The organism is Ruegeria sp. C8, assembly GCF_056537565.1.
In genome coordinates this window covers 54,470-112,140 of the sequence record NZ_JBQFRV010000010.1, presented here as the reverse complement: position 1 = coordinate 112,140, position 57,671 = coordinate 54,470, and the positions used below count along the sequence as shown (strand labels likewise).

The 57,671-nt window shown below is 55.9% G+C and carries 49 protein-coding genes (2 of these 49 running past the window's edge); 20 read left to right on the top strand and 29 right to left on the bottom strand.

Going from position 1 to position 57,671, the window contains the following annotated elements; all coding sequences use genetic code 11:
* Positions 1 to 5,727 carry the 5' portion of a GAF domain-containing protein gene (locus ACR0KL_RS14395; RefSeq protein WP_480777184.1) on the bottom strand. It extends 1,269 nt beyond the left edge of the window, so only the first 5,727 of its 6,996 coding nucleotides appear in the window; the start codon lies at positions 5,725 to 5,727; the stop codon falls past the left edge of the window.
* A gap of 399 nt (positions 5,728 to 6,126) precedes the next feature.
* On the opposite strand from ACR0KL_RS14395, the gene ACR0KL_RS14390 reads away from it, so the two are divergent.
* The 4 genes from ACR0KL_RS14390 to ACR0KL_RS14375 all read left to right on the top strand — a co-directional run bounded on the left by ACR0KL_RS14390 (position 6,127) and on the right by ACR0KL_RS14375 (position 10,251).
* A complete protein-coding gene (locus ACR0KL_RS14390) occupies positions 6,127 to 6,837 on the top strand; it encodes a M48 family metalloprotease (protein WP_480777183.1) in 711 nt (236 codons plus the stop codon).
* A 348-nt stretch (positions 6,838 to 7,185) separates the two neighbouring features.
* Complete coding sequence (locus ACR0KL_RS14385; RefSeq protein WP_480777182.1) at positions 7,186 to 7,725, top strand: dihydrofolate reductase family protein; 540 nt, start codon at positions 7,186 to 7,188, stop codon at positions 7,723 to 7,725.
* Positions 7,722 to 8,300 carry a TetR family transcriptional regulator gene (locus ACR0KL_RS14380; protein ID WP_170679118.1) on the top strand — a complete coding sequence of 193 codons (579 nt, stop codon included), beginning with the start codon at positions 7,722 to 7,724 and terminating at the stop codon, positions 8,298 to 8,300. The genes ACR0KL_RS14385 and ACR0KL_RS14380 overlap by 4 nt, the downstream gene beginning before the upstream one ends.
* Before the next feature lie 856 nt (positions 8,301 to 9,156).
* The gene (locus ACR0KL_RS14375; RefSeq protein WP_170679120.1) at positions 9,157 to 10,251 is read left to right on the top strand and encodes an AI-2E family transporter; all 1,095 of its coding nucleotides are present in this window, start codon (positions 9,157 to 9,159) and stop codon (positions 10,249 to 10,251) included.
* A 122-nt stretch (positions 10,252 to 10,373) separates the two neighbouring features.
* On the opposite strand, the gene ACR0KL_RS14370 is transcribed toward ACR0KL_RS14375, so the two are convergent.
* On the bottom strand, positions 10,374 to 11,267 hold the full coding sequence (locus tag ACR0KL_RS14370) for a YegS/Rv2252/BmrU family lipid kinase (protein WP_170679122.1): 894 nt from the start codon (positions 11,265 to 11,267) through the stop codon (positions 10,374 to 10,376).
* 1,058 nt (positions 11,268 to 12,325) lie between these two features.
* On the opposite strand from ACR0KL_RS14370, the gene ACR0KL_RS14365 reads away from it, so the two are divergent.
* Both ACR0KL_RS14365 and ACR0KL_RS14360 read left to right on the top strand, forming a co-directional pair.
* The gene (locus ACR0KL_RS14365) at positions 12,326 to 13,123 is read left to right on the top strand and encodes an MBL fold metallo-hydrolase (RefSeq protein ID WP_480777181.1); all 798 of its coding nucleotides are present in this window, start codon (positions 12,326 to 12,328) and stop codon (positions 13,121 to 13,123) included.
* 2 nt (positions 13,124 to 13,125) lie between these two features.
* A complete protein-coding gene (locus ACR0KL_RS14360) occupies positions 13,126 to 14,067 on the top strand; it encodes an MBL fold metallo-hydrolase (protein WP_480777200.1) in 942 nt (313 codons plus the stop codon).
* A gap of 1 nt (position 14,068) precedes the next feature.
* Here the strand turns inward: ACR0KL_RS14360 and ACR0KL_RS14355 are convergent, their stop codons facing one another.
* From ACR0KL_RS14355 to ACR0KL_RS14290, 14 genes are all read right to left on the bottom strand, one after another.
* On the bottom strand, positions 14,069 to 15,127 hold the full coding sequence (locus ACR0KL_RS14355; RefSeq protein ID WP_480777180.1) for a YeeE/YedE family protein: 1,059 nt from the start codon (positions 15,125 to 15,127) through the stop codon (positions 14,069 to 14,071).
* Positions 15,128 to 15,185: 58 nt separating this feature from the next.
* Positions 15,186 to 16,409, bottom strand: coding sequence for a 5-aminolevulinate synthase (gene hemA, locus ACR0KL_RS14350; RefSeq protein ID WP_170679128.1), 1,224 nt, complete (start codon positions 16,407 to 16,409; stop codon positions 15,186 to 15,188).
* A 1-nt stretch (position 16,410) separates the two neighbouring features.
* Positions 16,411 to 16,845, bottom strand: coding sequence for a DUF302 domain-containing protein (locus ACR0KL_RS14345; RefSeq protein ID WP_480777199.1), 435 nt, complete (start codon positions 16,843 to 16,845; stop codon positions 16,411 to 16,413).
* Between the two features lie 80 nt (positions 16,846 to 16,925).
* A complete protein-coding gene (locus tag ACR0KL_RS14340) occupies positions 16,926 to 18,188 on the bottom strand; it encodes an NAD(P)/FAD-dependent oxidoreductase (RefSeq protein WP_170679130.1) in 1,263 nt (420 codons plus the stop codon).
* A gap of 24 nt (positions 18,189 to 18,212) precedes the next feature.
* Positions 18,213 to 18,923, bottom strand: a complete 711-nt coding sequence (locus ACR0KL_RS14335) for a c-type cytochrome (protein WP_170679132.1) — start codon at positions 18,921 to 18,923, stop codon at positions 18,213 to 18,215.
* A gap of 2 nt (positions 18,924 to 18,925) precedes the next feature.
* Positions 18,926 to 20,251 carry a c-type cytochrome gene (locus ACR0KL_RS14330; protein ID WP_170679134.1) on the bottom strand — a complete coding sequence of 442 codons (1,326 nt, stop codon included), beginning with the start codon at positions 20,249 to 20,251 and terminating at the stop codon, positions 18,926 to 18,928.
* Complete coding sequence (soxC, locus tag ACR0KL_RS14325; protein ID WP_170679136.1) at positions 20,235 to 21,497, bottom strand: sulfite dehydrogenase; 1,263 nt, start codon at positions 21,495 to 21,497, stop codon at positions 20,235 to 20,237. Before soxC ends, ACR0KL_RS14330 begins: the two co-directional genes overlap by 17 nt.
* A gap of 24 nt (positions 21,498 to 21,521) precedes the next feature.
* Positions 21,522 to 23,219: a thiosulfohydrolase SoxB gene (soxB, locus tag ACR0KL_RS14320; protein ID WP_170679138.1), complete on the bottom strand. Its 1,698-nt coding sequence runs from the start codon at positions 23,217 to 23,219 to the stop codon at positions 21,522 to 21,524.
* An 87-nt stretch (positions 23,220 to 23,306) separates the two neighbouring features.
* The gene (gene soxA, locus ACR0KL_RS14315; protein ID WP_170679140.1) at positions 23,307 to 24,152 is read right to left on the bottom strand and encodes a sulfur oxidation c-type cytochrome SoxA; all 846 of its coding nucleotides are present in this window, start codon (positions 24,150 to 24,152) and stop codon (positions 23,307 to 23,309) included.
* A gap of 70 nt (positions 24,153 to 24,222) precedes the next feature.
* The gene (soxZ, locus tag ACR0KL_RS14310; protein WP_170679142.1) at positions 24,223 to 24,552 is read right to left on the bottom strand and encodes a thiosulfate oxidation carrier complex protein SoxZ; all 330 of its coding nucleotides are present in this window, start codon (positions 24,550 to 24,552) and stop codon (positions 24,223 to 24,225) included.
* Between the two features lie 34 nt (positions 24,553 to 24,586).
* Positions 24,587 to 25,003: a thiosulfate oxidation carrier protein SoxY gene (gene soxY / locus ACR0KL_RS14305; protein ID WP_170679144.1), complete on the bottom strand. Its 417-nt coding sequence runs from the start codon at positions 25,001 to 25,003 to the stop codon at positions 24,587 to 24,589.
* Between the two features lie 46 nt (positions 25,004 to 25,049).
* Positions 25,050 to 25,526, bottom strand: coding sequence for a sulfur oxidation c-type cytochrome SoxX (gene soxX / locus ACR0KL_RS14300; RefSeq protein ID WP_170641608.1), 477 nt, complete (start codon positions 25,524 to 25,526; stop codon positions 25,050 to 25,052).
* Between the two features lie 131 nt (positions 25,527 to 25,657).
* The gene (locus ACR0KL_RS14295; RefSeq protein WP_170679146.1) at positions 25,658 to 26,236 is read right to left on the bottom strand and encodes a SoxW family protein; all 579 of its coding nucleotides are present in this window, start codon (positions 26,234 to 26,236) and stop codon (positions 25,658 to 25,660) included.
* A 14-nt stretch (positions 26,237 to 26,250) separates the two neighbouring features.
* The gene (locus ACR0KL_RS14290) at positions 26,251 to 26,991 is read right to left on the bottom strand and encodes a cytochrome c biogenesis CcdA family protein (protein ID WP_480777179.1); all 741 of its coding nucleotides are present in this window, start codon (positions 26,989 to 26,991) and stop codon (positions 26,251 to 26,253) included.
* Positions 26,992 to 27,071: 80 nt separating this feature from the next.
* Between ACR0KL_RS14290 and ACR0KL_RS14285 the strand changes: the two genes are divergently transcribed.
* The 5 genes from ACR0KL_RS14285 to ACR0KL_RS14265 all read left to right on the top strand — a co-directional run bounded on the left by ACR0KL_RS14285 (position 27,072) and on the right by ACR0KL_RS14265 (position 31,889).
* Positions 27,072 to 27,446, top strand: coding sequence for a hypothetical protein (locus ACR0KL_RS14285; RefSeq protein WP_480777178.1), 375 nt, complete (start codon positions 27,072 to 27,074; stop codon positions 27,444 to 27,446).
* Positions 27,447 to 27,546: 100 nt separating this feature from the next.
* Entirely contained in the window at positions 27,547 to 27,855 is a 309-nt protein-coding gene (locus tag ACR0KL_RS14280) for an ArsR/SmtB family transcription factor (RefSeq protein WP_170380040.1), read from the top strand.
* Positions 27,856 to 27,897: 42 nt separating this feature from the next.
* Positions 27,898 to 28,959, top strand: a complete 1,062-nt coding sequence (locus tag ACR0KL_RS14275; protein ID WP_480724796.1) for a YeeE/YedE family protein — start codon at positions 27,898 to 27,900, stop codon at positions 28,957 to 28,959.
* Positions 28,960 to 29,399: 440 nt separating this feature from the next.
* Complete coding sequence (mgrA, locus tag ACR0KL_RS14270) at positions 29,400 to 30,431, top strand: L-glyceraldehyde 3-phosphate reductase (protein ID WP_480555025.1); 1,032 nt, start codon at positions 29,400 to 29,402, stop codon at positions 30,429 to 30,431.
* A gap of 297 nt (positions 30,432 to 30,728) precedes the next feature.
* Complete coding sequence (locus ACR0KL_RS14265; protein ID WP_170679152.1) at positions 30,729 to 31,889, top strand: alpha/beta hydrolase; 1,161 nt, start codon at positions 30,729 to 30,731, stop codon at positions 31,887 to 31,889.
* Between the two features lie 269 nt (positions 31,890 to 32,158).
* On the opposite strand, the gene gyrB is transcribed toward ACR0KL_RS14265, so the two are convergent.
* Together gyrB and ACR0KL_RS14255 are read right to left on the bottom strand one after the other, a co-directional pair.
* The gene (gene gyrB, locus ACR0KL_RS14260) at positions 32,159 to 34,576 is read right to left on the bottom strand and encodes a DNA topoisomerase (ATP-hydrolyzing) subunit B (RefSeq protein ID WP_170643552.1); all 2,418 of its coding nucleotides are present in this window, start codon (positions 34,574 to 34,576) and stop codon (positions 32,159 to 32,161) included.
* A gap of 102 nt (positions 34,577 to 34,678) precedes the next feature.
* Positions 34,679 to 35,251, bottom strand: a complete 573-nt coding sequence (locus ACR0KL_RS14255) for a TetR/AcrR family transcriptional regulator (protein ID WP_170679194.1) — start codon at positions 35,249 to 35,251, stop codon at positions 34,679 to 34,681.
* A gap of 100 nt (positions 35,252 to 35,351) precedes the next feature.
* Between ACR0KL_RS14255 and ACR0KL_RS14250 the strand changes: the two genes are divergently transcribed.
* Positions 35,352 to 35,918 carry a carboxymuconolactone decarboxylase family protein gene (locus tag ACR0KL_RS14250; protein WP_170679196.1) on the top strand — a complete coding sequence of 189 codons (567 nt, stop codon included), beginning with the start codon at positions 35,352 to 35,354 and terminating at the stop codon, positions 35,916 to 35,918.
* Here ACR0KL_RS14250 and recF read toward each other — a convergent pair.
* The 6 genes from recF to mutM all read right to left on the bottom strand — a co-directional run bounded on the left by recF (position 35,915) and on the right by mutM (position 42,511).
* Entirely contained in the window at positions 35,915 to 37,012 is a 1,098-nt protein-coding gene (gene recF, locus ACR0KL_RS14245) for a DNA replication/repair protein RecF (protein WP_480777177.1), read from the bottom strand. The genes ACR0KL_RS14250 and recF overlap by 4 nt on opposite strands.
* Before the next feature lie 59 nt (positions 37,013 to 37,071).
* Positions 37,072 to 38,193: a DNA polymerase III subunit beta gene (gene dnaN, locus ACR0KL_RS14240; RefSeq protein WP_170679200.1), complete on the bottom strand. Its 1,122-nt coding sequence runs from the start codon at positions 38,191 to 38,193 to the stop codon at positions 37,072 to 37,074.
* Positions 38,194 to 38,418: 225 nt separating this feature from the next.
* Positions 38,419 to 39,795, bottom strand: a complete 1,377-nt coding sequence (gene dnaA, locus ACR0KL_RS14235; protein WP_425084193.1) for a chromosomal replication initiator protein DnaA — start codon at positions 39,793 to 39,795, stop codon at positions 38,419 to 38,421.
* A 530-nt stretch (positions 39,796 to 40,325) separates the two neighbouring features.
* Positions 40,326 to 40,589, bottom strand: coding sequence for a 30S ribosomal protein S20 (gene rpsT / locus ACR0KL_RS14230; RefSeq protein WP_142638226.1), 264 nt, complete (start codon positions 40,587 to 40,589; stop codon positions 40,326 to 40,328).
* A gap of 227 nt (positions 40,590 to 40,816) precedes the next feature.
* A complete protein-coding gene (locus tag ACR0KL_RS14225) occupies positions 40,817 to 41,593 on the bottom strand; it encodes an enoyl-CoA hydratase (RefSeq protein WP_170379984.1) in 777 nt (258 codons plus the stop codon).
* 66 nt (positions 41,594 to 41,659) lie between these two features.
* The gene (gene mutM / locus ACR0KL_RS14220) at positions 41,660 to 42,511 is read right to left on the bottom strand and encodes a bifunctional DNA-formamidopyrimidine glycosylase/DNA-(apurinic or apyrimidinic site) lyase (protein WP_170679202.1); all 852 of its coding nucleotides are present in this window, start codon (positions 42,509 to 42,511) and stop codon (positions 41,660 to 41,662) included.
* 86 nt (positions 42,512 to 42,597) lie between these two features.
* Here mutM and ubiE point away from each other — a divergent pair, with 86 nt between their 5' ends.
* Both ubiE and ubiB read left to right on the top strand, forming a co-directional pair.
* Complete coding sequence (ubiE, locus tag ACR0KL_RS14215; RefSeq protein WP_170679204.1) at positions 42,598 to 43,350, top strand: bifunctional demethylmenaquinone methyltransferase/2-methoxy-6-polyprenyl-1,4-benzoquinol methylase UbiE; 753 nt, start codon at positions 42,598 to 42,600, stop codon at positions 43,348 to 43,350.
* Entirely contained in the window at positions 43,351 to 44,880 is a 1,530-nt protein-coding gene (ubiB, locus tag ACR0KL_RS14210; protein WP_480777176.1) for a 2-polyprenylphenol 6-hydroxylase, read from the top strand.
* Positions 44,881 to 44,977: 97 nt separating this feature from the next.
* Here ubiB and ACR0KL_RS14205 read toward each other — a convergent pair whose 3' ends face one another.
* Positions 44,978 to 46,153, bottom strand: a complete 1,176-nt coding sequence (locus tag ACR0KL_RS14205; RefSeq protein WP_170679208.1) for an acetyl-CoA C-acyltransferase family protein — start codon at positions 46,151 to 46,153, stop codon at positions 44,978 to 44,980.
* Between the two features lie 118 nt (positions 46,154 to 46,271).
* On the opposite strand from ACR0KL_RS14205, the gene ACR0KL_RS14200 reads away from it, so the two are divergent.
* From ACR0KL_RS14200 to ACR0KL_RS14175, 6 genes are all read left to right on the top strand, one after another.
* The gene (locus ACR0KL_RS14200; RefSeq protein ID WP_170550269.1) at positions 46,272 to 46,835 is read left to right on the top strand and encodes an XRE family transcriptional regulator; all 564 of its coding nucleotides are present in this window, start codon (positions 46,272 to 46,274) and stop codon (positions 46,833 to 46,835) included.
* Between the two features lie 259 nt (positions 46,836 to 47,094).
* On the top strand, positions 47,095 to 48,282 hold the full coding sequence (locus ACR0KL_RS14195; protein ID WP_170679210.1) for a glycine C-acetyltransferase: 1,188 nt from the start codon (positions 47,095 to 47,097) through the stop codon (positions 48,280 to 48,282).
* Positions 48,279 to 49,229: a cysteine synthase family protein gene (locus tag ACR0KL_RS14190; RefSeq protein ID WP_170679212.1), complete on the top strand. Its 951-nt coding sequence runs from the start codon at positions 48,279 to 48,281 to the stop codon at positions 49,227 to 49,229. The genes ACR0KL_RS14195 and ACR0KL_RS14190 overlap by 4 nt, the downstream gene beginning before the upstream one ends.
* A 19-nt stretch (positions 49,230 to 49,248) precedes the next feature.
* Positions 49,249 to 50,277, top strand: coding sequence for an L-threonine 3-dehydrogenase (gene tdh, locus ACR0KL_RS14185; protein WP_170679330.1), 1,029 nt, complete (start codon positions 49,249 to 49,251; stop codon positions 50,275 to 50,277).
* Positions 50,278 to 50,341: 64 nt separating this feature from the next.
* Positions 50,342 to 51,217 carry a tryptophan 2,3-dioxygenase gene (locus ACR0KL_RS14180; RefSeq protein WP_170679213.1) on the top strand — a complete coding sequence of 292 codons (876 nt, stop codon included), beginning with the start codon at positions 50,342 to 50,344 and terminating at the stop codon, positions 51,215 to 51,217.
* On the top strand, positions 51,217 to 52,044 hold the full coding sequence (locus ACR0KL_RS14175; RefSeq protein WP_170679214.1) for an alpha/beta hydrolase: 828 nt from the start codon (positions 51,217 to 51,219) through the stop codon (positions 52,042 to 52,044). Before ACR0KL_RS14180 ends, ACR0KL_RS14175 begins: the two co-directional genes overlap by 1 nt.
* Positions 52,045 to 52,084: 40 nt before the next feature.
* Here ACR0KL_RS14175 and ACR0KL_RS14170 read toward each other — a convergent pair whose 3' ends face one another.
* From ACR0KL_RS14170 to nusA, 4 genes are all read right to left on the bottom strand, one after another.
* A complete protein-coding gene (locus ACR0KL_RS14170) occupies positions 52,085 to 52,849 on the bottom strand; it encodes a caspase family protein (protein ID WP_170641892.1) in 765 nt (254 codons plus the stop codon).
* A 260-nt stretch (positions 52,850 to 53,109) separates the two neighbouring features.
* Entirely contained in the window at positions 53,110 to 55,584 is a 2,475-nt protein-coding gene (gene infB, locus ACR0KL_RS14165) for a translation initiation factor IF-2 (protein ID WP_480777175.1), read from the bottom strand.
* 8 nt (positions 55,585 to 55,592) lie between these two features.
* The gene (locus ACR0KL_RS14160) at positions 55,593 to 56,216 is read right to left on the bottom strand and encodes an RNA-binding protein (protein WP_170679219.1); all 624 of its coding nucleotides are present in this window, start codon (positions 56,214 to 56,216) and stop codon (positions 55,593 to 55,595) included.
* A gap of 23 nt (positions 56,217 to 56,239) precedes the next feature.
* Positions 56,240 to 57,671 carry the 3' portion of a transcription termination factor NusA gene (gene nusA / locus ACR0KL_RS14155; protein WP_170679221.1) on the bottom strand. It continues 179 nt past the right edge of the window, so the window shows 1,432 of its 1,611 coding nt (coding positions 180–1,611); its start codon lies beyond the right edge, outside the window; the stop codon is at positions 56,240 to 56,242.

Genomic DNA, 57,671 nt, shown 5'->3' with positions numbered 1-57,671 from the left:
GGCAGCCTTGCCGCTGATTAAATCGAGTGCGCTTTCTACGCACTCGCGCAGGTCAAACGGATGGTTTTCGATATCCATCTGTCCGGCCTCAATTTTCGAGAAGTCTAGGATCTCGTTGATGATCCCCAAAAGCGCATCGCCGCTATCGCGGATCGTATTGGCATAGTCACTTTGTTCTGCATCCAACTCTGTGTCCATCAACAGCCCGCTCATCCCGATAACGGCATTCATGGGGGTTCGAATTTCGTGGGACATCGTCGCCAGGAAGGCGCTTTTTGCTTCGTTTGCTTCCTCAGCAACTTTTCGCGCCTCTTCAGCCTCGCGGAATAGACGAACATTCTCGATGGCAATTACCGCCTGGTCTGCAAACGAGTAGGCGAGGTCGATCTCATCTTTGGTAAAGGCGCCAGCTGTTTTCCGAGCGAACACCAATACACCCAGACACGCCTTGCCTTTTATTAGTGGCAGCAACAGAGCCGCGCGAACGCCATGCCGGTCATACGTAATCTGCTCGAACGGCGAGAGTTCGAGCGTATCCCAATCCGGAAGGTGGAGCATCTTCTTCTCATGAAGAACCTGCGCGGGAAAGCTGGACATTGGATCCGGGTCGATAGGGAAACTTTGGTTTCCTTCAAGGGTGGCAACACCGTCTGCACTCACCCGCGCGAGCACCTCGAACGTGTTACCTTGAGCGGTCATGGCCGCAACCATATCAGAGGAAACCAACCGCACACCTGCTTCTGCGATTGCTTCGAAGACTGGCTTGATGTCGTCAGGAGACTGGCTGATCACCCGTAGAACGTCCGCACTCGCAGTCTGACGTGCCAGGGAAGCTTGCGTTTCATTAAACAGGCGAACGTTTTCCAGCGCGATGATGGCCTGATCGGCGAAGGACTCGGCGATGGCGACTTCATCTTCGCTGAAAATTTTGGCAGTTTTTCGGATGAACACCAAGGCACCGAAGCATTCCGTCCCGCGCATCAGAGGCACTGTCAGCGAAGACTTGAATCCTTTCCTGCGGATGATCTCTTGATCGCGTGGGGGTAGCTCATCGTAACGCCATTCGGGCAAATGCAAGGTCTTGCCGCTCTTGATTGCCCTTGAGGGCAAATTGTCTTCGGGATCAATTGGCAGGCGCTCGTTCCATGTGATTTCTTCGACACCATCAGGTGTCGCAGCAGCGATCTGCCAAAGTTCAGTCTTGTTCGCCTGAATAGCAATCGACAGGTCGCAATCTATGAGGGTCGTTGCCAGTCCGACAATCTTTTCAAAAACCGGTTTGGTATCTGTTGGGGACTCAGAGATTACTCTTAAGACATCCGCGCTTGCGGTTTGGCGCGCGAGGGCGGTCTGCGTTTCGTTGAAGAGTTGCGAGTTCTGAATTGCGATTATCGCCTGCGACGCGAAGGTCTCCATTTGCTTGATTTGTTTTTCGTCAAAAGCGGCCGCCGTTCGGCTCCCCATGCTGATAACGCCAATTGTGTCACCATCACGGATCAGTGGCACGGAAAGAACGGATCGATAGCCTTCGAGATTGGACTTGAGCAGCGGATCATAATTGGGGTCAGCTTGAGTGTCCTCAACATAGTCAGCCCTTCCATGCAAAAGCGCACGTGCTGTGGCTGATGTTTCCCCGGGTTCAAACGGATGCACCTTTAGAAAATCCGCGAATTTGGCCGATACATTGTGTCCGGCAAAATAATGGTACTTTCCATCTTCGGGTGTCTTAAGCGCCACGAAGGCATCCTGTAGGCGGCAAATGCGGGACGAAACGGCCAGCAATGCTTCCAGTACAGGCTCTAGCGCGTCAGGAGACCGGGAAATAACTTCGAGTACTTCGTTTGTGGCTTTTTGGTACTCTAACGATTCCTCAATTTCCGCCGTTCGGGCTGTCACCTCGTCGAAGAGGTGCGCATTTCCAAGCGCTATGACCGCTTGCGAGGCGAAGGTTTCAACCAAAGCTATCTGCTTGTCTGAAAACGCCCCAATTTTCGAATGAGCAAGTGAAATCACACCCAGCGTGACTTCATCCTTGACCAGCGGAACCCCTAAAGCTGAACGAAATCCGGCATCCAGTGCTTCTTCTTTCCAGGCATAATCCGGGTCGTGCTCAAAATCTTCAATGTACACCGTTTTGCCTGTTAGCGCGACGCGTCCCGTGGTTGTGCCCTTGTCTGGTACAAACACCTGACGGTTTATAATGTCGTTGTGTGCCGCGGCGGAATTGTGGGTCGCAGCAACGTCATAAATTCCGGTTTCTTCGTTTAGAAGTGCGACGTAAGACGCTTCGGGTTTGCAGATGCGAACCGCCACTTGCAAAATAGCTTTGAGAACTGGATCAAGTTCATTTGGCGAGCGTGAGATCACTCCCAGCACTTCAGACGTGGCCGTTTGATAGTCGAGCGCTTCTTCAACTTCCGCGGTGCGTGCCTGCACTTCTCTGAACAACCGGGTGTTGTTTATGGCTATCACAGCCTGGGATGCGAATGTCTCTAACAGGTTGACCTGTTTTTCACTAAACGCCCCGGGCTTCCGGTGGGCCATGACAATAACACCAACGGTCACGCCATCGCTGACTAAGGGAACGCCGAGGGTGGTGAGGTAATCACCGATCTCCGCCGCCACCTTCCATGTGTAAGTTGGATCCTTACTCGTATCTTTTATGTAAACAGTCTTGCCGTGAAGAGCCGTGCGGCCGATGCACGAGCCTTCCTCTGGAGCAATGGGGTTGTCTGACAAATAGTTAAGAAACGCATCGCTCACGTTGTGGGACATGGCCACACGGTACAACCCATCGTCAGCATCCCGCATTGCGAAGAATGCATACTCTGGGTCGCAGATACGTGAGGAAACTTCCAGGATTGCATCCAGCACACGTGGAAGATCGTTGGGCGAGCGAGAGATGACATCTAAAACCTCTGACGTGGCAGTCTGGTATTCTAGTGACTGCACGACTTCGGCAGTGCGTTCCTCTACTTCCCGGAACAGGTTGGCATTCGTAATGGCGATAGTGGCTTGGTCGGCAAAGGTTTCTAATAACTGAATCTGTTTGGTGGAAAATCCCGAAACCTCGATTGATCCGACCGAAATCACACCTACGACCTCGCCATTCTTAACCAATGGGACCCCGAGCACGGACCGATATTCCCCGACGCCGCTGTCTTTTATCCAAGTATAAGAGGTCTCGGTTTCAATATCTTCGATATAGACAGTGCGTTTCGACAGAATGGCTCGCCCGCTTACACCGCTTTCATCAGGCGAAATAGGATGCGCTCTGACATAATCGGCAAAGGTCGTGTCCTGCGTGAGTATCGCATGAACATGAAAAAGCTGATCGTCGGGGTTCAGCATCGCAACATAAGCATCCTGCAATTCGCAGATGCGAGAAGCTTCTTTGAGGATAGCGTCGAGAACAGGGGCCAACTCATTTGGTGACGCCGAAATCACCCGCAGCACTTCAGATGTAGAGGTCTGGTATTCCAACGCCTGCGTCACTTCCGCCGTGCGATCCTGGACTTCGCGGAACTGGCGGACGTTCTCCATTGCGATCACGGCTTGAGCCGCGAAGGTTTGAACCAGTGCCACGTCGTCATCTGAGAAAGGTGCAACTTCACGGCGGTATAGGACAATTACACCGAGACCCACGCCATCCTTCATCAACGGAACTGCCAGAACCGAGCGGGCTCCTTCAATCTCAACCATCTGAACCCGTTTCGGGTCACGATCCCGGAAGTACAGGGGATCGTCCGCGATATCGTCCTGGCGAATGACCTCGCCATCGATCATTGGTTTGATCGCAATTAATTCCGTGCGTGTCAGCGGCTCGACGAAGTTTTTGAGCGCTTCGTCAAAGTCGGTTCTTGCGCCGATATTGGCCGGGATCGTTGCGAGCCCGCGTTCATTATCAGCGACACATAAAAACGCGAGCGGGGCTTTGCACAAACGGCTGGAGTTTTCGAGAATGCTTTGGAACACAGGTCTTTCGTCGTCGCGGCTACGGCTGATGACCTCGAGGATTTCTCGCGATGCTTTTTCACGCTCCAGTCGTTCCTGAACCTCTCGAAACTGGCGCGTGTTTTCTATCGCTATGACTGCGTGTTTGGCGAACTCTTCGATGAATTGCACGTCGGGATCAGAAAACGGGCGCACTTCGCGCCGGCTAACCGCAATAGCACCTATCGCCTGTTCCCCCTGCATCAGGGGCACAACGACCCGTGACCTGATGCCTTCGACCTCGACCATTGTAACAGCAGTAGGATCACCCGAGCGGTAGAACTCTGTGTCGGCGATGTCCTCGACGCGTACAACCTTGCAATTTCGTATCGCAGCCGCCGCCGTGACTGACCCATCAAGAGGCCACTCTTCCCCCAATTCGACGTCGGTCCTATCATGCCCCCATGCACCGGCCAATTGAATGTGGGTTCCCGCAGCGTTGACCAAAACCAGCGCCGCCTGATCAGCGTCACAGATTTCAGTGGCCTGCTGAAGCACGGCTTCAAAGACTCGTGCATCATTGTCCCGGCTTTTGCTGATAACACTCAGAACCTCCTGCGTCGCAGCTTGGCGTTCCAGCTGAGTGTGCAGCTCTTTCAGTTGACGGGTATTGTCGAGGGCAATGACGGCTTGCGCGGCAAAGCTCTCGACCAAAGAAATCTCGTCATCGGAAAAGGGTCGCACTTCACGCCGGTAGATCCCGATGACACCTACGGGGTCACCATTTGCTGACATCAAAGGAACCGTCAGGAACGAACGGACACCTTCCTCATCAACCAACTGCCGACGCCAGGGATCACCGTTGATGTAGTGGTCTGTCTCGCGCAAATCGACGTTGTGAATGACGCGCGCTTCCCGCACGGACTCGGCAATTTGTAAATTTGATTCCAGAGACCAGCGATCAACGCCGACCTTGTATGTAGCTAATTGATCACCAAAATGGGCGGCGTATTCCAAATGCGTTCCAGCCTCATTTAGCAGGCTCAACGTGGCTACATCTGTTTCGCAAAGCCGGGCCGTGTTTTCCAAGATCGTCTGAAATACCGGCGCTTCATCATCCCGAGACCGACTGATCGTCTCCAGAACATCACGCGTGGCACCTTCACGAGCCAGTCGCACCTGCAACTCGCTAAACTGTCGAACGTTTTCAATTGCAATGACCGCCTGAGCGGCAAAAGTTTCAACCAACTGGACCTGATCATCGGAATAAGGTCGCACCTCATCCCGTGCCAACATCAGGCATCCGATTGCACTGCCACCCACTTTCAATGGAACAAAGAGATTGCTCCGGCACCCATGCGTGTCGACAATGAGCTTAAAGCGCTCATCTCCCGATTTATGGAAATCGGTGTCGCCCATGTCGACAACACGTTTTGTCTCACCGCTGAGAATAGTGTCAGTCACAATGGAGTTGCCTGGCTCCATTGTGTATTTGCCGTCGAGCCAGAGCTGTTGAATATCCGGGTGTAAATTGACGCTTGCAATCAGTTGCTGACGAGCATCCCCTTCTTGCCCGAGTACCAGACCGGCAAAAAAGGCATCACAGAGATCTTTTGCCAGCGTTACAATCAGGTCGCATACTGGCTGGATGTCGTCCTTGGTCTCGGAGATCGCTTGCATAACCCGCGCGGTGGCTTCGAACCGAGCTTGCTGATCATCCGCGCTGAGCCCAGAGCTTTGCGCAGATGACGACGCTGAATCAGCAGTCTCTGTTGATGCCTTCTTTCCACCCACCTGCGTTCGTGCCCCCACGCAAACTAATGAAACACACAAGACCGGAGTTTAGAGGGCATACGATAGAAGTCACAGTGTTTCTTTCTGGACAGTATCCGCGACTGAGCAGCCTCTTCTGCCTAGTGCATTTTTTTTCCTGTTAGGATAGCTACGATAATGTGAGCGAATTCCACCAATAGGTATAATAATCTAGTACCCGAGGGACAGTTGCGGTCCTTTGATTCAAGACCATTTGCGTTGCATACCATTTTGGTCGCGTCGAAATCGGGTGCGGCTACAGCAAACCTCCTCTGTTATTGAATATCAATTTTTGCAGGCCTTAAGATTCGGGTATCGGCGTTGGTTATCGACGCCTGAGGGCTCTATTAAGGATCTCCAAAAAGGTAGGAAGGCTTAGGTATGAAGCGGGTTGCCTCGGTATTGGCTGCAATTTTGCTGGCGGGATGCGTTTCAACCGCGCCTCCGCCATCGGCACCCATCCCAAATCCTGGTCGCACGAGTGCCCAGGTCAATTCACAACAGGCACAAGCTAGATTTCGGCAGGTTGCCTCTCGAATTGAACCCGTTGCTGAGCAAGAATGTCGCCGCCAAACTCGGGAAGTGAATTGCGATTTTTTGATCCGCATCGATCCAAACAAAAATGCGCCCTCAAACGCGTATCAGAGTTTAAGCAAGTCAGGGCGCCCTGTCATAACAATGACCCAAGCACTGACACGAGATGTGAACAATGCCGATGAGCTTGCATTTGTTATGGCGCATGAAGCCGCTCACCACATTGAAGGGCATTTGACCCAACAGGCCCAAAATGCAGCGGCTGGTGCGGTACTTTTGGCAGGTCTGGCAACAATTGCGGGGACTGGGCCGAATGACATTGCCGCAGCACAAGATCTCGGAGCCTTTGTGGGCAGTCGCAGCTATTCAAAAAACTTTGAATTGGAAGCTGATCGACTAGGCACGGTGATAGCCTACAAAGCTGGCTATGATCCACTCAATGGTGCGCTTTACTTTGCGCGCGTTCCTGATCCCGGTGATCGTTTTCTAGGGACGCATCCTCCCAACGCACAAAGATACTATGCGGTGCAGGATACAATGGCTCAGATCAGTCGCTAAACATTTTGAGTTCCGGTCTTCACGGGGTCGCAAAGCCTGATCGCGGCTAAAGAGAGCTTCGAACCCGGGTAAATGCGACGTTCTCTGGGTCGCCCCGCTGACACTCGCCTTGATGCACTCGCGCACAAATGCTGCGCCAGCAATAAGTAATCGTGCATGAGAGCGCCTTTATGCGCAAAACGGTCACTCTTGGAAAGTCGGGATTTCCCCGCCGAACCCAATTCACTTGGGTTACTTAATAGGCAAATGTCCCCTTTCTTCGTTAGAGCGTCGCATCTTGACTGATCAAGTTGCAGGTATTTGTTTAAATATTTATACGCTGTATAATTCAGAGGAAATGAGGACACAATGCCAAGCGGACACATCATGATGGCCATGAGCCTCGACGGTTTCGTTGCAAGAAAAGACCATTCGCTCGATTGGCTGAATAAACAGCCCGCTGAAAACGAAGACCACGGGTTCATCGAGTTTATGAACAGCGTAGATACTCTTGTTATGGGGACCGGATCACTGCGAACAGTCCTTGGATTTGGTCAATGGCCATATGCGAAACCCGTTGTGGTACTCAGCCGCTCCATGACGAAACAGGACCTACCTGAAAATCTACACGACAAAATTGAGTTCTCCACTGCCAGCCCCGAAGAGTTATGGGGAATCTTTCGCGAGCGCGGTTACAACCGCGTATATGTCGATGGCGGCGCGATCATTCGGTCGTTCCTTCAGGCCGGATTTGTACAAGACATGAAGATTACGTTGGTTCCTATTCTACTAGGTGATGGCATTCGCATTTTCGGTGAAACGGATGGCGATATTGATCTTGAACTGATCTCTGCCACACCTTTTCCATCGGGTATGGTCGATCTGGTTTACGAAGTGAAAAGTATATGACCAAAGCACCAACTGTCGGGCGACCAAAAAAGTCCAAGGAACGTCTATCGAAACAGCTTATCCTGCAAACAGCCCTGCCAATTGTTCAAAAGCAGGGAGCTGATGCGCTTTCGTTTCGGTTACTGGCGGATAAGCTAAAGGTCACGCCGATGGCGGTTACTTACCATTCTGGCAGCAAGCGAAAGCTACTGGCTGACCTGGTTGAACTGGCCTTTGCGAATACGCTTCAGGCCACCTTTGAAAAAAGAGCCAGCGCAAAAGCGCGTAGCATACTAAGTGCCTACTATCTTCGGGCCTTGCCGAATGCCAACCTACTGCGCGCAGTTCTGGAAGACGTCACACTCATCAGCAAAGATCTCTTGGACGTCACAGATAAGCTGCGGGCATGCACGCGGGAAATTGACGATGGTGACGAAAACGATGTGCTTTTGCATCTTCTCATCGACTATACGCATGGCTTTATCCTCTCCGCGTCAAGCGGGAAAAACAACCCGTTAACAATCGATGACTTTTTACGAGGTATTGATTGGGTACTGGCGCGTGCGATCGGCGGTGCGCACGACCGTTCAAAATGAGGCATTGAAATCTTTGAGAATTTGACCGTTCTCGGTTGAACGCCTACGTTCGCCAAACGTTTGAGGCAGAGCGCCTCGCACAAAGGAGATTTTATGAAAGAGACCCGGGTCTAACGCCTGTTCCTGGCGATCCAAATTCAGGAACACCAACATTAACGGGCACACTCACGCGTGATGCTGAGTGCCCTTTCTGTTTTGCTTTCGTACAATCGAGACCTCCCAATGAATGTCTCAATGCACGAGCAACGTATTTTGCCCGAATTCGCCCTTGTCGGGTCCATCCACTCCAAGCGCTTAGAAAACGGAAAAATGGAAGCCGTCTTTTTCGACAAGGCTGTGCACGCGTTAGCGACGGTCGTAAAGTCGAAGCCACGCTGCACCATCTTAGGTGAAACCGCGAGAATGCCGGCGTCGTTGTAGAACCGGCGGGCGATGTCGACGGCGGAAAGCTGCCGCGCGAGTTCGTGGCTGTCAGACGGGTTCCTGCACAAGCGGTCAGCGGGACGTCTATACAGACGCTGCCGAGGTGCTGACCGGTTTTGAGAGCCCAGTTTCAGTCGCTTTGCGGGCACCCGACAAAGGTGCTCAGATGACAGAACCGAGCCAAAAGCGACCCATCCGACATCCGATCTCAAAAGGAGGCTGAGACAAGACTATTTCTGATAATCTTGCAGCCTAAGGTTTCTGATCAACGGCCAGTTCAAGGCAACGAAATGAGGGCCATCATCTAAAAATCTCAGCTATTCGCGCTAGAGAGAAGTACCAGAGCCACTTGCCAAGTCACGACCAAGGCGAGCAAATAAACTATCATTTCAGAAAGCGGCTGGACAACGCTCAGTCCTGTAGGGAGCCTACAATGAAAAAGGGTATGCATCATCAAGATCCTTCATCAGGTTTCTTGGGACTCACGTTCTGGTATCAGTTGGTCGTCCTTGTGTTCTTGACCATAGCGTCGCTAGTCCTCGCCTCCTCTGTGCTGGTTCCCCTGTCTTTTGCCGCTCTCCTGTTCGTTCTTCTCACCGCGACTGCGGATCGCATTGGCAGATTCAAGATATTTGGCGGCACCGTCCCGAAGTGGCTTGCGCATTTGGCCGCAATTTCAATTGTGTTGATCGGCCTCTCGCTTGTGTTGTCGATACTATCCAGTCAAGCCGGCGCGGTTTCGGAAGCGTTTCCGCGCTATGAGGAACGGTTTTCCAGCATAGTCGCAAAGCTGGTATCACTGGTTGGGCAAGACAATTATGCAGCCGCGATCAAAGCTTTGGAGCAGATCAACCTAGCTGGGCTCGCGACAGGAGTGATCGGCTCTGCTGGGGCATTCCTAAGCGCTTTTTTCCTGGTGCTACTCTATGTGCCATTCATGTTGGTCGAACGTGTTCCAATGCGCGCCAAAATCAAACTCGCAATCAAAGACAGGGAAGCCGCTGAAAAAGTTCGTCACGTTCTTGAGAGCACGTCGGACAGCATTCAAAGATATGTTGGCATCAAAACGTTGGTGAGTGCACTAACTGGCTTAGGCAGTTATGCCGTGATGGCATCCGTCGGCCTGGACTTCTCTGAAACCTGGGCCGTTCTTGCCTTTTTGTTGAATTTTATCCCGACAGTCGGCTCTATCGTCGGCGTTGCGCTTCCTTCAATTGTCGCACTGGTACAGTTTGAAGAAGTCGTGCCCTTTCTTGTTGTTCTGATTGGTTGTGGCGCTGTTCAATTCTCTGTCGGCAATATCCTGGAGCCAATGCTACTTGGGAAAAGACTGAATTTGTCGCCATTCATGGTCATTTTGGCGCTCACGTTTTGGACTGCGATCTGGGGCATTGCCGGAGCGTTGATGAGCGTCCCGATCACCGTTTGCATCATGATTGTGCTTTCGAACATACCATCTACCCAGCCAATCGCGATACTGATGTCCGGTGATGGGAAGATAAACAACACTGACGCCGTGAACAGCTAAGCGAGAGACGTTTGCCAAACTGGATGGCAGCTTTTTACCTGACTATATCGTCGAGTGTATGTGTCAGCCCCGCACATAGTTCGAAACACCGTGTGACGTTTGAGTTTAAAGAGAAACCCGAGCTACTTACCGCTTGGGAAAACGAAATTCAGCGCATTTGGTTTAATTGAAACCTCAAAGCGTTGATCGATCATCGGCTCTCCGTCCAAATTCATATGAAACGGTTGGGAGGTTTCCAAAACCATAGATCTCAGACGAGAGCGCTGTACAACACCATCTTTGGGGTCCGAGATATCCGGCAGTCTGCCAAAGGGCAGATTTTCTGGCATTAAACGCTCTGCAGAAAGCACGCTTAAATCGAGCAACCCATCGGACACGTCCGCTTCAGGCGCCACGTCAAAACCGCCACCTGCATAGCGGCTGTTCGCAATCGCGATTGCGGAAATGGAAACGTCATACGGGTCTTCATCATCAATTGAGATTTTTGCGGGAACAGATTTTGCATCAGATAATCGAGCAAGCCCAAACAGCGTGTACGCGAGGCCCCCCAGTCTTTTCTTCATTTCCTTGGGAGTTGTTGCGGTGATCATCGCTCCAAAACCGCCGCTTGCAACATTCACAAACGGACTGCCGTTTATGTATCCGACATCAATTGGTCGCGCGTCTTCCGATGCAGCAACTCGAACAGATGTTGCCAAGTCCAAACCCTTATCACCATACGACCGGGCGAAATCATTTGCTGTCCCCAAGGGAACAAGACCTAGCGAGACAGGCGACTTTGTCTTCAACTTCAAAACAGCACTCGCGACCGAGTTCAAAGTGCCGTCACCACCGCCCGCGATCACCCTGGTTACCCCATCGCCTACGGCTTCTCGAAGGGTCTTCCTCAAGTCTTTTCCTGACCAAGGAATACACACCCTAATGCCAAGCTCTTTTTCCAATGGGCGGACAGCAGAACGCAGATCGGGTCTTGCTGCGGACTTCCTATTGACAATCAGCAGGGTACGTTTGGCCATGGTTCCAGCATAAAGCTCTCGCACGTTGGAGCAACTGCTTTAAAATTTCTAATGGCAGAGGCGCTCAAGCAATTGAAACCTTATTTGTGCTAGCCAACCCCAAATGACGATAGTCAGCTTTCTCCGCATCTCGGAGTATACAAAGCTTAGTAGTGAAGGTCCTCTTCGGGCTGTAAGTAGCTATCCGAAGATCTTCCCTGATACTACAAGCATGCCGCGAACGCGTTCACGTCGCCTCTCAAAATCATTGAGAAATTTTGCGTGTAGCAACCCAAAGAAATTCGCGCCGATTGCCCGAAACAATTCGCGATTCAATCTCGCTCGTGAACTCCCAAGGGAGAAAAAAAGTCATTTTGCGAGATTCACAAACGAACCCATTTCCCTAGTTTTCAATCCGAACAGCCTGAACATAGAAAGATGATATTGCGCATTTTCTTGAGGCTGCGGGGATCCCTAACGCCTATACAGTACCGTCATCTTGAGCGTCCAAACTCTCGAGTCCAAAAGCTACGTTCCTCAGTTTTCGTGCGAACATGTAACATCAAACAATGCCCTGCTTAGAAGGAACCCGCGTTTCAAGCGAGGCAAGGAAGAATGGATATGTTTGAGAGAACTACTGGAAGAAGCGCTCGAGGCGCATCTGAAGCTTGAAAAGAGGGTACCACCAGAGCAGCCGACGACGAAACCTCAGTTCGAGTCCCGGCTTTTCCTCAAAGAATTCTTTCATCATCTCATCAGCTGTCTCGGCAACAGAGTAGTATGGATTAACTGATGCGGGAAACGCCCGGGATCGGGAACCGTGACTCGGCATATTTGGGTTGAAACCAAAAGCTCTTCTACATAGCGCCCAGCCTGCAGATCGCTTGGCGAAACTCCATCCTTCTCCATCTTTCGTCATTTACAAATTAAAACATTCATTTTATTGATTGTGTATGGGTAAAAATTCATTTTCTCGACGTACTTTCTTACACAACGCCGCGTGTATCGCGGCACTTGGTGTTCAGTCCAAAATCGCTTGGGCAGAGCTACAACTGGGCTCTTCGGCTCGGATTGCAACTATGTCAGACGGGTACCTGTCATTGCCTCCGGAAATGGTCTTCGGCGCCATGCCGAAGGAAGAACTCAGGCAGCTTCTGGACAGCTACAAGGTAGACACGACCAAGTACGAGCCAGAGTGCAATGTGGCACTTTATCGAGATGGTCAAAACACGGTGCTGTTTGATGTGGGAGCTGGACCCGATTTCATGCCAACATCTGGCAAGCTTCTGGAATCTCTTGAAACTATCAACCTGTCGCCCGAAGACATCTCGCACGTGATCTTAACCCATGCGCACCCAGATCACATCTGGGGCGTTTTGGATGATTTCGATGACCTTCTTTTCCCCAACGCCACGCATCACTTTGGCCGCAATGAGTGGGATTATTGGTGGAACCCCTCAACGGTGGATACCATTGGAGAAGATCGCGCTGCGTTCGCTGTAGGCGCGAAGCGGCGTATGGCGGCAATTGAGGATCAGGTCGCGTTTTTTGACGACGGACAAGAGATTCTTCCCGGTGTTGCAGCACGCGCAACCTTTGGACACACGCCCGGCCACATGGCGTTTGAAATTCGCAGCGGTGGTGAATCCGTGATGGTTGTCGGCGACGCGTTGGGAAATCCACACGTAGCTTTTGAACGCCCCGACTGGCACAGCGGCACGGATCAGGATCCACAGGCGGCCGCAGCAGCTCGGAACTCACTGCTGGATCAGATTTCCCACGAGCAAATGAGAATAATTGGTTTCCACTTGCCAAATGGTGGGATCGGCCGGGTCGAGAAGACTGGCTCTGCCTATAAGTTCATTGGAGAACCATAATGATGCGATCGCTGGCGATTGTCTTGACCCTGGCCACACCAGCTTGGGCAAGTGAGGATATTGCAGACCAATACCCGCAAAGTGTGCTGTATTCCAAACCGGTCGAATACATCCCCGGCGTCTACTCTGCCATTGGCGCAACCGCCCCGCCGACCTACGAGAACTCTGGTCATAACAACAATCTCAGTTTTATCGTAACCGGGGAGGGCGTGATCGTCATAAACGGCGGCGCGGCCTATGTGCTTGCTGAAGCGCTTCACCAGGAAATTCAGTCGATCACGGATCAGGCGGTTAAGCTTGTCTTCAACGAGAATGGCCAGGGGCACGCGATGCTTGGCAACGCCTACTGGTCAGAGCTCAGTGTTCCAATTATCGCCCATTCGGATGCTGCGGCTGAATTCGAGGAATACGGCCCTCAGATCCTTGAAGGAATGCAACGGTACAATCAGGACAAGGCGGAAAGAACGTTTCTGGCTGGCCCAACCGAGACATTCGAGGATGAATACGTAGTTGAAATGGGTGATTTCCGGATTGAGGCAAAATATCTCGGACCGGCCCATAGTCCCGGCGATATCTCGATTTGGCTGCCGAACCAAAGCCTAGTCATCGCGGGTGACATGGCGTTTCACGAGCGAATGCTGCCGATCTTTCAAGAGACCTATACAGCGGATTGGCTTGAGACTTGGGACAACGAGTTCGAAGCTTTGGGAGCCACATATGTCATCCCTGGCCACGGTCATCCGACAAACATGGATCAGGTGCGCCGCTATACACGCGACTACCTGATCTATCTGCGCGGCAAGATCCAAGAGCATATGGATGCTGGCGGCGATCTGGCTGAGGCTTACTATGTCGATCAGTCACCGTATGCCCATTTGGACACGTTTGAGGAACTGGCGACAAAAAATGCCGGGCGCGTTTTTGAGCAGATGGAATTCGAATAACTCAGGACGTTTGAGGGACAGGAATTCGGCGCAATACCCTATGCGTGCTGATCGCTCCAACCCACATGAAGAAAACGGCAAGCCACGCCGTCAATGACAGGGCGGACCCTCCCGAAAGCCCTGCTCCCACGGCGCAACCTCCGGCCAGCATCGCTCCAAACCCCATGAGGACAGCTCCAGCAAGGTAGCGCTCCATCGGAGTATCCGGGCCAAAACGTTCGATCTTCCACTCCCCTGCAGTTAAGGCCGCGCCTGCGGCACCAATTGCTACGCCTGGAACGAGGCCGATACCAAAGGACAACACGACGTTACGCTCTGCAACCAACGCCATTAGTGTATCAGTGGCCGGTCCGGTAAACGTGATTGACGACACGGGCATGACGTCAAAAGATGCTTGCGCGATCGCAAAGGTCATCATCCAGCCAAGCGCCACAGCCACGCCAACGCCTGCGGCTGTAACGACCCTGATAAGCGCGACTCTCCGGTGGAATGCGAATGCAATTGCCGACACCAATCCCAACGCTGCAACGGCTGTATAAGCCACTGTCGAAAATCCAAGTATTTCCGAAATATCTCTCGAGGCGCCTCCTGAGACAGTCCAGATCCCGGAAAGCAATTCGCGGGCGGGACTAAGAACGCCCGTGTAGGCCGCCTGAGCCACTAGGGTTAAAACCAATCCTGTAATCAGGGCGCGCAGATTACCGCAGGAGGCCAATACCAATAGGCGAGATGCACACCCACGCGCAAGAACCATGCCAACGCCGAACATCGCCCCGCCAATTATTGCGCCGCTAAGGCTGCCCGTCGACGCGATCGCGCGTGTCTCAGAAAGGTTTAACCACTCAAACGCGACAAACGCCTGTACTAAGGTGAGCGCAGCGGTGAAGGCGATCAGCCAAACCGCCAGGCGGGGACCAAGCTCGCCTTCGGCGACTTCGATGGTCGACGCTCGCAAACAAAAGTGAGACTTCTGAGCTGTCACGCCGAACAAGATACCGACAATCGCACCGGCAAATGCCAAAGCGCCAGGGTCTCCCAACAAATCGATGAGCCTTTCCATCAAAAGAAACTCTCACTTCGTTGCTTGCGCGTCCATGTCCTCGGTCAAGTTGTCATTGTCACTGCGCAGCCATTGGCCTGCGCGCCAATTGGCATTGAGTCCACAACTCACCCAAGGCAGATACCAGTCGATCCACGTCTTCCGTGGAATGCACTGGCGAAGGTGTAATCCGTAGACGTTCCGTTCCCTTGGGGACGGTTGGATAGTTGATCGGCTGGATGTAAATTCCATAGTCACGCATTAGTACGTCAGAGATGAAGCGACACTTGACCGGATCGCCGACCATCACAGGAATGATGTGACTTGGGTTCGGCGTATGCGGAATGCCCAGATCGTCCAGCCTGTCTCGTACCTCGCGCACGCGCTGCTGGTGCAAATGTCGTTCCGAATTGCTTTGCTTCAGGTGCCGAACCGAAGCGGCAGCTCCTGCGGCCACGGCGGGAGGCAATGCAGTGGTGAAGATAAACCCACTGGCAAACGACCGAACAAAATCGACTAGCTGTTTCGACGCCGCGATGTATCCACCGACTACGCCGAACGCTTTGCCCAATGTCCCCTCGATGACGGTTAGCCTTTCCATCAGGCCTTCGCGCTCAGCTATGCCGCCTCCGCGCGGTCCATAAAGCCCTACGGCGTGAACCTCATCCAAATAGGTCATCGCGCCGTAGCGATCGGCCAGATCACAGATCTCGGCAATTGGTGCAATGTCGCCATCCATGGAATAGACGCTCTCGAATGCAATGAGCTTCGGTGCGTTGGCAGGCAGTTCAGCAAGGTGCCTTTCAAGGTCCGCCACGTCGTTGTGTTTCCAGATACGCTTCTGACACCGACTGTGGCGAATGCCCTCGATCATCGAGGCATGGTTCAACTCATCAGACAAGACTGTGATGCCAGGTATGCGAGACGCCAAGGTTCCCAAGGCAGCCCAGTTCGAGACGTACCCAGAGGTAAACAGGAGCGCAGCGTCCTTGCCGTGCAAGTCAGCAAGCTCTTGCTCCAGCAAAACATGCTGGTGGGTGGTTCCAGAGATATTCCGCGTTCCTCCCGCCCCGGCACCAACCTCATCGATTACCTTGTGCATTGCTGCAATAACACTGGGGTGCTGACCCATGCCGAGATAGTCATTTGAGCACCACACAGTGACTTTCTCGGGTCCATTTTCCGCGTAGCTACGAGCTGTCGGGAACGCGCCACGCTGCCTTTCGAGATCCGCAAAGACCCGGTAGTTCCCTTCCTCCTGAAGCTGGCCGAGTTGATTTCGAAAAAACTGCTGATAGTCCATTTCAGTTCCCAACGGCTTCTTCGACGATGCCTGACAACAGAGTCTGGACCTTTTGCATTGGTCCATCAGGATAGCTTCGGTATCCAACCATCACGCCATCGTCGTCTTCGGTCACAAATATTCCGTAAGGGCAAAAGCCAATATTCATTGGGTCGGCTTCCATGACCTCACGCGAAATTTTTGCCGAGCAGAAAATGAAAATGTCTGCGGCCGAAAATATCTGCTTGTCGCTGCCAACATCTGCGCCTGTTCGATTCAGCATTTCCCCAACATGGCTCACATAGTCGATGACCAGCCCCTGTCCCACAATCGCGGACTCCACGGCGAACGTTGCATCATCAAAACTTCCGTCGAAGGTGATAGTGATGATCTCTTCTGTAAGCCCTTGGCTCGCCAGAACAGTGGAAAACGCGGCTGCGGCGATAAAGTGTTTCATGGTTTTAGTCCTCCTCCTGAACCGCATTTTCTCAGATTGATCATCGGAGTCTTTGACACCGGTCAAAGCCCCCAATTGCCTCAACCAAACATGTCCGACGTGATACCGGCGTACCAACCAAGAGACTCTTCGTAGGTTGCTTTCCTCAGGTCGGCATCTTCACCGGTCTGGCTGATAAAGCCATCGACTTTCGCGATCTTTTCAGGTGTCGCCTCATAAGTCGCGCCCACCTTCACGCCATCATCCGTGTCGATGAGCGACCAGCATGTGTTCGAGAACTTGGCCGGGAATACTTTTGACCCGGTCAACGCACCTCTTACTGCGTTCGCACATACCTTCGCCTGGCTGTTTGCTGAAAAACCGGATTTCGGCATGTCACCCTGTTGGCTGGCATCACCAAGAACGTAGATATCCGGATCGGCTTTGGAGGACATGTCCGCAGCGTTTACTGGTACCCAGTTGCCATCGGTCACTCCCGCCATTTCCGCAATGCGGCCGGCTTTCATCGCAGGGATTACATTGCAGACGTCGACCTTTGTCTCTTCGCCGTCGATGGTCACCGTCATTGCATCCGGATTCACGGATACATTGCCGCCGCCGAAATCTTCGCCGATCCAGTCGACCATTCCTTCATAGTTGTTTCCCCAGCCTTCTTGGAACAAAGCCATTTTCGAGAATTTCGGCTTCGGATCAGCTACAATGATCTTTGCTGTTGGGTTGTTTGCCTTCAGCACGTGCGCCACCATCGAAACCCTTTCATACGGCCCGGGCGGGCAACGGTACGGGTTAGGAGGAGCGACCATCGCGAAGGTACCTCCTTCGGGCATCGCCATGATCTGCGCTTTCAAAAGCTCAGTCTGAGAACCAGCCTTGTACGCATGTGGCATCTTGTTTTGGGCCGATAGGTCCCAGCCCTTGACCGCGCCATCAACAAAGTCGATACCCGGGCTGAGGATCAGTTTGTCATAAGGAACTGACCCACCACCTGCCAAGGACACCGTCTTTGCGTCGCGGTCGACCCCAGTCGCCCAATCATGCACGACGTTGATACCGTAGTTCGCGGCAAGCGTGCCGTAGCTGTGGGCGATGTCCGATAGCTCCTGAAAACCTCCCAGATAGAGGTTAGAGAAGAAACAGGTGTAGTAGGTCCGAGACGGCTCTATCAGCGTCACGTCAATCTCACCTTTGCTGTCCTTTGCGATGTAACGCGCGGCGGTCGCACCGCCCGCACCACCGCCAACAACCACCACGCGGGGCTTGCCTTGAGCCAGCACCATCGGAGCAGATAGTCCGGCGGCCACTACCCCGGCGGCTCCAAGAAATACTCGTCTATTGAGTGTCATCGCGTTTCCTCCCCTTAGGCACTTTCATTCTGGATTATTGAAGTAGGCGGCCAATGCTGCGATCTCGTCATTGCTCAGCCGTCCGGCAATCATTTGCATGACCGGATGTGGCCGCTGTTTGTCTTTGTAAGCGTGCATGGCGACCACGAAGTCTTCGTCAGGCCAATACACAATCGAAGGAATGCCCTCATCGCCACCTTCGATCTGGTGACACGTTGTGCATTCGCTGCTGAGATATGCGCCGTACTCAGGATCTCCCTGTATCGCCAGGATCGCGGGATCGATCGAATGATCCGTGCCTTTCGCCGTTGGGTCCGCTTCCGGGATGTCCTGAGGATTGTCAGAGAACGCCCGCAAATAGGCGATCACGTTGGCGCGGTCTTCCGGGTCTTTCAAACCGGGAAAACTCATCCTCGTGCCCGACGCAAATGCACGTGGGTTTTCAATGTAGGCGGACAGAGTATCAGCGTGCCATTCCAGACCCGAGTTACCCGCACGCTCTAGGCTCCTTGAGTAATTGAACCCAACCAGACCAGCAGCCTTGCGCCCAAAGACACCATTCAAATGCGGCCCGATTTTGTTTTTGGCTCCATCTCCAACCTGATGACAGCCTTTGCATTTGGCGAACACTTCTTTTCCGGCTTCGGCGTCGCCGAGGCCTTCGGTGGCGTGGGTCGATGGGGCAACAGCAACCATAACCGCCGCGCAGCTCAAAAAAATGTTCAACCACCGCATGATCAGCTTCCGAACGACTTGAGGTAAACGATCACGGCTTCAATATCGTCTGGTTTCCTAAGCCCAGCAAAAGACATGCGTGTGCCCTTCATGTAGTCCTTGGGTTTTGCCAGGAAGGCCGCCATTTCTTCTTCGGTCCAAACAAGACCAGCCTCGGCAGCTGTTTTCATAGCTTTGGAGTATTTGAACCCTTCAACCGACCCTGCGTTGGCTCCGATAACCCCGTTCAGCGCCGGACCCGTACTGTCCTTTGCACCGTCACCAACCTGATGGCAGGACTTACACTTCTTGAAGACCTTCTCACCAGCTGCGAACAGTTCCGTAGTTTGGTCAGCCTCGTCGATTTCCTGAACATCCGGTGTTGCGGTGGCTTCTTCCTCAGGCTTTGGCGCTGCGGCTGGAATGAACGAGGGCCCTTCCGCCGTGAACGTCGGTAACCCGTCCGCGCTGGCTTCATTCATGACCGAATTCGAACCGCCTTCTGGTGGTGTCTCAACCAAAAAGACAGAACGCATAGTAACCGCTGCCTCTGTCTTGCAGTTCTCCATGCAAGGCTCTTCTCGCCATTCCGCGTATTCCGTCTCGGGTCGCACATCGACGACAAAACCGTCCATATTGTACATCTCGAAATCGGCGAAGTTTTCCTTGCTGAGAACGAAATCGTCATCCACCAGATCGTTGGAATAAAGGATATATGCGACAATTGCGTAGGTCTCATCCGCCGTAAGTGTGCCTGCTTCACCAAATGGCATTGAGCGGGAAATGTAGTCCCAGGCGGTCGACAAATGCGGCCAATAAGACCCAACAGTTTTCACCGGATCTTCGTCGGCAAGTGTGTCGAAACCGCCGGCCAGAACAGGCCAATTGTCGGCGCCTTCGGCAAACTCTCCGTGACAGGACGCACAACGATCGACAAACACTTCTTCTCCGGTCCAGACATCGCCTGATCCAACCGGCAAACCGCGCCCGTCGGGCAAGACATCGACGTCCCAGGCCGCAATCTCTTGCTCCAGCGCGGGGCGCCCAAGCCCGTACGTGCCCTCGTTGTTGGGCGCAGGCGCGGTCAGGTTCATCCCGTTCGCGACCCGCTCGACCGCTGCAGTCTGGATTTCATCGACCTTGGCCGCCAGTTCGGCTGCCCGGTCGGCCTCTGCTTGCGCGTTTTCCTGGGCTGTAGCTGCATGCGCCTCAACCTGACTGATCCGGGTTTCCAAGGTTTCTATCTGCGATTGGCCGTAGTTCCGGTTCGCAATAGCCACTGCCGCCGCAAGCACCAACGCCGTGCCGCCGAATACAGGCAGGAAAACATGACTAAGAGACTTCGACATTCTCGGCGATCCCTTCTGCGCTCACGTACCAAGTCTGGATACAATTGTTGTGGTAGACAGAGTTTTCTCCGCGCTTTTCGCGCAGTTGGTCTTTTGTCGGCTGCACATAGCCGGTCTCATCTATCGCCCGGGCCTGCAAAAGCATTGGTGCTCCGTCCCAGTTCGTATCGAGATAGAAGCGCGTCAAAGCCTTGCTGTCGCCCTGCTTGCCAAGGCGCGCCGTCTCCCAGGTGATCCCACCGTCCTTGGACACATCGACCCGCGTAATTTGTCCGTGGCCTGACCAGGCAAGCCCGGAAATGACCAAGGGTCCCGGTCCGTGTTTGATCGGCATTTGCGGGCTGGGTGAAGTGATGACGGATTTTGCATCCATCACCCACGTCCATTTCTGGGCTGTGCCATCGGCGTAGACATCAGTGTATTTTGATGTTTCTTCACGGCTTTCGACCGCCATATCGACAACTTCGATGCGGCGCAGCCACTTGACCCACATGTTGCCTTCCCAGCCAGGAACAACTAGCCGCACGGGGTAACCGTGTTCCATGCGCAGTGCTTCACCATTTGCCTTGAAAGCCACCAACACGTCATCCAGTGCTTTTTCCATCGGGATAGAGCGGCCATTGGATGACGCATCTGCGCCCTCAACATAGACCCATTTGTCGGGTGAGATATCGACGCCTGCTTCCTGCAACAGCGTACGCAGCGGAACACCGGTGTATTCCATGTTGTGAATCATGCCGTGCGTAAATTGGACGCCGTTGAGTTGCGCACCCGCCCACTCCATACCGGTATTTGCCGCACATTCGCAGAAATACACATGGTTTTCGCGCGGGAACCGCTCAATGTCGTCGTAAGTAAATACAAGCGGGCGATCGACCAACCCGTTGATCATCAGGCGATAATCCTCTTTGCGCAGCTCTATCGCGCCGGAATGGTGACGCTCAAAAGCGCATCCTTGCGGAGTGATCGTACCATCAAGCGCGTGGATCGGTGTGAAGTTGATCGACGAGATCGGAGAGGCGGTCAGCCATTCCACGTTGCGCCGAACGACATGAGATTCGAAACTGATCGGCAGGCCATAAGGTGACTCATCGACACCGGCACCCGTATAAGACGCCCAATCCTGAAGCTCTGTTATCAGTGGATCGGGCGTGTCTGCCGCTGCTGCCCCTGCAACGGACCCTGCGGCGACCGCGGCGCTGCCTTTCAGGAAGGCCCGGCGGGACGGTTTGAACGCGTCATCCATATCTCTTAGGTCTCCATCTGTTTCTTAAGCGCCGACAACATCGACACTGGTGTTCTCTTGGACCGTGACGGTGCCAAGGTTGCGAATGTGGTTTTCGACGACATCCCAGATCGGCGGGCCCTCGGTGCCTTCGTTGACACTGGCCCAACCAGCCACGACGTAGGTCTTCGATGGATCAATCGCTTCACCCGTTTTGAGCAGGGTCATTTCGCTGATCCGCTGCCCTTGTGGTTTGGTCACATCGATGCGGTAGCCAAGCCCGCCTACGCGGACCATATCGCCGCCCTGCTGGTAGTAAGGGTCGGGATTGAACAGGTTGTCACCGACATCCTCAAGGATCACATGGATGAATTCGCCTGTCATTTCTGTGCGATAGGCATTGGGATACGACATCGATGTGACGTTCCAGATGTCCTCGCGCGTGATATCTTGTCCCGGCAGGATTGACGGCCCCCAACGGACGCCAGGCGACATCGCGATGTCTGCCTCACGCTCATTGATCAGGGCATCGCAAATCAGGTCATCCCAGGTGCCGTTAAAGTTGCCGCGGCGGTAGAGCAACGAATCCGTTTTGCCAATCACCTCGCTCAGCGCAGCCTCGTACGGCGCGCGCTGATCATTTATCAGAGCGGTGATCGCAGGATCAGGAGCAATGACGTCAGAGAAGATCGGGATCAGCTTGTGCTTCAGCCCCATCATCTGTCCATCTCTCACGTCGAGATCGACGCGGCTGACGAATTTTCCGTTCGAGCCAGATGCGATGATATGCGTTTTACCGACCAGAACCGGCTCGGGAAGTGCGTCATGGGTGTGACCGCTGAGGATCACGTCGATCCCTTGCACGCGGCCCGCCATCTTCTTGTCCACGTCAAAGCCGTTGTGGCTAAGGACAACTACGACATCGGCACCGGCATCGCGAACCTCGTCGACCATGGCCTGCATGTTTTCATCCCGGATACCGAATGAGTACTCGGGGAACATCCAACCTGGGTTCGCGATTGGCATGTAAGGAAACGCTTGCCCGATCACGGCGACCTTTGCACCGCCCCGATCAAAGAACTTATAGGGTTGGAACAATTCTGCAGGTTCGTCCCACTCGGCATCAAAGATGTTCTGACCTAAGGCTGCAAAGGGCAAACCTTCGACGATTTCGTTTACCCTGTCGCTGCCCAGCGTGAACTCCCAATGGAAGGTCATGGCGTCGGGTTTCAGCGCGTTCATGACATTGACCATGTCCTGACCGGCCGTCTGATAGCAGGTGTAGGAACCGTGCCAAGTATCGCCCCCGTCCAATAGAAGGGCATCAGGACGGTCAGCACGAATGGCCTTGATGACAGTTGAGACGCGGTCCAATCCACCAACCCGACCGTAGGTCTTGGCCAGCGCAGAGAAATCATTGTAGGTCAACGCATAGGCCGACGGGCTCCCATCTTCGATCCCATAGGCCTTGCGGAACGCCGCCCCTGTGACATGCGGCATCTGCCCTCGCGCATCGCCAATACCAAGGTTTATCTCGGGTTCGCGGAAATAGATCGGTTTGAGTTGCGCGTGAATATCGGTGACATGGATCAAGCTGATATTGCCGAAGGTCTCGAACTCCAGCAATTGATCCTGCGTTAGGCTTTGCTGCGCAGCAAGCTTGGCCCATTTGCCAAACCCGGACGCCCCGTAGAGAGCCGAGGCTGCCATTGAAACCTGCAAGAAGTCACGTCGAGAAATCATCTACCAGCTTTCCTGTAACACATATAAATGTGTGAATGTTATATGCATGAAAAACCCGCGCAGGACAACGCCCGCGCGGCTCGTTCGTTATTGGCGTACTGCAGGAGTTTCGACTGAAAGCCCATTGCCACGCGAGGCCACATAGAGCTCAAGCGCACGAAACTCGTCCGATCCTTCGGCAAAAGTTTCCGCCCGCGTATCGCGAATACAGCCGCGGAAACGATTGTGACGCGAGATCAGCTTGGCCTGTTTCAGACGATATGTCGGGAACCCGTTAATCATACCTTGGCTCAGGTGGTCGGCACGGATCATGTTGCCCCAGTTGTCTTCATGACAATTGGCACAGCTCAACTCCAGCTGACCATAGCGGGTATAATACATCTCCTTGCCCTGCTCCCAGTATGGGGCGGCATCGCCATCAATCGCGACGTTCATAGGCAACCCACGTGATTGCAGGCCGATCAAAGCGACCATGCCCTGCATGTCGCCCCCGGACCATTTCCAGGCATCCGCTTCCATGCGGTCCGTACGACACTTGTTGATCAGATCTTCCATGACGACCAGCTTGCCGGTTTCGGCATCCACCTTCGGCATGGACGCCTGCAATCCCTTGAAGCTTTCCACCCCATCGTGGCATGAGGCACAGCTCTCGCCAGCGGCGCCATCAACGGTCTCGAAGAGATCGGCGGCTTGATCGACGAAGATCATTGCAGGATTGTCGAAGTCATCAATTTGAAGCGCTTGCGTTTCATCCGTGCGGAAATGCCAACCCGAATAGATCGTGTCCAAATTTTCCAGATGTGCCGGAGCATCAGTGACCGAGGTCATGTCCAGCTCATCATTGATCATGAGATTGTCTTCGTCCGGTCCAGCCATCGCTGCAGCCGGGAAAATCAGAATCGCCGCGATCGCCCTAATTGCCTTGGTATTCATTGCGTTCCTCCCTTGGTGGATCAGCGCCAATTCCTCGGACCCGCGCTGATCTGCCTTAGTCGTCGAGCCGTCAGGCGATCTCGATCGTTTTCTTCTCATCGTAGACAGAGCCGTCATCATCGTACCAGGTGAAGACAAACTCACCGGAATCGGGCACAGTCGCTTCGAACTGGAAGTACGGGTTGGTCGAAATCGCCGGCTCCATCGTCACATCAACCACCATTTCTCCGTTAAACTCGCAGGTGAAACGGTTGATGATCGAACGCGGGATGACGTTGCCTTCTTTGTCCTTGCGCTGGCCGCTTTCCATCTTGTGGCTGATCAATGTCTTGATCGTAACGGTTTCTCCAGCAGCGGCTGTCTTTGGAACCTTGACGCGGGGTTTAACACCGGATGCCATTGGTTAGTCTCCTGTTCTTCAGGGCGCGTGGCGATCAGCCGCCGCAGCCGCCGATTGTCACTTTTACGGTCGCGGACGCTTTGGCAAAGCTGCCATTTGCCATCTTCGCCACGGCAATGACATCCTGCGTTCCGGCAAGACGAATACGGGTTGATGCGGCTTGTTCAGCAGCCAACGGACCGAAATTGAAAGTTGCAACGCCCGGTTCGGGGTTACCTGCAGCCACGATAAGAATTGCAGTTGCGCCCGGAGCACTGACTTCGATTGGTACGGTATTGCCGTTTTCTGCGATTTCCGGTGCGGTCAATGTAACACCGCCGTCAGCCACATCTGCACCGCCTGTAAATGCCGCGATGGCATCTTCAGCAGCTGCATTTGCCCGAAGCGGCATAATTGTCAGGAACGCGGCGCCCAGCCCTAGGGCCAGTGTCTCGCGGCGAGAGAGTTCCATTTTCAATCTCCTTTGAAACTTCGTGAATACACGCCTAAAAGCGCGACTATTCCTCTTTCAGGGTCGCAAGAAACGCGACCACGTCCTCGATTTCCTGCGCTGTCAGGATCGACGTCAAAGGCGCGGTTGGCGCTTTTCCGGTATAGGCGTCGCCCGGGCGGATATAGCCGTCATCCTTGTAGAAAGCTGGCATCACCGTGCCTTCGAATGTCATCTTTGCGTTTGCGACCAACCCGCGAAGCTCTGCTTCGGTCCAACGATCACCGGCACCATCCAGCATCGGGCCGACTTCACCGTGGAACGGGATGTCCGCCAAAACCGTGACCGCGTGGCAGGCAACGCAGTTGCCTTTTGACTTGTCGCCAACGATGAGCGCGCCATTGGCCGCGTCGCCAGCAGCGCCGGTCAACGAAGCCTCAATGGCACCGTAGTCGTCATAGGTTACGTCCTGCGGGTCTGTATCTGCCGCATATGCAGCAAAGCCCGTCATTGCGCAGACCAATGTTAAGAGTCTCAGCTTCATGATCCCTCCCATTTGCTAACGCGCCGACGGCGCCTTGCGACCCAAAGCCTTTGTGTACCGTAGTCGACGAGTACCGCTTGTCGCAACATTAAATTCATAATAATGAATTTTTTTATTTATAACGGCAGCGATCAATCCTGAGAAACATTGTTTCGCTCTTGAATGCGCTGCGCATGATAACGTTGGAAATCTTCACCATTATCAAGCTCATATCGTTTTTCATCGACCCAGGTGAAAAGGTCCAAGGTTGTTCCTTTTGAGAACGCTCCGGGCATAACAGCCACCGCGGCATCGATAGCTGTCGCGTCCTCTGGCACCTCTTCAGGAAGAAAAACAAGCGTCGGGGTGAACAGAATCCCCCATTTTCGCATCAGCGCTCTTTGCTCATTTTCTTCCCCGTCAAAGTCGGTAGCGGTGGTGCTGCCATGCAAATCCAGTTGGACGACAAAGAAATTCTCTTCGATGAACGCTGCAAGGTCAGGCTGGGGGAACACCTCTTCATGCATCTTTTTGCAGTAGATGCAGCCCTGCTGTTCAATAAACAAAACAAGCCGTTTGTCTTCGCTTGAGGCCTCTTCGAGATCCTCGCGGAGGTCTTTGAACGTGTCGCGCATCCACGGTGTTTTATGCAAACCGTCGTCGCCCAGCTCAGCGGCGGAAACTGTCCCGCCAATCAGAAACGCGATCAATACTGACAAAACTCGTTTCATGTCCTCCTCCCGGATTATCCAATGGCTGCGAGCCAAGGCATATGGTCGAGCATCCATTGTGCGATGTAGTTGATGGAATTGGTTGCGATGAGGATGCCGAAGAGCACCAGAAAGCCACCCATGGCCTTTTCGATGAGGGGCAAGTGTTTTCTGAACTGCGCCATCCATTGCATGAAGGGGCGGACCAGAAAGGCCGCCAGAACAAACGGTGCGGTCATTCCAACCCCGTAGACGAATAGAAGCGCCGCTCCACGCCAAGCCGTCTCGGTTCCGGCCGCTGTAAACAGGATCGCAGCGAGCACAGGCCCAACACAGGGTGTCCAGCCAAAAGCAAATGCCAATCCAAGAACATATGCCCCAACAAGGCTTAAGTTAGATGTCTCACCGACGTCCGCACGAAATTGGCGATACAGGAACCCGATGCGAATGAACCCCAGGAAATGCAGCCCCATCGCGATGATGATGGCCGCTGCAATCCAGCGCAAGATGTCGAAATACTCTCGCACCAGCTGCCCGAATATCGAAGCTGTCGCCCCCAGCGCCATGAAGATCGTTATGATCCCAGCTGCAAATGCTATCGCAGAAAGCGTTGCCCTGCGACGAACGCCGGCGGAAAGTGTTGACCCCGCAGATATCTGATCAATCCCAACGCCTGCCAGATAGCTAAGATAAAACGGCACGATAGGTAGGATGCAGGGCGACAGGAAAGACAACAGTCCTGCGACCAAAGCTCCTGCAAATGTAATGTCGAGCATGGTCAAACCTGTTCTGGCACGCTATCATTCACATATTCAAAATAATAAAGATATGTCGCTGCGGTCAATCGGAGCTTAAGATGCGCCAACTAATTCTGCTTTCACTTGCAATCACGTTGCTTGTTTCTCCGGTGATTTCACGGGCAGAAATGACGCTCCTGATGGCCGAAGAAGATGGATGTATGTGGTGTGCACGTTGGGACACTGAAATCTCGGAGATCTATCCCAAGACGCCCGAAGGACATGCCGCGCCACTTCAGCGCGTCGATATTCACGCAGCTATGCCTGAAGGCATCGCATTGGAGCGGCCTCTATATTACACGCCAACCTTTGTTCTGCTGGACAATGGCCAAGAGGTTGGCCGGATCGAAGGCTATCCCGGCGAAGATTTTTTCTGGGGGTTGCTGGGCGTTTTGCTGCGTGACGCTGGGGTGCCGATTGAGACCTCTGGATAAAACGTGGCCAATAAAATAAACTGTTTCGAATGCGTGAAGCTATGAAAGCGAGGCGATCTTGTTGGACAAATCTTCGAAACTGCCTGTGTTCTCCAAGGACATGTGCGCCGAAGACCTGGACAGAATGATGGAAAATGCTCAGACGGCGTCAAATTTCCTCAAGGCAATTAGCCATGAAGGGCGCCTGATGATCTTGTGCTATCTGTCGTCGGGTGAAAAATCTGTCACGCAGATGGAAGAAATGCTCTCGGCGCGCCAAGCCGCCGTGTCTCAGCAACTATCTCGCCTACGCTTCGAGGGCTTGGTCAAAACGCGACGCGAGGGGAAAACGATCTACTACAGATTGGCGGATGATCGATCGACACAGATTCTGGAAGTCGTTTACGATCTATTCTGCAGGGAAAAGTAGAAGCCGCCAAAAATACCCGCCAGCTTTGGGAGGAGACTGGCAATGTTTGAAACATTGGGAGACGCCAACACCGTCGCCCTGATCGGTTTGATCGGTGGCATTGTGTTGGGCTTGGCCGCACGCATTGGCCGTTTTTGCACGCTGGGTGCAATTGAAGACTACCTTTACGCAGATGATGACCGGCGGCTGCGCATGTGGGCAATTGCGATCGGCGTAGCAATTGTCGGCAGCCACTTGGCTATGGCTTTCGGGTGGCTGGACCCTGTTGGAACAAGGTATCTTGCGCAGACTTGGAACCCACTCGGGTCGATCGTAGGTGGCCTCATGTTCGGTTACGGAATGGCCATCAGCGGGAATTGCGGCTATGGCGCGCTGGCAAGGCTTGGGGGCGGCGACCTTCGATCATTCGTCATAGTATTGATCATGGGTTTATCTGCTTACGTTGTCATGTCCGGGCCCCTGGCCTATTTGCGCGTTTGGGTCTTCCCCGAGGAGATGGGTCTTAGTGGCCCCCAAAGCATCAGCTTCCTTGCCGAACAATTTACCTCTATCCCAGCTTGGCTCATTGGCTCCGTTATTGGCGTTGCATTGGTGATTTTCGCCTTGGCAAACCAGCGTTTCCGCCGAACTCCCGCACAGGTGTTCTGGGGATCTGTAGTTGGGCTGGCGATCGTATCAGGGTGGCTCGGCACGAATTGGGTGGCGACGCACGGTTTTGATGGTGAACCGGTTCAAACCCATACCTTCGCTGCACCCCTTGGCGACACAATATTCTACCTAATGACAGCCTCCGGAAACACTTTGTCCTTTGCGGTCGGATCAGTCTCCGGCGTTCTCATTGGCGCATTCTTGGGGTCCTGGTCCAAGGGTCATTTCAGATGGGAAGCATGCGAGGATCCACGTGAACTCAAGCGTCAGATGCTCGGCGCGGCGATCATGGGGCCAGGCGCGATCATCGCGGTCGGTTGCAGCGTCGGACAAGGTATATCTGCCTTCTCACTTTTGGCCTACAGCGCGCCTGTAACATTCGCTGCCATATTCGCCGGTGCAGCGATTGGGTTGAAACAACTCGTGTCTGGGCTGTCCTTCATAGCTGAGCGTTGACGTCACAGTTCAAACTAGAATTCACGTATGGAGGACGGTTTCAGTAGTTCGCTCTTGTTGAGAAACCGATCGCTTTTGAAGGCAAATAGTCCGCAAACCATGCCCGTTAGCAGTTTGAAAAGTCAGATGACCATCGCGGTGCAAGCCGCCGGTGTCTAAACGACAGACCCGCAACTTCCGGTTTACGCCTCAAAACCTTCCCGTTTGTTTTGCCCATCGCTGCGGTGTGGTTCACCATAGGAGACATCCGCTGCCTTTGAGAGTTGGCATTGAATCCGAATGATCGGATAGTGAAATCTTTCACACGTGGAGCAAGGCTAACCACGAGAACGAATATGAGCTCGCGTCGATCTTGCTAAAGGTGATCCGTTTGACAGGCCCAACAATCCATTGATTATGTGCGCATGACCAAAGCTCAAAGACCGCCAAAGCCAAAACCAATTCCTTACACCCCGGAGCCGGACCGCTATGAGCGGATGGTGTATCGTCGATGTGGGCGATCCGGAGTGAAGCTTCCTGTTGTCAGCCTAGGGCTGTGGCACAATTTTGGAGCGGACTCGACGCACGAAAACAAGCGAGCAATGTGTCGGGCTGCGTTCGACCATGGGATCACTCACTTTGATCTGGCGAATAACTACGGTCCACCACCCGGATCGGCCGAAGAGGCATTTGGCGAGATCCTCAAAACGGATTTCGCGGGTTACAGGGATGAGCTGATCATTTCCTCCAAAGCAGGCTACGACATGTGGCCGGGACCTTACGGTGAATGGGGGTCGCGCAAGTACATGATCGCGTCTTGTGACCAATCACTCGCGCGCATGGGGCTTGATTATGTCGACATCTTTTATTCCCACCGCTTTGACCCCGATACCCCGCTCGAAGAAACAATGGGCGCGTTGGATTATATCGTACGATCGGGCCGCGCACTCTACGCAGGTATCTCGAGCTACAACTCCCAACGCACGCGCGAGGCGGTGAAAATTCTCAACGACCTTGGGACACCTTGTCTGATTCACCAGCCTTCTTACAATTTGCTCAATCGGTGGGTGGAGCGGGACGGTTTGCTCGATACTCTGGATGATCTTGGGGTTGGGTCGATTGCGTTCACGCCGCTGGCACAAGGCATTCTGACTTCCAAATATCTGACCGATATTCCGAGTGGCAGCCGTGCCACGCAAGGGAAGTCATTGCTTGATGGCATGATCAACGAGCGGTCTCTGGCAAGTGTCCATGCTCTGAACGACATGGCCGAGGCACGCGGGCAGACTCTGGCGCAAATGGCGCTGGCCTGGGTACTCAGAGGTGGACGGGTGACGACCGCTCTGATTGGTGCGTCCCGGCCGGAACAGATCGTAGATTGCGCAGGCGTCGTTGATAATCTCGACTTCAGTGCTGACGAACTGAGAAAGATCGATCAAATAAGTTCAGAAGAAGATATCAATTTGTGGGCGCGCTCGTCAGAAACAGAGTGACCATCCTTAGAACGTACGCAAAACCCTCGTCCTTTGACGCTTGCGATCTTTGGCGGATTGAACGTTTTTAGTTCGGCCTACCTGCCAACATGAGCCATCGGCCAAATATGCTCATTGGCCAATGAACCGCTCTTCAGCAATGTGGCCCTCCCAAACTACCATTCGCTGCAGCAGCATGAATTGATGGAGGGTGAAGACACAACGTTTGTACAGAAATCACTACTCAGATCAAAAAGAGGGCCGTTATCGCTAGTCTGTTGACAGACAAGCAGCATACTAAAAAATATTGATCTAGTCATGTTGCATGAAAATTTGAAAATGAAGCCTCTTTGGAGTGGGGTTTCAGGTCTAACTAAAACGCTAGGGCTACGCTTCTTTTTTTTAGTAGTAGTTCTAGGCGTAGCTTCATGCATTCGACCTCCAGAACTCGTAGGCGTCGAAAATCCCCAATATCCTGCGTCAGATGTAGTTGAGGCCAAACGCCAAACAGTCTTTATTGCCACAACGCGACAGGCGTCCGGAGCAGAGGGTGTTTTTTATTCGGGCGACCGCAGCGATACACTTGGACTAGCTTCGGTGGTAGTCACCATTCCGCCAAATCACAAAGTTGGCAAAATAGAAAGAACCAGCGCTCTCCCACCCAACCCTTCGAAGCATTTCACTATCATCGACCCAAAGGTTTATGCATCGGAAAACGCTTTTGTTTCGGACATTGACAAACAACTTCTTGCACTTGGTGCTTCGGAGCGAAACGTCCTATTTTTTGTTCACGGCTACAATACGACCCTAAGTGACGCCATTCTTAGATTGGCCCAATTTGTTGAGGATACTGAGTACGATGGGGTTCCGGTGTTAATGTCTTGGGCATCTGCGGCAGAAACCCTCAAATATGTTTACGATATCAACAGTGCGCTTGCTGCTAGATCCGACTTTTTGAAAGCTGGTGAAATAGTTACGCGATCAAAAGCTCAGCAATTCGATATTCTTGCATTCTCAATGGGAGCGTTTCTTACAATGGAAGCGATCTCGCAAGCGGAGCTGGCCGGAGAATTCAATCCTCGAAAAAGAGTGCGGAACATTATTCTGGCGGCGCCGGATATAGACTTGGCCGTTTTTGAGAACCAGCTTTCCAAAATAAAACACGACAATCAAAAGATCTTTGTCTTAGTTTCGTCAGACGACAGGATTCTAAACTTCTCAAAATTCGTTTCTGGTGGAGTAGATCGCGTTGGCGCAACAGATGCAGCGGAACTCGCGAAGTCTGGAGTAACCGTTATCGATCTAAGCCAAGTAAGAGATTCTAAGAGCACCAGCCACTCAAAATTCGCTGCTTCGCCAGAAGTCGTTCGGATATCTGGTGAAGCAATCCGGACAAGTAGACGTTCCAGTAGACGATCAACTGTAGAACTTCAGGATCTAATCGGTGACGCTTCCGTGGAAATCGTGGGCACAAGGTAGTCTGATCGTTTTCCCCTATATAATAAGTCTTCTTCGACTAGAAATGTAAACGGCGGCTTTGTCCGCAATGCTGTCATTGGCGCCAAGCGCAGCGAATGCCTGCTTTCCGCCCGCAAACGACATTGGGGTACAGCTAGGTGAGAAATTTCAAGCGAAGTCTAGGGCATTCCTTTTGCAAGATTGCGTTAGTGTCAGTCATGGCTACTACCAAAGCTAACAACGCTTGCCATAGTACGTTCTCGAACGATTTTGCGTAATCCTACAAGTTCTCAGAAATCCAGATTCTCAACGCTCAGAGCATTCTGCTGAATGAATTCACGGCGTGGCTCCACCACGTCACCCATCAGTTTGGTGAAGAGATCATCCGCTTCAACCATGTCATCCACACGTACCTGCAAAAGGGTGCGTGCGTCCGGGTCCAGCGTGGTTTCCCATAGTTGATCGGGGTTCATCTCGCCCAAGCCCTTGTAGCGCTGAAGCGACAGGCCCTTTTCGCCCTCTTCCAGAATTGCGCGCAAAAGGTCCAGCGGGCCGTGGATCGCCTGCATCCGGTCTCGGCGGATCAGGGTAGCTGGGGTGTTGTAGACCTCTTGCAGGCTTTGTGTGAAGCTGCCGGTCTTGCGAGCCTCGCCCGAGCGCAACATGGGGCCGTCCAGTGTGCGTACCTCTTCAACTCCGCGAAGGATACGGGCGAGGCGGATGCCGTGATCTTGCGTAATGCGGCCCTGCCAACCGCGTTCATATTCCAGCGCGATCAGGTCGAGACGGGCGGCAACCTTGTCGGCAACGCCTTGCAGGTCGGCATCGACGGCACCGGGGACAAAGGCACCGGCCACAGCAGCCTGTTCCAGAATGTGGCGCGGGTAGTGGGTTGGGAAGGCATCCAGAACGCGTTTCAACTGGCGCGCTTCGTCGACGACGCGGGTCAGGTCCTGACCGACGATTTCCTCGCCCGAGCCTAGCTTCAGAACAGCACCCTCGACCCCCTGGTTGATCAGATAGTCATCCAGCGCGGCCTGATCTTTCAGGTAAACCTCTGATTTACCACGTGAAACTTTATAGAGCGGTGGCTGCGCGATATAGAGATAGCCACCTTCAATCAATTCCGGCATCTGACGGTAGAAGAAGGTCAGCAGCAGGGTTCTGATGTGCGCGCCATCGACATCCGCATCGGTCATGATGACGATCTTGTGGTAGCGCAGCTTTTCGATGTTGAACTCATCGCGGCCGATGCCGGTGCCTAGCGCCATGACGAGGTTCCCGATCTCCTGTGACGACAGCATCCGGTCAAACCGAGCGCGTTCGACGTTCAGGATTTTCCCGCGCAGGGGCAGAACGGCCTGAGTCAGACGGTCGCGACCGGTCTGGGCAGAGCCGCCCGCCGAGTCACCCTCCACCAGGAAAACTTCAGTCTTGGACGGGTCTTTCTCGGAACAATCTTTCAGCTTCCCGGCCAGATAGTTCACATCCATCGCCGTTTTGCGGCGGGTCAGCTCACGCGCCTTTCGGGCGGCCTCACGGGCCAATGCGGCCTCGATGATCTTGCCGACGATCCCTTTGGCTTCGTTGGGGTTTTCTTCGAACCACTCGGCCAGCTTTTCGTTCATCAGGCCTTCGACTGCAGGGCGGACTTCGGACGACACCAGCTTGTCTTTGGTCTGCGACGAGAATTTCGGGTCCGGCACTTTCACCGACAACACGCAGGTCAGACCTTCGCGCGCGTCATCGCCGGTAAAGCTGACCTTTTCCTTCTTCGCGATCCCGCTGGATTGCGCGTAGTTGTTGATCGTCCGGGTCAGAGCGCCCCGGAAACCGGCCACGTGCGTGCCACCGTCTCGCTGTGGGATGTTGTTGGTGAAGGGCAGAACCGTCTCGTGGTAGCTGTCGTTCCACCACATCGCGATTTCGACACCGATATCGTCCCGCTCCCCCTTGATATAAATCGGCTCAGGCATCGCGGGCGATTTGGAGCGGTCCAGGTATTTGACGAACTCCTTGACGCCACCCTCATAGAATAGCTCGGTCTCCAAACGTTCTGCAGGGCGCTCATCAATCAGGATGATCCGCACGCCCGAGTTCAGAAAGGCCAGCTCACGCAGGCGTTTCTCCAGCGTCTCAAACGAGTATTCGAGGTTCGAGAACGTATCGGTCGAGGCCAGAAAGCGCACTTCGGTCCCGGTGCGATCGCCGCATTCGCCGACGACTTTCAGATGCTCAGCGGTCTCGCCACGCTCAAAACGCGCTACGTGCTCTTTGCCCGCGCGCCAGATGCGCAGCTCGAGCCATTCGGACAGAGCATTTACAACCGAAACGCCCACGCCGTGCAGACCGCCAGACACCTTGTACGAGTTGCTGTCGAACTTACCGCCCGCATGCAACTGGGTCATGATGACCTCGGCCGCCGAGACGCCCTCTTCGGGGTGAATATCGACCGGGATACCACGGCCATTGTCACTGACCGACACGCTGGAATCGGCGTGAATTTTCACGGTCACATGGTCGGCATGACCGGCCAAAGCCTCATCAATTCCGTTGTCAACGACCTCATACACCATATGGTGCAGACCCGAGCCATCGTCCGTATCCCCGATATACATACCGGGACGTTTGCGAACCGCCTCTAAGCCTTTGAGAACTTTGATGGAATCTGCGCCGTATTCTTGGGGTGCCTGTGCGTCTTCGGACATGCCGTTAGTACCTATATTATTTTGGTAACTTATACGTTTTCTGGTGGGGAATGTCACGCGCTCCCCCAAGATTTTGTGGTTGAGATCCGATTTATCTGCGGATCAAAGCCGATCGAGGTCTGCCGCGATATCAGCTGCAATTTCGGCGGCGTTGACGTCGTCCCGTTCGGCCGTCAATCGCAGGCCCAGAAGGTCCGACTGATAGCGCGCAGCAAGGCGTTCGGGATCGTGATCAGGGCTTATCTCTCCGGCCTTTTGGGCGCGGCGAAACAGGTCTGCGAAACAGGATTTCATTGCGATCATATGCGCGCCTGCCTGACCGGCCAGATCGTGATCCTTTGCCTGCAACTCGGCATAGGTCTTGGCCAGCATACAAGCTTTAGTCGGCAGATCAGAGGCAGTAATCACGCGATAGGGCTGCGCCTTGAGCGCCCCGAGCGGCCCCAGCTCCTCAGCCAAGGCCAACATGCTCGCAACCCCGTCCTGCGCGTAGCGCTCCAGCGCCAGCGCATAGAGGGCATCTTTCGAGCCAAACGCCGCATAGAAACTGCCCGGCTTCAGTTTCAGTTCACGCTCAAGGTCCTTCAGCGACGTCCCCGCCCAGCCGTGACGCCAGAAGATATCACGCGCCTGCGCGATCAGCGCGTCTCGGTCATATGCGGGTTTGCGGGGCATTGGATCACCAATTCTTGAGCATTTGCTCAAATATATACTTGAGTGATCGCTCAAGAAACCCTAAATACGACTCATCGCGCCAGAAATCAGGAGTTTTGACATGGCCAACTTCCCGTCTCACGACCTCGAATCCGCCCCTGAAGAATCCAAACCGCTGCTGGAGAAATCACAAGCCGCCTTTGGCCGCCTGCCCGGTCTGCACAAGGTGATGGCGGAAAGCCCGCAGCATCTTGAGGCCTATCAGGTTCTGCACGGCCTCTTCCTGCAAACCGATTTCGACAATGATGAGAAAACCGTAGTTTGGCAGACCATAAACGTCGAAAACGAATGCCATTACTGTGTCCCCGCCCATACCGGAATCGCCAAGATGATGAAGGTCTCGGACGAGATCACCGAGGCTCTGCGCAACGAAACCCCGCTGCCGACTGCCAAGCTAGAGGCCCTGCGCACCTTCACCCTGCAAGTGATGGAAACCCGCGGTAACCCGACCGAAGAACAGCTGCAGGCGTTCTTTGACGCAGGCTATTCCCACCGCGCCGTTCTTGATGTTGTTCTGGGTCTGGCGCAGAAAACCATGTCGAACTACGTCAACCACATGGCCAAAACACCGGTCGATCAGGTCATGCGCGGCTTCCTGTGGGAACGCAAAGTGGGCGAACCGGCCTAAGCCGACACGACCGAGCCCTCATCGCCTTCGGTAACAACCAGCGTTTGGGCCCGGTCGCCCAATTCCGCAAACAGCTCAGGCCCGGTGCCCGTCATCCAGGCCTGAGCGCCTAGCGCACAGATCTCATCATAGAGCGCTGCGCGTCGCCCGGCATCCAGATGCGCAGCCACCTCATCCAGCAACACGATCGGCGGCGCGCCAACCATTCCCGCCAGAGCCCGTGCGTTCGACAGGATCAGGGACACCAGCAGCGCCTTCTGCTCACCCGTGGAACAATCTTTGGCCGGAACCCCTTTGGCAGCGAACACCCCATACAGGTCCGAGCGATGCGGCCCGACCAGAGTCCGCCCTGCTGCAAGATCACGGAAACGGCTTTCGCTCAACGTCTCCCGCAGATCATCCGCTGTCTCGGGCATCGCACCTTCTGTTTGGATCAACTCCAATTCGGCTGAAGGAAACGCCGTTTCGGCCTTTTCCTGTGCGGCACGCAAATGATCCAATGCTGCAAGACGCGCCGCATGGATCCTATACCCTGCCTCGGCCATCTGACCTTCCAAAGCCGTGTACCAATGGGCGTCCCGGACCTGATCTTTCAATAGCCGGTTCCGCTCACGCATAGCCTTTTCGTAGGTCAGCGAAGCCTCGGCATGCGTGGGATCAAAGCTCAGCGCGATGCGGTCCAGAAATCGCCGCCGCCCCTCAGCCCCTTCGATCCACAGCCGATCCATCGACGGGATCAACCACACCACGCGCGCGAGCTTGCCCAGATCAATCTGACTGGCAGCCTTGCCATCAATCCGAACCTGACGTGCCGCGCCGCCTTCGGACCATGTCTCGATCTCATATCGCCCGCCCTGCGCGCTCAGCAGGACGGACAGTTTCCAGCCCAAGGCCTCAGGCCGCCGGGTCATCTCAGCCGCACTGGCCCGCCGCATCCCGCGACCAGGCGAGAACAGAGACACCGCTTCAAGGATATTGGTCTTCCCGGCCCCGTTCGGCCCATGGATCGCAACCGGACGCCCATCCAAAGACAAACGCGCCAGCTTATGAGACCGAAAATGCGAGACCGTAAGTTCGGTCAGGGCCAATCCCATGACCCCTCCCTTCTTCTGTTCAAAAATACCTCCGCCGGAGGCATCGCGCGCCAGCGCGATCAGACACGCATCGGCATGACAACATAGACCGCGCTCAGATCATTACCTTCGCGCATCAAAGTCGGGTCACCGGCCGAGTTAAACAGGAACACCGCGTTCTCACGATCCACCTGCGATGCAATCTCGAGGAGGTATTTCGCGTTGAACCCAATCTCGAGACGTTCGTCACCGTAAGCGACGGCCAGCTCTTCTTCAGCCGCGCCGCTATCGGGTGCATTGACCGACAGCACCAACTTATCCGCATCCAGTTGCAGCTTCACGGCGCGCGAACGCTCTGACGAAACGGTCGCAACCCGGTCCACGGCTTGCGCAAACTCGGCCGCATCCACTTCCAGTTTGCGCGTATTGCCCTGCGGAATAACGCGTGTGTAGTCGGGAAAGGTGCCATCAATGACCTTCGAGGTCAGCGTGATATCCGGCGTGGCAAAGCGCACTTTGGTTTCGCTGACAGACACTGCGATATCCATCTCGTCATCATCCAGCAGTTTGCGCAGCTCACCCACGGTTTTACGGGGCACGATCACACCGGGCATGTCCGCAGCACCATCCGGCAGGTCCGCATCAATCCGCGCCAGGCGGTGACCATCGGTGGCCACACAGCGCAGGACCTTGCCGCCTTCGGACCCGTCCGCGACATGCATGTAGACACCGTTCAGATAGTACCGCGTCTCTTCGGTCGAGATGGCGAATTTCGATTTGTCGAACAACCGACGCAGCAACGCCGCCGACGCGGTGAAATTTGACTGATATTCCGAGGACGCCATGACCGGGAAATCCTCTTTCGGCAAGGTCGCCAGAGAGAAGTTCGACCGGCCCGCCTCAACCGTCAAACGACCTGCGGCGCTGTCGGCCGTCAGGGTGACCAGCGCGCCATCCGGCAGTTTACGCACAATTTCATGAAGGGTCGTAGCGGCCACGGTCGTCGCACCGGCCTTTTCGACCTGCGCAGGCGCTTTGTCGACAACCTCGATATCCAGATCAGTGGCTCGGAACAGGGCTTGGTCGCCTTCGGCCTCGATTAGCACATTGGCAAGGATCGGGATCGTGTTGCGACGTTCCACAACGGATTGGGCCTGGGAAACGGCCTTGAGAAGGGTGCCGCGTTCGATGCTGATCTTCATACCCTCTGTTCCTCTGACTTGCGTGCCGAAAATGGGCGGGACTGGCACGTTAGCGTCTCAGCCCTGAGGCACAAGGATTTTTTACCGATTTCTGGGTGGGAATACCCCGGTGGTCAAGAGGTACACGCGCGAAACGCGTCCATTCCTCCGCAACCGTGGAGATTAGCGCACAAGAAAACGCCCCGGACGCACTGACCCGGGGCATTTACTGACAATGGGTGCGATTCAGGCCTCCAGCGAGCGGCGCAGCATTTCCACGTCTTCTGCGATCTGACCATCAGTCGTCTTCAGCTCTTCGATGCGCTTGACCCCGTGCATGACGGTTGTGTGGTCGCGCCCTCCGAACCGACGGCCGATCTCTGGTAGAGAGCGGCTGGTTAGTTGCTTGCACAGATACATGGCTACCTGACGCGGACGAGCATAGGACCGCAGGCGCTTGGGGCCGATAATGTCGGACAGGCGAATGTTGTAGTAGTCCGACACTTTGCGCTGGATCTCCTCGACGGTGATTTTGCGCTCTGAGGCGCGCAGCACATCCGCCAGACAGTCCTGAGTCAGCTCCATGTCGATCTCACGCCCCACTAGCGAGGCAAAGGCGAACAGACGGGTCAGAGCGCCTTCGAGAACACGCACATTGGTCGAGATGCGATGCGCCAGGAACTCCAGCACGCCATCGGCGATAACAAGATCGGGATAGGTGGCGATGTGTTGCTGGACCTTGTTTTGCAAAATGCCCAGACGCAATTCGTAGTCGGTGGGATGCAGATCGACGACCAGACCACATTGCAGGCGGGATTTTACGCGATCTTCCAGATCCTTGATCTCACCCGGTGCGCGGTCCGCCGAGATGATGATCTGTTTGTTCTGGTCCACCAGAGCGTTGAAGGTGTGAAAGAACTCTTCTTGGGTCGAGTCCTTGCCCGCGATGAACTGCACATCGTCCACCATCAGCACATCGACCGAGCGGAACAGATGTTTGAAATCCATCATCCGGCGTTCGCGGAGAGCTTGAACAAAGCGATACATGAACTGTTCCGCCGACAGGTAAAGCACGTTCAGCTCGGGGCTTTTGGTTTTCAGCTCCCACGCGATCGCGTGCATCAGGTGCGTTTTACCCAACCCAACACCGCCGTAGAGAACCAGCGGATTGAACGTGACCGGGCCACCTTCAGCTACGCGGCGCGCGGCGGCATGGGCCAATTCGTTGGGTTTGCCGACAACAAAGCTGTCGAAGGTAAAACGCGTATCCAAGGGTGCGGCCTGTAGATCCTCGAGCGCCGCATTGGCAGATTCCGCAACTGGTGCAGCAGCTGCGGTCAACTTGGGTTCATCCGTGACAACTGCCGGTCGGGTGGTCGAATTGGCTGCCGCCTTGAACGCAAGACGTTGGACGGTCTCACCCGCGGTATTCAGTTCATACAGAATCAAATCTGCGAAATTCTGGCTGACGTAATTCCCCATGAAGTTGGTTGGCACTGAGAACACGGCTACACCATCCTGCAGCTCCTGAAATTCCAGAGGCTCAATCCAGGTGGTGAAGTTGTTCTTGCCAACGGCCTTCAATAGTTTGTTACGCAGTTGTCCCCATTTCTCTTGTGTCATCAAGCGCCTCACGCATCCCATTTTTTTTGACCTGTCGGTCTTATCAATCGTCGCCGGTTTCCCGGTCATTTACGTTCACGCACAAGGGTACCCTGCGCCGGACTGTCCCATCCGGCGGGTAAATGAATACTCAGCATGCACAAATCGTATCCCGCAGCAGGATCCCGGAAAACCGGGGCACGCGTAGTAACCCAATTGTTTGACAGGGCTGAGATCATCGGAAAACCCGAGACCCAGAGCAGATCGTTTCACCGGCCAAGGCCGGTTTTCGAACGCTGGTTCCTGCTGTCTGACTGATGCCCGTCAGTCAGATGGCTGGAACAGCCTGTCCCCCCAAGCGAGTGAATCGCTGACTCAGTGGTAGCAAGATGTTGCCTGTCGCGGCAACGAAACTCTGATATTGACTCGGAGTTCAGGGCGAAAGAATCTCTCGACTTCGTGAGGTCGCGGCTTTCTGGCAACAAACAAGAAAGGCGCCGCAATGCGCGACGCCTTTACGTAGGAAAACGCTTGACGTGTTCCAGCGGGAATCAACCCAGCGCTTTAACGCGTGCCGACAGGCGCGACATTTTACGCGATGCGGTGTTCTTGTGGAAAACGCCTTTGGTGACGCCACGCATCAGTTCAGGCTGAGCTGCGCGCAGAGCTGCGGTTGCAGCGTCTTTGTCGCCCGATGCGATCGCTTCTTCAACTTTGCGCAGGTAGGTGCGGATGCGCGAACGGCGCGCTTTGTTTACGGCGAAACGCTTTTCGTTCTGACGAGCGCGTTTCTTTGCTTGGGGCGAATTTGCCATGTGTCTCTGACCTTTGTTCGGTACGATTGTCTAGGGTTGCGCGCAACGGAAGTATCCGCACCGGATCAGAAATCACGAGTGTGAGTCGGGCCAAGCGGGCCGCACGCGCATGTATGACGGCGGTCTCTACCCAAGTTTTACAGGTTTGCCAAGCCGATTCTTGCCTCATATGTCCAACAAAAAAAGGCAGGCCACCGCCTGCCCTTCCGGAATTCTTTGTCGCGACGCTACTTGTCGCGGAATTGCGCGGCGCGTTTTTCAAGAAACGCCGCCATGCCCTCTTTCTGGTCTTCGGTCGCGAACATCGAATGAAAGACGCGACGCTCGAACAGAAGACCTTCGCTAAGCGGTAGCTCATAGCTGCGATTCACTGCCTCTTTGGCGGCTGCCGCCGTTAGCAGAGACTTCTCAGCAATCTTATGGGCTGCACCCACAGCTTCTTCGATCAGCTTTTTCGCAGGAACCACGCGGCTGACAAGACCCGCGCGCTCGGCTTCTTCTGCGTCCATGAAGCGACCGGTCAGGTTCATGTCCATCGCTTTGGACTTACCAACAAAGCGCGTCAGGCGCTGAGTGCCGCCGATACCGGCTATAACGCCCAGATTGATCTCGGGCTGGCCGAACTTGGCGGTGTCTGCGGCGATGATGAAATCGCATATCATGGCCAATTCGCAGCCGCCGCCCAGCGCGTAGCCCGCAACCGCCGCGATTATGGGTTTGCGAATGGCCGAGACGCGCTCGTTAACCGAGGCAAACAGGTCGGTGCTGAAAACGTCGACAAAGCTCATCTCGGACATTTCCTTGATGTCCGCACCCGCGGCAAAAGCCTTGTCCGAGCCGGTCAGCACGATGCAGCGCACCTTGTCGTTCTGATCCGCCTCTTCCAACGCATCGCAAAGCTCACCCACCAATTGGGTGTTCAGCGCATTCATCGCATCTGGTCTGTCGAGTTTGATAAGGGCGACGTGGTCTTCGATTTCGACGATGATCGTCTCAAAAGCCATGAGGTATAAGCTTCCGGTTGTTCCGTTCAGGTACGATTCCTTAACACGCGATTTCGCTGGATCAAGCTATCTTTGGCATTGCGCACAGTAGAAGGATGAGCGACCGGACTGGGTGATTCTCTTGATTTCGGCACCGCAACCCTGGGTTCGGCAGGATTCGCCTTCGCGGCCGTAAACATCAAAGCTGTGCTGAAAATATCCAAGTTCTCCATCGGCTTGACGGAAATCTTTCAGTGACGATCCCCCTGCTTCGATCGCGTCCTGCAACACCTGCCGGATGATCGGCACAAGGGCTGCGACACGCGCCGCAGAAATTTGTCCGGCTTTGCGACGTGGCGACACCTTGCCGCGATAAAGCGCCTCGCAAACGTAAATATTCCCCAACCCGGCAACGATTCCCTGATCCAGAAGCGCCGATTTGACCGGCGTGTTCTTGCCCTTGAACGCATCAATCAGGTGCTGTTCGTGAAAATCATTGCCCAATGGCTCTGGCCCCAGAACGGACAGCAGCTTGTGGTCTTCTGCGGTTGCGGTTGGCAGCAAATCCATGGCCCCGAACCGGCGCGGATCGTTGAACGTCACGCGGGCACCATTGGCCATGTGAAACACGACATGGTCATGCTTTTCGGGCATTGGATGGTCATGGACGAACTGCCCCAGCGGGTCACCTGATACCGTCATACGCCCCGACATACCCAAGTGAATCAACAACGTCTCGCCACTGCTGAGATCAGCCAGAATGTATTTTGAGCGCCGCCGCAGGCGCTGAACCGTCTGCCCGGTCAACCGCTCGGCCATACGCTCCGGGAAGGGCCAGCGCAGATCGGGGCGGTTCACATCTGCACGCTCGATCACCACCCCCTCCATCGCAGGGGTCAGGCCGCGTCTTACTGTCTCGACCTCGGGCAATTCGGGCATTAGTTGGCTCCTATTCCAAAGGGCCGCATTGTGCCCGCCTCTGATGGCCCTATAACAGAAGCGAAATTCGACAAACGGCAAGGCAAATGTCCGACAACAGCGACAAGACGACTCATTTCGGGTTCGAAACCGTGCGCGAGGCCGACAAGGCCGGGCGCGTACAGGGCGTTTTCAACTCGGTGGCCTCGAAATACGACGTGATGAATGATGTCATGTCGATGGGCATCCATCGGGTCTGGAAAGACGCGATGATGGACTGGCTTGCCCCGCACCCCGGTCAGCGCCTGCTGGACGTCGCAGGCGGCACCGGAGACATCTCGTTCCGCTTTCTCAAACGCGCGGGCTACGGTCACGCAACCGTCCTGGACCTGACCGAGCCGATGCTGGTCGAGGGCCGCCAACGGGCTGAGGCCGATCAGATGTCGGACAGCCTGAACTGGGTCGTCGGCGATGCGATGTCCCTGCCGTTCGAGGACAACACCTTCGACGTCTACACAATCTCCTTCGGGATCAGGAACGTCACCCGCCCGCAAGAAGCGCTGAACGAGGCCTATCGCGTTTTGAAACCCGGCGGCCGCCTGATGGTGCTGGAGTTCAGCCAGTTGCCAAATGACGGTCTGCAAAAGCTCTATGATCTCTACAGCTTCAACGTCATCCCGCGCATGGGCAAGCTGATCGCCAATGACTACGACAGCTACCAGTACCTTGTGGAATCGATCCGCAAGTTCCCCGATCAGGAGAAATTCCTGGGCATGGTTCGTACCGCCGGTTTTGAGAACGCCAAGTACCGCAATCTAAGCATGGGAATCGCCGCGCTGCATTCCGGCTGGAAGATCTAAATGCGCGGCCCTCACAACATCATACGCCTGATCCGCACAGGCGCCACGCTAGAGCGCACGGGCGCCATGAATGTCGTGCTGGACGCGTTCGAAGCCCCCCGCGCGGTCCGCTTTGTTGCCCACGCGCTCGGCAAACCGTTTCAATGGCTTGGGTACAAGGGCGACCCCGAGATGCCCCCTGCCACACGCGCCCTGACGGCGCTGGGTCCGGCGTATATCAAATTCGGACAGGTCCTGTCGACCCGACCCGACGTGGTTGGCAACGAACTGGCCGAGCAACTGCGCGTATTGCAGGACAAGCTGCCCCCATTCCCGAAGGCCGAGGCCATGGCTGAGGTCGAGAAGGAGCTGGGCCAGCCGATCTCGGACATGTTCAGCGAGTTCAGCGAACCGATCGCTGCAGCCTCGATCGCTCAGGTTCACAAGGCCAAGCTGGCGACCACAGGCGAAGACATCGCCGTCAAAGTCCTGCGTCCGGGAATCGAGCGCGCTTTCCGCAAGGATGTCGACGCGTTCTATTTCGCCGCCCGCATGGTACAACTCTGCGCCCCCGGCGCGCGCCGCCTCCGTCCTATGGAGGTAATCGAACATTTCGACGGCGTGGTTCGGGGTGAGCTGGACTTGCGTCTGGAAAGCTCGGCAGCCTCGGAATATGCCGCCAACACCAAGGATGATGCCGGGTTCTGGTTGCCTCCGGTCGTGTGGTCGCTGTCCGCGCGCCGGGTGATGACGCTCAGCTGGGCGGATGGCATCCCGCTTGGCGACAACGACGCCCTGGACGCCGCAGGCCATAACCGCCGCGATCTGGGCGAGCGTGTCCTGCGCCTGTTCCTGCTGCACGCCCTGCGCGATGGCTACTTTCACGCCGACATGCACCAGGGCAACCTGAAGGTCGCCGCCAACAGCGATATCATCGCCTATGACTACGGCATCATGGGCCATATCGACGAATACACCCGCCGGGTTTATGCCGAGATCCTCTTTGGCTTCATCCGCCGCGACTACAAACGCGTGGCCGAGGTGCATTTCGAGGCCGGATACGTCCCCGCCAATCAGGACGTCGACGAATTCGCCCGCGCCCTGCGCGCTGTGGGCGAGCCCATCTTCGGCATGGACGCCACCCATATCTCGATGGGCCGCCTGCTGAACTACCTGTTCGAAGTCACCGAACGCTTCGGCATGGAAACCCGGACCGAGCTGATCCTGCTGCAGCGCACCATGGTTGTGGTCGAAGGCGTCGCCCGCTCACTCGATCCGCATATCAATATATGGGAGGTCGCCCGTCCAGTCGTCGAGGATTACATCAAGAAATCCATCGGCCCCCGCGCGGCGCTCCGCGACTTTGGCAAAACCGCTCTGGTTCTGGCCCGGTTCGGCCCGCGCCTGCCCGCGCTGGTGGAAAACGCCCTGATCGCTCAAACCCAGAAAGACGATCAGACCAACTCCCGCCTGTGGTCCAAAGCCCTTCCCGCCACGCTCGGAGCCGTGGCAGGCGCTGCTTTGGTTTTGCTACTAACAGCGCTCAGCTAGGCGCCAGCCGCCTGCTTCATCTGGCTGAAAATATCCTCGGGGGGAATTGCGCTCAAGGCGCGATGGGGGGCAGACAGCCCCCCTGCCCAACTCGAAGTCAGAGCCGCTCTATGGCAATCGCAATACCCTGACCACCGCCGATACACATGGTGATCAGACCTTTGGAACCTCCAATTCGCTCCAACTCATACAAAGCCTTCAGCGTGATGATCGCACCTGTCGCACCCACCGGGTGACCCAAGGCAATCGCACCACCGTTCGGGTTTACCTTGTCGGCATCCAGACCCAGCTCTTTGTTCACAGCCAGAGCCTGCGAAGCAAAGGCTTCGTTGCTTTCGATCACGTCGAAGTCTTCCACCGTCAGGCCGGTCTTGGCCAGCAGGTTTTGCACAGCAGGCACCGGACCGATGCCCATCACCTCGGGGCGGACACCGGCGTGGCCGTAACCCAGAATACGCGCTTTCGGCTTCAGACCAGCCTTCTCGGCCGCGCCTGCCGTGGCCAGAACCATCGCTGCCGCGCCATCATTGATGCCAGAGGCGTTGCCCGCCGTTACCCGGCCATCCTTCTTGAACGCCGGACGCAGACCCGCCAGCGCCTCAATCGAGGTCGCCTTGGGATGCTCGTCGACCATGAAATCAACCATGTCGCGCTTAACCTTGACCTGAACTGGCGCGATCTGGCTCTGGAAAAATCCTGCCTCAATGGCCGCCGCGGCACGGGTCTGGCTGGTTAGAGCAAACTCATCCATCTGCTCGCGTGTGACCTGATGCTCATCGGCGACGTTCTCAGCCGTCACACCCATATGGCCGGTGCCAAAGGGGCAGTTCAGCGCACCCAGCATCATGTCGAGCGATTTGATATCGCCCATCTTGGCACCCCAGCGCGCCTGCTGCAGGATATAGGGGCTCCGCGACATGCTCTCAGCCCCACCAGCCACAGCAAATTCGGCATCACCCAGCATCAGCGACTGTACCGCCGACACAATCGCCTGCGCCCCTGAACCGCACAGACGGTTCACGTTCATCGCGGGGGTTTCGACCGGGATACCTGCCTGTTTGGCCGCCGCACGCGACAGATACATGTCGCGCGGTTCGGTGTTGATCACATGACCAAACACAACGTTGCCAATCTGGCCGCCTTCGACGCCCGATTTCTCCATCGCGGCTTCGGTCACAACGGTCGCCAGGTCAATCGGTGCGGTCGAGGCCAGAGCGCCCCCAAACGTTCCAACCGCCGTACGGGCCCCATCCAGAATGACGATATCTTTCATGTCTCTTCTCCTCTTGGACTTGGCGGCACTATTACGCCCAGTTGGCGCGTTGTCCTATACGACGTACCGTCACAAGCAGAATTGACAACCCATCGGGAAAAGCGCATCAGATTCCGTCATGACGGAAAACACAGACGATATCCTGACCCTTCTGCCCGCCCGCCTGAAAGAGGCGCGTCGCGCCAAGGGCCTGTCGCTGGAAGCTGTTGCCAATCTCAGCGGCGTATCTCGATCAATGGTCAGTCAGATCGAACGGGGCGAAAGCAGCCCGACCATCTCAACCCTGTGGAACCTGACGCGGGCCTTGCAGGTGGATTTCGCAGGGCTGCTGGAAGAGACCAAGACCTCAGATCAGATCGAGGTTCTGCGCCAGGCCGAGGTGCCCAGCATCGACAACATGGGCACAAACTGTCGGATCCGCATCCTGTCCCCCCCGGAAGAGGCCGGAGGGCATGAGGTCTACGACATCCGCTTTGACCACGACGGGACACTGAACAGCCAGCCGCATGCCCGCGGCACACGCGAACAGTTGACGGTTCTGGAGGGCGCGGTGCGCGTCACCTCGGGCACTGCGATATCTGAGATGCAACAGGGCGACACCGCCCGCTATGCGGCTGATGTGACCCATTCCATTGCCTCAATAGGCCCCGCGCGGGTTTTTCTGATCGTCAAGAACGCCTAAAACGTTTTGCGTTTTACCCGAGGCAAGTCCATCGAAATGCGCGTTCGCCTCTCGTCGCTCGCATGAGCGACTGTCGGCAACACATCGCGACCGCGATGTGTGAGAGACCGCAGCAAGAGGCAGCGTATTTCGTTTCAAATCAAACCCAAGACGACATATATTCCACCTTCACGGAAATTTTTCCCGTATAGCGTAATTCTCCTATTTGGGAATTACATCCGCTATGTTAGACATCCGACTCAGATGAACGGAGGTCGCCATGGCAGATGCATTCCTGTCCCATATCACGGACACCCTCGCGCAGATCGAATCCGAAGGTCTGTATAAACGCGAACGCATGATTACATCGCCTCAGGGCGGCGAGATTACGGTGGGCGACAAACAGGTCATCAACCTGTGCGCCAACAACTATCTCGGTCTGGCCGATCATCCCGCGTTGATCGACGCGGCCACAACTGCGATGGGGCCCAAAGGGTTCGGCATGGCCTCGGTCCGGTTTATCTGCGGCACGCAAGACATTCACCGCGAGTTGGAACAGAAGCTGGCCGAGTTCCTGAACAAGGATGACTCGATCCTGTTCGCCGCCTGTTTCGACGCGAACGGGGGGCTGTTCGAACCCCTTCTCGGCCCCGAGGACGCAATCATCTCGGACAGTCTGAACCACGCCTCGATCATCGACGGGGTGCGGCTGTGTAAAGCCAAGCGCTATCGCTATCTGAACAACGACATGAACGACCTCGAAGCCTGGCTGAAGCAGGCGCGTGAGGACGGGGCGCGGCATATCATGATCGCGACTGATGGCGTGTTTTCAATGGATGGCTACCTCGCCAACCTGCCGAAAATCCGTGAGTTGGCCGATAAATACGACGCCATCGTCATGGTCGATGATTGCCACGCTACCGGGTTTATGGGACCGAACGGCGCGGGCACGCCGGATCATTTCGGTGTCGATGTCGACATCCTGACGGGAACCTTGGGAAAAGCACTTGGGGGGGCAATCGGCGGTTATATCGCCGGGCCGCAGCCAGTGATCGACCTGCTGCGGCAGCGGGCGCGGCCCTATCTGTTCTCGAACTCGCTGCCGCCATCCATCGTCGCCGCCGGGATTGAGGCCATCCGTCTGGTCCAACAAGGCGACATGCTGCGCGCGCAGCTGTTCGGCAATGCCAAATACTGGCGGGCGGGGCTGGAGAAGCTGGGTTTTGACCTTTTGCCCGGTGAACACCCGATCATTCCCGTCATGCTGGGCGATGCGACATTGGCGCAGGGCATGGCGGCTCGATTGTTTGATGAAGGTGTCTATGTATCGGGCTTTTTCTTCCCTGTGGTTCCGCGCGGGCAGGCCCGGATCAGAACCCAGATGAACGCCGCACTGACACGGCAGGAGCTTGACCAGGCGCTTGCCGCTTTTGAGAAAGTCGGCAAAGAGCTTGGAGTCATCAAATGACCTTTGCCTCTGTCATCGACGCCATCAGCGATACCCCTTTGGTGGACTTGTCGCGCATCTGCCAGCAGCTTCAGCTGGACGGTCGCATTCTGGCCAAGCTGGATTATCTGTTGCCTGGCTTCTCGAAAAAAGACCGCGCGGCCAAATCCATCATCGAAATGGCCCGCACCGACGGAACGCTTACACCGGGCCAAACTGTGGTCGAGCTGACCTCGGGCAATATGGGAACCGGTCTGGCGATTGTCTGCGGGATCATGGGCCATCCCTTTGTCGCAGTGATGAGCGCCGGAAACTCGGTCGAGCGCGCGCGCATGATGCGGGCGTTGGGGGCTGAGGTGATCATCGTACCTCAGGCCCCGGGCAGCAAACCGGGTGAGGTTTCGGGCGCTGATCTGGCGCTGGTGGATGAGGCGGCGCAGACGGTTACTGCAGAACGCGGCGCGTTTCGCGCAGATCAGTTCGGTCATTCGGGTAACCCAATAGCGCATTCAACAGGGACCGGGCCGGAAATCTGGGAGCAGTCTGGCGGTGCGGTAACGGCCTTCTGTGATTTCGCCGGTTCAGGCGGCACCTTGGCCGGAGCAGCGGCATTCTTCGCGCCGCATGGCGTGCGGTGTTACGCCATCGAACCCGAAGGCGCACGGGCCTTGGCTGGTGAAGTCGTCGACACGCCCGACCATCCGATACAGGGCGGCGGCTATGCCATGGCTGACCTGACCCATATGAACGGCGTCCCCCTCGCCGGGCACCTTTCGGTATCTTGCAACACGGCCCGTGATTGCGCCCGGCTGCTCGCACGCAGCGAAGGGATCTTTTCCGGATACTCAGCCGGCGCGAACCTAGCTGGTGCGATCGATTTGCTGCGCGGCCCGGAACGTGGCGGCTGCGTCGCGATCGTCATTTGTGACAGCGGCCTGAAATACCTGTCCACCGATTTGTGGGAGTAGTGCAATGCGTCCCAATACAATGAAAGCACTGGAAAAATCCGAACCCAAGGAAGGCCTGTGGATGGTACAGGCCCCGGTGCCCGAGATCGGCCCGGATGAGGTGCTGATCCGGATCAACAAGACCGGCATCTGCGGGACCGACATTCATATCTGGAACTGGGACGACTGGGCCGCAGCAACCGTTCCCGTTCCGATGATCACCGGCCATGAATTCGCGGGTGAGATCGTCGAGATCGGCCGCAACGTAACCGGGCTTGAGATCGGGCAGCGCTGCTCGGGCGAGGGGCACCTGATCGGAACAGACAGCCGTCAGAGCCGCGCAGGCAAGTTCCACCTCGACCCCGGAACGCGCGGCATAGGCGTCAACGAACAAGGCGCGTTTGCGCAATACCTGAAACTGCCGGCCTTCAATGTCGTCCCCCTGCCCGACGACGTGCCTGACGAAATCGGAGCCATTCTCGACCCGCTGGGAAACGCCGTTCACACCGCGCTCAGCTTTGATCTGCTAGGGGAGGATGTGCTGATCACAGGCGCTGGACCGATTGGCATCATGGCCGCAGCCGTCGCCCGCCACGCAGGTGCCCGCAATGTGGTCATCACCGACATCAACCCCGACCGCCTGAAACTGGCCGAACATGTGGTGCCAACGGTTCGCGCAGTCGATGTCTCCAAAGAGGACCTGCAGGATGTTATCGCCGAGCTGGGATTGAAGGAAGGTTTCGATGTGGGGCTGGAAATGTCCGGCTCGCAAGTCGCGCTGGACCAAATGGTCGAGGCATTGGTTATGGGTGGCAAGATTGCCCTGCTGGGTATTCCGCCCGGCAAGTCCCCGGTCGATTGGTCCCGCATCGTGTTCAAGGCCATCACCATCAAGGGCGTGTACGGGCGCGAGATGTTCGAGACCTGGTACAAGATGATCGCCATGCTGCAAAACGGCCTGGATGTTAGCCGCGTGATCACCCATCAGATGAAAGTCGACGATTTTGCCGAAGGGTTTGCGGCCATGAAATCTGGTCAATCCGGCAAGGTGGTTCTCGACTGGACCTGACCCTCTGGCGCTGCGCGGGCTGACCCCTTACACATCGGGTAACCTCAGGCGTTTGGAGGAGCAAATGAGCGACACTGACAGGTATCTGGAACGCGGGATCGAAGACTCTCTGGTCACCGATTTCACCGAGACCCATCGCAAAAGCTATGGCGATTTTCTGCAACTCAAGACGCTGCTGAACCTGCAGAAGACGTTTCAGGACCCCGCCCAGCCCGACGAGATGTTGTTCATCATCATCCATCAGGTCAGCGAGCTGTGGCTGAAACTGATGCACCATCAACTGGTCGAGGTACGCCGATTCCTGCAGCAGGACGCGTTTGGTCCGGCGATGAAAAACCTCGACCGCATCAAAGCCATTCAACATCAGCTGATCGCGGCCTGGGAAACCCTGCTGACTATGACGCCCGCCGACTACATGACCTTTCGGCAGGCGCTTGGCAGTTCCTCCGGGTTCCAAAGCTATGGCTACCGCCAGATCGAGTTCATTCTGGGCAACAAGGATCCTTCGACACTGAAGGTTCACGCCCATGATCCCGAAGTGATGGAAATGCTGAACGCAGCCCTTACCAAGCCGTCGCTCTATGACGAGGTACTGCACATGCTGGCCCGCCAAGGTTTTGACGTGCCACAGGACCTGCTGGAACGGGACTATGCGCAGCCCTACTCCGGCGATCCTCGGGTGGTCAAAATCTGGGTTCAGGTCTTTCGGGAGACCGAAAAACACTGGGAGCTTTACGCGCTGGCAGAGAAGCTGATGGATGTGGAATGCCTGTTCCAACGGTGGCGGTTCGATCACGCGACCGCCGTTGAACGTGTCATCGGGATGCAACCGGGAACAGGAGGCTCCAGCGGCGTCGGCTTCTTACGCAAAGCATTGGAATTGCGCTTCTTCCACGATTTGTATGATATGCGCACAGAACTGATCTATGCGGGGGACTGATGCTGTATCGCGGGTTTTCACAGGCTGAACTGGAACAGGAATATTCGCCGAGATCTATGATCGGCGGTGATCTGACGCCTTACATTGCCAGCTATAGTGCCCTCAGCGCTCAGGCGCGGGGCAGTTTGACGGTTCAGGAAAATCTGACCTATGGTGCAGGCCCCGCACAGGTTCTGGATTATTTCCCAGCGGCCGAGGCAGGCGCGCCGCTGCATGTGTTTATCCATGGCGGCTATTGGCAGGCCCTTAGCCAGCGCGAGTCCGCCATGATGGCACCGGCGCTGATTGAAGCGGGTCAGGCTTTTGCGACACTGAACTATACTCTGGCCCCTGATGCCCGCATCGCGGACATGATCGACGAGTGCCGCGATGCGCTGCTCTGGCTAGCGTCGCAGGCTAAGTCCCTGGGGTTTGATCCGACCCGGATCACCTTGTCAGGGCACAGCGCCGGTGCGCAATTGGCCAGCATGGTTATGGCGCAGTCTGCAAACGCTCTGGCCCGCGCCGGCTTGAGGGTGCGCGACGTGATCCTGATCAGCGGCGTCTACGATCTGGAACCGATCAGCCTGACCTCGGTCAACGATCCGCTGCAACTGACACCGGTTGAGGTCAACGACCTTTCCCCCATACGCCACGTGCCACGACCCGGACCGCGCTACCACGTGACCGTGGCCGAGAGGGACACCCCGGAATTCATCCGTCAAAGCCGCGACTACGCCGAGCACCTGCGCAAGGCCGGACATTCTGTCAGCTTCGATCTGAAAAAGGGGATGCAGCATTTCGACATCATCATGCATCCCGGGACGTTCACATCTTCAAAGCAGTAGGGAACGCCCTAGTCTTCGCAATGCCCAGTGCTGGCCCCTGTCAATTCAAACTCGGGTCCTTGATGCCAATCCGTATGTTCAGGGATGACCGGGCCCAAGGGGATTGCACTCCGTCCGTTTCGCCGATCACATCCGTGCGCACCTGATCAAACATCTGCTCAAGGGTGAGACCTCTGGTCCCGATCGCACGTGCGATGGCTGCTGTGTAGGGGCTGTTGGTTCCGGTCCCGTCCAGTGCGACGTCGCCGGGTCCGGTGGCATAAGCGATCAGGTTGTTGGTGCGGGCTGTCATACGCGCAAGCCCGTCGCCGACATCCAGTGCACCGTCCGTTTCACTTCCAAAAGGATTGTCGCGGCACGCGTCCAGAATCATGACACTCACGGCCTGAGGTGTGTGAATGCGATCCAGAACCCACTCGGCCGGGACAGCCTGATCCGCAATATCAGCCTCGGACTGGATGTTCACGCCGAGCGGAAGCAGGTAGTTGAAATCATCACTGCGCACCCCGTGCCCGGCAAAATAGAACACTGCCAAAGCCTCGGACCCCGCTGCGCGCACGGTGCTGGCAAAAGCCTCGACCTCTTGCTCCATCTCTGCGCGGCTTGCATCCGTCAGTGTCGTGACCGCAAATCCTGCACCGCGCAGCTCTTCGCTCATCAAGCGCGCGTCGTTCACAGGGTTGTCGAGGGCGGGGACACTTGTGTACCCAGCATTCCCGATCACGAGGGCAAACCGTTCATGGGCCAATGCGGGCCCGGCGATCAGGGTGATGACAAAGCAGAGTGCTTTAAAAATACGCGTCAAGTCTATCTCCAAATCCTGTCGAACGAGAAAAGCAGGTCTCTTCGTTTGGCCCTTAAGTGCTGCGGGTCCGTTCAATCACGACCAACAGTAAATCAAGACCGGGGCTCGAAAGTCCATATACGAACTTGTTACAGCCCAGTGCAGAGCTTGAATGTAACGAGGAACACGTTGAACCAAAAAATAGACGTAGATCGCGATTTGCCAAAAAAAACAGCGGCCCAAGTCGAGCCGCTGTTTTCAAACTTACTTGTGTAACCGGATCAGTCCAGCGTGCGGGAGACTTCTTCGCGCTCGAAGATTTCGATCACGTCGCCTGCGCGGATATCGTCGTAGTTCTCGAACGCCATACCGCATTCCTGACCCGACTGAACCTCGGCCACTTCGTCCTTGAAGCGCTTCAGCGTCTTCAGCGTACCTTCGTGGATCACCACGTTGTCGCGCAGCAGGCGGACACCTGCGGAGCGGCGGGCAACGCCTTCGGTGACCAGACAGCCAGCAACCTTGCCGACGCCGGTGACCTTGAAGACTTCGCGAATTTCGGCGTAACCGATGAACTTTTCGCGGATCTCGGCGCTCAGCAGGCCGGATGCGGCGGCTTTCACGTCATCCACGAGGTCATAGATCACCGAGTAATAGCGAATCTCTACACCCTTCTGGTTTGCGGTGTTCCGCGCAGACGCGTTGGCACGGACATTGAACCCGAAGATCGGTGCGCCGGAGGCTTCTGCCAGACCGACATCCGTCTCGGTGATCGCACCTACACCCGAGTGCAGAACGCGCACGCGCACCTCGTCGTTGCCGATCTTTTCCATCGCCTGAACGATGGCTTCGGCCGAACCTTGTACGTCCGCCTTCATCAGAATCGGCAGCTCGGTGACGTTTTCGTCTTCCTTGGCCTTCTGCATCAGCTGCTCAAGGGTGGTCGCGGCACCGGCGGCGGCGCGTTTGTCCTTGGCGGCTTGCTCACGATAGGCAGCAATCTCACGCGCCTGCGCTTCGGTCTCGGTCACGTTCAGAACGTCACCGGCCTCGGGTGTGCCGTTGAGACCCAGAACCTCGACCGGAACCGAGGGGCCGGCTTCCTTCACGCGATCACCCTTGTCGTTGATCAGCGCACGGACCTTACCGTATTGCTCACCCACAACGAAGATATCGCCTTGGCGCAGCGTGCCGTTCTGAACCAGAACGGTGGCCACGGGGCCGCGACCCACATCCAGCTGCGCCTCGATCACAGCGCCTTGGGCGGCGCGGTCGGGGTTGGCTTTCAGCTCCAGAATTTCGGCCTGCAGCGCGATGGCTTCCAGCAGTTCATCCAGACCCTGACCGGTGATGGCAGAGACTTCAACATCCTGAACCTCACCCGACATTTTCTCGACGATCACTTCATGCTGAAGCAGATCGGTACGGACCTTGTCCGGATTTGCATCTGGCTTGTCGACCTTGTTGATCGCCACGATCATCGGCACTCCGGCCGCCTTCGCGTGGTTGATCGCCTCGATCGTCTGCGGCATCACGGCGTCGTCTGCCGCCACAACCAGAACCACGATATCCGTGACCTGAGCACCGCGCGAACGCATCGACGTAAACGCCGCGTGGCCCGGGGTATCCAGGAAGGTCAGCGTGGTGCCGCCATCGGTTTTCACCTGATACGCTCCGATGTGCTGGGTGATGCCACCGGCCTCACCTGCAACAACGCGCGCGTCGCGGATTGCATCCAGCAGCGATGTCTTACCGTGGTCAACGTGACCCATGATTGTGATGACTGGCGGACGCGGCTGCAAATCGTCTTCGCTGTCTTCGACCTCTTTGATGACGTCTTCAACGTCCGAATCGGAGACACGAGTGACCTTGTGGCCAAACTCCTCGATGATCAGTTCCGCTGTGTCAGCGTCGATGGTCTGGTTCTGAGTAACCATCATGCCCATCTGCATCAGCGACTTAACAACATCAGCCACACGTTCGGCCATACGGTTGGCGAGCTCTGACACCATGATGGCCTCGGGCAGCTGAACGTCACGAATGACCTTTTCGCGTTCGACCGAACCCCCCATAGCTTTCTGACGCGCACGCTCTTGCTTGCGCTTCATCGCGGCCATCGAGCGTTGGCGGTTGCCTTCGCCACCGGTGGCCTGACCCAGTGTCAGCTTGCCTGAGCGGCGGTTGTCGTCGCGGCCTTTGCCACGACCGCGCTGTTCACGCTCACGATCCTGTTTGCGCGGAGCAGCCGCAGGTGCAGGCTTGCTGGCCGGGCTACGGGCCGCTTTGGGCTCTTCCGGGGCCGGGGCGGCAGCAGCGCGTTTGGCAGCTTCTTCCGCCTCTTGGCGCTTGCGCTCTTCTTCTTCGGCCTTGGCGCGGGCTTTCTCTTCGGCCTCACGCTGTTCGCGTTCCTTGGCCTCTTGTTCCGCACGGCGACGGGCGCGTTCTTCTTCACGCGCCTTTTCAGCTGCCTCACGAGCGGCGGCCTCTTCGACCTCGCGCGCTTTGGCGGCTTGCAATGCCTTCATCCGGCGGGCCATTTCCGCGTCGGAGATCCCGGCAGGACGGCGCGACGGATCACCCGAGGGCGTTGCTCCGCCACCCGGCTTTCCGGCACCCGGCTTGGGGACCACCACGCGTTTGCGTTTGGTTTCCACCACGACATTCTTGGTGCGTCCGTGGCTGAAACTCTGTTTCACATTTCCGGGGCGTGCCCCGCCACGAAGACCCAATGTCTTTTTGCCGTCATTATCGCTCATAAAGCTTCTTACCCTTCCGCGCGGCCCCTGCCGCCGTCATCCGTTTCGCGCAAGCCACGCAGGCGCTGCGCTTCCTCTACAACACGTTTGGCGAGTCCGCCAGAGGCCAGCGCCGCATGAATCACGGTTTGGCGCCCAAATGCCGCCCCTAACTCGTCCGCCGTGAGCCATCCGATGTATTTTCCGAAGTGCGGCGTGCTGAGTTTCGACTTACCGCGCCCCGATCCATCGCTGGCCTGAATCAGTACCTGAGCCTCTTCCCGGTCCAGCCACGTCTTGACCTTTTCGTATCCGGCGACCGCATCGCCGGACTTGCGCGCCAGGCTGAGAAGCTCAACCACACGACGCGCGACTTGTTTTTCGACCTCATCGGCCAGGTCGGCTTGGGCCGTGACCTGCGCCTTGAACCCGCGTGAGAACAGCTTTTTGCTGACCGCCTTGTCCAAGGCCGCGCGATCTGCCGCCACATAGACCCCGCGCCCCGGCAATTTCGCCGCGACATCGGGATAGACCTGACCATCCGGCCCCGTCACAAAGCGGATCAGCCCGTATTTGGGCAGAACCTCGCCCGTGGCGATGCACTTGCGCTCAGGTCCGTCGGACCGATCCTTATGGACGCCACCGCGACCCATCTCAGCCACCCGAGGCCCTGAGATCAGGCCTCGGCCTCCTCTTCGGCTTCGACGTCTTCTTCTGCCTGCTCCAGCTCGTCCGGATCAACCCAGCCCAACATGATACGAGCAGTCATGACCAGATCCTGCGCCTCTTCCAGCGTTACGCCGAACGGCTCAAGCACACCGTCATCCTTGATACGCTCACCATCGACCGTGGTCCAGCCACCGGCCAGTTCCCAGTCGGCACAGGTTGCGAAGTCTTCGAGCGTCTTCACATCATCCTTGGCCAGCGCTTCGACCATCTGGGGTGTCAGGCCTTCGAATTCAATAAGGCTGTCCTCGGCACCCAGAGCGCGCGCGGCATCCAGCGCGGCCTTGGCCTGCGCCTCAAGGAAATCGCGGGCACGCGCCTGCAGTTCCTGGGCGGTGCCTTCGTCAACGCCGTCGATGACCAGCAGTTCGTCCAGCTCAACATAGGCAACCTCTTCGAGGTTGGTGAAGCCTTCGGAAACCAGCAGCTGGGCAAAGAACTCGTCCAGATCCAGGCTGTCCATGAACAGCTGGGTGCGAGCTTCGAATTCTTTCTGACGACGCGCCGATTCCTCGGCCTCGGTCATGATGTCGATGTCCAGGTTGGTCAGCTGGCTGGCCAGACGCACGTTTTGACCACGGCGACCGATAGCGAGGGACAGCTGTTCTTCGGGCACCACAACTTCGATCTTGCCGGCTTCTTCGTCCAGAACCACCTTGGAGACCTCGGCGGGCTGCAGCGCGTTCACCAGGAAGGTCGGCTGATCTTCGTTCCACGGGATGATGTCGATCTTTTCGCCCTGCAGCTCGTTCACAACGGCCTGCACACGGCTACCGCGCATACCAACGCAGGCGCCTACAGGGTCGATCGAACCATCATACGAGATCACGGCGATCTTGGCGCGCGAGCCGGGGTCACGGGCCACGGCCTTGACCTCGATGATGCCGTCATAGATTTCCGGCACTTCCATCTTGAACAGCTCGGCCATGAATTCCGGCGCGGTGCGCGACAGGAAGATCTGGTGGCCACGAACCTCGCGGCGGACCTCCTTGATATAGGCACGCACACGGTCATTCGGGCGATAGCTTTCGCGGCCGATCTTGTCATTGCGGCGCAGAACAGCCTCGGCACCGCCCAGATCAACGATGACGTTACCAAATTCTTCGCGCTTGACCGCACCGTTGATAATGGTGCCAGCACGATCCTTAAATTCTTCGTACTGACGGTCACGCTCGGCCTCGCGAACCTTCTGCAGGATCACTTGCTTGGCGGACTGAGCAGCAATACGGCCCATTTCAACCGGCGGCACTTCTTCCACGAAGACGTCGCCAACCTCGGGCGATTCCATGTACTGACGTGCCTGCTCGACGGTCATCTCGGCCTGGTAGTTTTCCAGTTCCTCTTCCTCGACCACGGTGCGGACGCGGGTAAAGGTCGCCTTG

Excerpts from the sequence above, each read along its gene's own strand:
- ACR0KL_RS14390 (WP_480777183.1), top strand. The coding sequence starts at position 6,127 with ATGAAGCGGGTTGCCTCGGTATTGGCTGCAATTTTGCTGGCGGGATGC.
- ACR0KL_RS14385 (WP_480777182.1), top strand. The coding sequence starts at position 7,186 with ATGCCAAGCGGACACATCATGATGGCCATGAGCCTCGACGGTTTCGTT.
- ACR0KL_RS14380 (WP_170679118.1), top strand. The coding sequence starts at position 7,722 with ATGACCAAAGCACCAACTGTCGGGCGACCAAAAAAGTCCAAGGAACGT.
- ACR0KL_RS14375 (WP_170679120.1), top strand. The coding sequence starts at position 9,157 with ATGAAAAAGGGTATGCATCATCAAGATCCTTCATCAGGTTTCTTGGGA.
- ACR0KL_RS14370 (WP_170679122.1), bottom strand. The coding sequence starts at position 11,267 with ATGGCCAAACGTACCCTGCTGATTGTCAATAGGAAGTCCGCAGCAAGA.
- ACR0KL_RS14365 (WP_480777181.1), top strand. The coding sequence starts at position 12,326 with ATGTCAGACGGGTACCTGTCATTGCCTCCGGAAATGGTCTTCGGCGCC.
- ACR0KL_RS14360 (WP_480777200.1), top strand. The coding sequence starts at position 13,126 with ATGCGATCGCTGGCGATTGTCTTGACCCTGGCCACACCAGCTTGGGCA.
- ACR0KL_RS14355 (WP_480777180.1), bottom strand. The coding sequence starts at position 15,127 with ATGGAAAGGCTCATCGATTTGTTGGGAGACCCTGGCGCTTTGGCATTT.
- hemA (WP_170679128.1), bottom strand. The coding sequence starts at position 16,409 with ATGGACTATCAGCAGTTTTTTCGAAATCAACTCGGCCAGCTTCAGGAG.
- ACR0KL_RS14345 (WP_480777199.1), bottom strand. The coding sequence starts at position 16,845 with ATGAAACACTTTATCGCCGCAGCCGCGTTTTCCACTGTTCTGGCGAGC.
- ACR0KL_RS14340 (WP_170679130.1), bottom strand. The coding sequence starts at position 18,188 with ATGACACTCAATAGACGAGTATTTCTTGGAGCCGCCGGGGTAGTGGCC.
- ACR0KL_RS14335 (WP_170679132.1), bottom strand. The coding sequence starts at position 18,923 with ATGCGGTGGTTGAACATTTTTTTGAGCTGCGCGGCGGTTATGGTTGCT.
- ACR0KL_RS14330 (WP_170679134.1), bottom strand. The coding sequence starts at position 20,251 with ATGTCGAAGTCTCTTAGTCATGTTTTCCTGCCTGTATTCGGCGGCACG.
- soxC (WP_170679136.1), bottom strand. The coding sequence starts at position 21,497 with ATGGATGACGCGTTCAAACCGTCCCGCCGGGCCTTCCTGAAAGGCAGC.
- soxB (WP_170679138.1), bottom strand. The coding sequence starts at position 23,219 with ATGATTTCTCGACGTGACTTCTTGCAGGTTTCAATGGCAGCCTCGGCT.
- soxA (WP_170679140.1), bottom strand. The coding sequence starts at position 24,152 with ATGAATACCAAGGCAATTAGGGCGATCGCGGCGATTCTGATTTTCCCG.
- soxZ (WP_170679142.1), bottom strand. The coding sequence starts at position 24,552 with ATGGCATCCGGTGTTAAACCCCGCGTCAAGGTTCCAAAGACAGCCGCT.
- soxY (WP_170679144.1), bottom strand. The coding sequence starts at position 25,003 with ATGGAACTCTCTCGCCGCGAGACACTGGCCCTAGGGCTGGGCGCCGCG.
- soxX (WP_170641608.1), bottom strand. The coding sequence starts at position 25,526 with ATGAAGCTGAGACTCTTAACATTGGTCTGCGCAATGACGGGCTTTGCT.
- ACR0KL_RS14295 (WP_170679146.1), bottom strand. The coding sequence starts at position 26,236 with ATGAAACGAGTTTTGTCAGTATTGATCGCGTTTCTGATTGGCGGGACA.
- ACR0KL_RS14290 (WP_480777179.1), bottom strand. The coding sequence starts at position 26,991 with ATGCTCGACATTACATTTGCAGGAGCTTTGGTCGCAGGACTGTTGTCT.
- ACR0KL_RS14285 (WP_480777178.1), top strand. The coding sequence starts at position 27,072 with ATGCGCCAACTAATTCTGCTTTCACTTGCAATCACGTTGCTTGTTTCT.
- ACR0KL_RS14280 (WP_170380040.1), top strand. The coding sequence starts at position 27,547 with ATGTGCGCCGAAGACCTGGACAGAATGATGGAAAATGCTCAGACGGCG.
- ACR0KL_RS14275 (WP_480724796.1), top strand. The coding sequence starts at position 27,898 with ATGTTTGAAACATTGGGAGACGCCAACACCGTCGCCCTGATCGGTTTG.
- ACR0KL_RS14265 (WP_170679152.1), top strand. The coding sequence starts at position 30,729 with ATGTTGCATGAAAATTTGAAAATGAAGCCTCTTTGGAGTGGGGTTTCA.
- gyrB (WP_170643552.1), bottom strand. The coding sequence starts at position 34,576 with ATGTCCGAAGACGCACAGGCACCCCAAGAATACGGCGCAGATTCCATC.
- ACR0KL_RS14255 (WP_170679194.1), bottom strand. The coding sequence starts at position 35,251 with ATGCCCCGCAAACCCGCATATGACCGAGACGCGCTGATCGCGCAGGCG.
- ACR0KL_RS14250 (WP_170679196.1), top strand. The coding sequence starts at position 35,352 with ATGGCCAACTTCCCGTCTCACGACCTCGAATCCGCCCCTGAAGAATCC.
- recF (WP_480777177.1), bottom strand. The coding sequence starts at position 37,012 with ATGGGATTGGCCCTGACCGAACTTACGGTCTCGCATTTTCGGTCTCAT.
- dnaN (WP_170679200.1), bottom strand. The coding sequence starts at position 38,193 with ATGAAGATCAGCATCGAACGCGGCACCCTTCTCAAGGCCGTTTCCCAG.
- dnaA (WP_425084193.1), bottom strand. The coding sequence starts at position 39,795 with ATGACACAAGAGAAATGGGGACAACTGCGTAACAAACTATTGAAGGCC.
- rpsT (WP_142638226.1), bottom strand. The coding sequence starts at position 40,589 with ATGGCAAATTCGCCCCAAGCAAAGAAACGCGCTCGTCAGAACGAAAAG.
- ACR0KL_RS14225 (WP_170379984.1), bottom strand. The coding sequence starts at position 41,593 with ATGGCTTTTGAGACGATCATCGTCGAAATCGAAGACCACGTCGCCCTT.
- mutM (WP_170679202.1), bottom strand. The coding sequence starts at position 42,511 with ATGCCCGAATTGCCCGAGGTCGAGACAGTAAGACGCGGCCTGACCCCT.
- ubiE (WP_170679204.1), top strand. The coding sequence starts at position 42,598 with ATGTCCGACAACAGCGACAAGACGACTCATTTCGGGTTCGAAACCGTG.
- ubiB (WP_480777176.1), top strand. The coding sequence starts at position 43,351 with ATGCGCGGCCCTCACAACATCATACGCCTGATCCGCACAGGCGCCACG.
- ACR0KL_RS14205 (WP_170679208.1), bottom strand. The coding sequence starts at position 46,153 with ATGAAAGATATCGTCATTCTGGATGGGGCCCGTACGGCGGTTGGAACG.
- ACR0KL_RS14200 (WP_170550269.1), top strand. The coding sequence starts at position 46,272 with ATGACGGAAAACACAGACGATATCCTGACCCTTCTGCCCGCCCGCCTG.
- ACR0KL_RS14195 (WP_170679210.1), top strand. The coding sequence starts at position 47,095 with ATGGCAGATGCATTCCTGTCCCATATCACGGACACCCTCGCGCAGATC.
- ACR0KL_RS14190 (WP_170679212.1), top strand. The coding sequence starts at position 48,279 with ATGACCTTTGCCTCTGTCATCGACGCCATCAGCGATACCCCTTTGGTG.
- tdh (WP_170679330.1), top strand. The coding sequence starts at position 49,249 with ATGAAAGCACTGGAAAAATCCGAACCCAAGGAAGGCCTGTGGATGGTA.
- ACR0KL_RS14180 (WP_170679213.1), top strand. The coding sequence starts at position 50,342 with ATGAGCGACACTGACAGGTATCTGGAACGCGGGATCGAAGACTCTCTG.
- ACR0KL_RS14175 (WP_170679214.1), top strand. The coding sequence starts at position 51,217 with ATGCTGTATCGCGGGTTTTCACAGGCTGAACTGGAACAGGAATATTCG.
- infB (WP_480777175.1), bottom strand. The coding sequence starts at position 55,584 with ATGAGCGATAATGACGGCAAAAAGACATTGGGTCTTCGTGGCGGGGCA.
- ACR0KL_RS14160 (WP_170679219.1), bottom strand. The coding sequence starts at position 56,216 with ATGGGTCGCGGTGGCGTCCATAAGGATCGGTCCGACGGACCTGAGCGC.